The 56,934-nt window shown below is 70.4% G+C and carries 47 protein-coding genes and 2 pseudogenes (1 of these 49 only partly in view); 20 read left to right on the plus strand and 29 right to left on the minus strand.

Annotation, left to right across the window (positions count from 1 at the left end; all coding sequences use genetic code 11):
• From FE633_RS34260 to FE633_RS34270, 3 genes are all read right to left on the minus strand, one after another.
• A partial coding sequence (locus tag FE633_RS34260; RefSeq protein WP_484422051.1) for an ABC transporter permease family protein occupies positions 1–697 on the minus strand: 697 nt, incomplete at its 3' end.
• Positions 698–709: 12 nt separating this feature from the next.
• Positions 710–2,206, minus strand: a complete 1,497-nt coding sequence (locus tag FE633_RS34265) for an ABC transporter substrate-binding protein (RefSeq protein ID WP_138049073.1) — start codon at positions 2,204–2,206, stop codon at positions 710–712.
• An 86-nt stretch (positions 2,207–2,292) separates the two neighbouring features.
• Complete coding sequence (locus tag FE633_RS34270; RefSeq protein ID WP_138049074.1) at positions 2,293–2,826, minus strand: GNAT family N-acetyltransferase; 534 nt, start codon at positions 2,824–2,826, stop codon at positions 2,293–2,295.
• 229 nt (positions 2,827–3,055) lie between these two features.
• Between FE633_RS34270 and FE633_RS34275 the strand changes: the two genes are divergently transcribed.
• Complete coding sequence (locus tag FE633_RS34275) at positions 3,056–3,493, plus strand: STAS domain-containing protein (RefSeq protein ID WP_138049075.1); 438 nt, start codon at positions 3,056–3,058, stop codon at positions 3,491–3,493.
• 16 nt (positions 3,494–3,509) lie between these two features.
• Here FE633_RS34275 and FE633_RS34280 read toward each other — a convergent pair whose 3' ends face one another.
• Complete coding sequence (locus FE633_RS34280; RefSeq protein WP_138049076.1) at positions 3,510–4,211, minus strand: MerR family transcriptional regulator; 702 nt, start codon at positions 4,209–4,211, stop codon at positions 3,510–3,512.
• 181 nt (positions 4,212–4,392) lie between these two features.
• On the opposite strand from FE633_RS34280, the gene FE633_RS34285 reads away from it, so the two are divergent.
• Positions 4,393–4,584: a hypothetical protein gene (locus tag FE633_RS34285; RefSeq protein WP_119099675.1), complete on the plus strand. Its 192-nt coding sequence runs from the start codon at positions 4,393–4,395 to the stop codon at positions 4,582–4,584.
• Positions 4,585–4,781: 197 nt separating this feature from the next.
• Here FE633_RS34285 and FE633_RS34290 read toward each other — a convergent pair whose 3' ends face one another.
• Entirely contained in the window at positions 4,782–5,216 is a 435-nt protein-coding gene (locus tag FE633_RS34290; RefSeq protein WP_138049077.1) for a protease inhibitor, read from the minus strand.
• Between the two features lie 334 nt (positions 5,217–5,550).
• Here FE633_RS34290 and FE633_RS34295 point away from each other — a divergent pair, with 334 nt between their 5' ends.
• Together FE633_RS34295 and FE633_RS34300 are read left to right on the plus strand one after the other, a co-directional pair.
• Positions 5,551–6,132, plus strand: a complete 582-nt coding sequence (locus FE633_RS34295; protein ID WP_138049078.1) for a hypothetical protein — start codon at positions 5,551–5,553, stop codon at positions 6,130–6,132.
• Between the two features lie 171 nt (positions 6,133–6,303).
• The gene (locus tag FE633_RS34300) at positions 6,304–7,482 is read left to right on the plus strand and encodes a lactate 2-monooxygenase (RefSeq protein WP_138049079.1); all 1,179 of its coding nucleotides are present in this window, start codon (positions 6,304–6,306) and stop codon (positions 7,480–7,482) included.
• A gap of 79 nt (positions 7,483–7,561) precedes the next feature.
• On the opposite strand, the gene FE633_RS34305 is transcribed toward FE633_RS34300, so the two are convergent.
• The 3 genes from FE633_RS34305 to FE633_RS34315 all read right to left on the minus strand — a co-directional run bounded on the left by FE633_RS34305 (position 7,562) and on the right by FE633_RS34315 (position 10,433).
• Entirely contained in the window at positions 7,562–9,364 is a 1,803-nt protein-coding gene (locus tag FE633_RS34305) for an RICIN domain-containing protein (protein ID WP_138049080.1), read from the minus strand.
• A 442-nt stretch (positions 9,365–9,806) separates the two neighbouring features.
• Positions 9,807–10,184 (minus strand): toxin Doc, encoded by a 378-nt coding sequence (locus FE633_RS34310; protein WP_138049081.1) that lies wholly within the window; start codon positions 10,182–10,184, stop codon positions 9,807–9,809.
• Between the two features lie 3 nt (positions 10,185–10,187).
• Positions 10,188–10,433 carry a hypothetical protein gene (locus FE633_RS34315; protein WP_119099681.1) on the minus strand — a complete coding sequence of 82 codons (246 nt, stop codon included), beginning with the start codon at positions 10,431–10,433 and terminating at the stop codon, positions 10,188–10,190.
• Between the two features lie 253 nt (positions 10,434–10,686).
• Between FE633_RS34315 and FE633_RS34320 the strand changes: the two are divergent.
• Positions 10,687–10,836: pseudogene (locus FE633_RS34320) on the plus strand (RNA polymerase subunit sigma-24); the annotation flags it as partial.
• A 50-nt stretch (positions 10,837–10,886) separates the two neighbouring features.
• Complete coding sequence (gene qcrB / locus FE633_RS34325; RefSeq protein ID WP_138049082.1) at positions 10,887–12,590, plus strand: cytochrome bc1 complex cytochrome b subunit; 1,704 nt, start codon at positions 10,887–10,889, stop codon at positions 12,588–12,590.
• On the opposite strand, the gene FE633_RS34330 is transcribed toward qcrB, so the two are convergent.
• Positions 12,562–15,681, minus strand: a complete 3,120-nt coding sequence (locus FE633_RS34330) for a glycoside hydrolase family 2 TIM barrel-domain containing protein (protein ID WP_138049083.1) — start codon at positions 15,679–15,681, stop codon at positions 12,562–12,564. The two genes, qcrB and FE633_RS34330, sit on opposite strands and share 29 nt — an antisense overlap.
• A gap of 318 nt (positions 15,682–15,999) precedes the next feature.
• Between FE633_RS34330 and FE633_RS34335 the strand changes: the two genes are divergently transcribed.
• Positions 16,000–18,408 (plus strand): SpoIIE family protein phosphatase, encoded by a 2,409-nt coding sequence (locus tag FE633_RS34335; RefSeq protein WP_138049084.1) that lies wholly within the window; start codon positions 16,000–16,002, stop codon positions 18,406–18,408.
• A gap of 78 nt (positions 18,409–18,486) precedes the next feature.
• Here the strand turns inward: FE633_RS34335 and FE633_RS34340 are convergent, their stop codons facing one another.
• Complete coding sequence (locus FE633_RS34340) at positions 18,487–20,640, minus strand: ricin-type beta-trefoil lectin domain protein (protein WP_138049085.1); 2,154 nt, start codon at positions 20,638–20,640, stop codon at positions 18,487–18,489.
• 450 nt (positions 20,641–21,090) lie between these two features.
• Here FE633_RS34340 and FE633_RS34345 point away from each other — a divergent pair, with 450 nt between their 5' ends.
• Positions 21,091–22,908 carry a glycoside hydrolase family 9 protein gene (locus FE633_RS34345; RefSeq protein WP_138049086.1) on the plus strand — a complete coding sequence of 606 codons (1,818 nt, stop codon included), beginning with the start codon at positions 21,091–21,093 and terminating at the stop codon, positions 22,906–22,908.
• Positions 22,909–22,938: 30 nt separating this feature from the next.
• Here the strand turns inward: FE633_RS34345 and FE633_RS34350 are convergent, their stop codons facing one another.
• Positions 22,939–23,859, minus strand: coding sequence for a helix-turn-helix domain-containing protein (locus FE633_RS34350; RefSeq protein WP_138049121.1), 921 nt, complete (start codon positions 23,857–23,859; stop codon positions 22,939–22,941).
• Between the two features lie 62 nt (positions 23,860–23,921).
• Between FE633_RS34350 and FE633_RS34355 the strand changes: the two genes are divergently transcribed.
• Positions 23,922–24,764 carry a phytanoyl-CoA dioxygenase family protein gene (locus tag FE633_RS34355; protein ID WP_138049087.1) on the plus strand — a complete coding sequence of 281 codons (843 nt, stop codon included), beginning with the start codon at positions 23,922–23,924 and terminating at the stop codon, positions 24,762–24,764.
• 42 nt (positions 24,765–24,806) lie between these two features.
• Here FE633_RS34355 and FE633_RS34360 read toward each other — a convergent pair whose 3' ends face one another.
• The 4 genes from FE633_RS34360 to FE633_RS34375 form a co-directional block, all read right to left on the minus strand.
• Positions 24,807–25,454, minus strand: coding sequence for an HAD-IA family hydrolase (locus FE633_RS34360; RefSeq protein WP_138049088.1), 648 nt, complete (start codon positions 25,452–25,454; stop codon positions 24,807–24,809).
• 101 nt (positions 25,455–25,555) lie between these two features.
• The gene (locus FE633_RS34365; RefSeq protein WP_212747317.1) at positions 25,556–26,572 is read right to left on the minus strand and encodes an NAD(P)-dependent oxidoreductase; all 1,017 of its coding nucleotides are present in this window, start codon (positions 26,570–26,572) and stop codon (positions 25,556–25,558) included.
• A 137-nt stretch (positions 26,573–26,709) separates the two neighbouring features.
• Positions 26,710–27,696, minus strand: a complete 987-nt coding sequence (locus FE633_RS34370; protein ID WP_138049122.1) for an endonuclease/exonuclease/phosphatase family protein — start codon at positions 27,694–27,696, stop codon at positions 26,710–26,712.
• 155 nt (positions 27,697–27,851) lie between these two features.
• Entirely contained in the window at positions 27,852–28,487 is a 636-nt protein-coding gene (locus tag FE633_RS34375; protein WP_171060234.1) for a M15 family metallopeptidase, read from the minus strand.
• A gap of 86 nt (positions 28,488–28,573) precedes the next feature.
• Here FE633_RS34375 and FE633_RS34380 point away from each other — a divergent pair, with 86 nt between their 5' ends.
• Both FE633_RS34380 and FE633_RS34385 read left to right on the plus strand, forming a co-directional pair.
• Positions 28,574–29,269: a response regulator transcription factor gene (locus FE633_RS34380; protein WP_138049090.1), complete on the plus strand. Its 696-nt coding sequence runs from the start codon at positions 28,574–28,576 to the stop codon at positions 29,267–29,269.
• A complete protein-coding gene (locus tag FE633_RS34385; RefSeq protein WP_212747318.1) occupies positions 29,262–30,374 on the plus strand; it encodes a sensor histidine kinase in 1,113 nt (370 codons plus the stop codon). The genes FE633_RS34380 and FE633_RS34385 overlap by 8 nt, the downstream gene beginning before the upstream one ends.
• Positions 30,375–30,471: 97 nt before the next feature.
• On the opposite strand, the gene FE633_RS34390 is transcribed toward FE633_RS34385, so the two are convergent.
• On the minus strand, positions 30,472–31,338 hold the full coding sequence (locus tag FE633_RS34390) for a YwqG family protein (protein WP_138049091.1): 867 nt from the start codon (positions 31,336–31,338) through the stop codon (positions 30,472–30,474).
• Between the two features lie 285 nt (positions 31,339–31,623).
• Between FE633_RS34390 and FE633_RS34395 the strand changes: the two genes are divergently transcribed.
• Positions 31,624–32,484 carry an endo alpha-1,4 polygalactosaminidase gene (locus FE633_RS34395; RefSeq protein WP_138049092.1) on the plus strand — a complete coding sequence of 287 codons (861 nt, stop codon included), beginning with the start codon at positions 31,624–31,626 and terminating at the stop codon, positions 32,482–32,484.
• A 161-nt stretch (positions 32,485–32,645) separates the two neighbouring features.
• On the opposite strand, the gene FE633_RS34400 is transcribed toward FE633_RS34395, so the two are convergent.
• Together FE633_RS34400 and FE633_RS34405 are read right to left on the minus strand one after the other, a co-directional pair.
• Positions 32,646–33,161: a flavoprotein gene (locus FE633_RS34400; protein WP_138049093.1), complete on the minus strand. Its 516-nt coding sequence runs from the start codon at positions 33,159–33,161 to the stop codon at positions 32,646–32,648.
• A gap of 24 nt (positions 33,162–33,185) precedes the next feature.
• Positions 33,186–33,644 carry a nuclear transport factor 2 family protein gene (locus tag FE633_RS34405; protein WP_138049094.1) on the minus strand — a complete coding sequence of 153 codons (459 nt, stop codon included), beginning with the start codon at positions 33,642–33,644 and terminating at the stop codon, positions 33,186–33,188.
• 163 nt (positions 33,645–33,807) lie between these two features.
• Between FE633_RS34405 and FE633_RS34410 the strand changes: the two genes are divergently transcribed.
• A complete protein-coding gene (locus FE633_RS34410) occupies positions 33,808–34,257 on the plus strand; it encodes a nitroreductase family deazaflavin-dependent oxidoreductase (RefSeq protein WP_138049095.1) in 450 nt (149 codons plus the stop codon).
• A 164-nt stretch (positions 34,258–34,421) separates the two neighbouring features.
• On the opposite strand, the pseudogene FE633_RS34415 reads toward FE633_RS34410, so the two are convergent.
• Positions 34,422–35,376: pseudogene (locus FE633_RS34415) on the minus strand (cation diffusion facilitator family transporter).
• A 97-nt stretch (positions 35,377–35,473) separates the two neighbouring features.
• On the opposite strand from FE633_RS34415, the gene FE633_RS34420 reads away from it, so the two are divergent.
• The 3 genes from FE633_RS34420 to FE633_RS34430 all read left to right on the plus strand — a co-directional run bounded on the left by FE633_RS34420 (position 35,474) and on the right by FE633_RS34430 (position 37,427).
• The gene (locus tag FE633_RS34420) at positions 35,474–36,520 is read left to right on the plus strand and encodes a glutathione S-transferase family protein (RefSeq protein WP_138049096.1); all 1,047 of its coding nucleotides are present in this window, start codon (positions 35,474–35,476) and stop codon (positions 36,518–36,520) included.
• Positions 36,521–36,566: 46 nt separating this feature from the next.
• Positions 36,567–36,869 carry a DUF4235 domain-containing protein gene (locus FE633_RS34425; protein ID WP_138049097.1) on the plus strand — a complete coding sequence of 101 codons (303 nt, stop codon included), beginning with the start codon at positions 36,567–36,569 and terminating at the stop codon, positions 36,867–36,869.
• Between the two features lie 69 nt (positions 36,870–36,938).
• The gene (locus FE633_RS34430) at positions 36,939–37,427 is read left to right on the plus strand and encodes a peroxiredoxin (RefSeq protein WP_138049098.1); all 489 of its coding nucleotides are present in this window, start codon (positions 36,939–36,941) and stop codon (positions 37,425–37,427) included.
• Between the two features lie 15 nt (positions 37,428–37,442).
• Here the strand turns inward: FE633_RS34430 and FE633_RS34435 are convergent, their stop codons facing one another.
• Positions 37,443–37,835: a VOC family protein gene (locus FE633_RS34435; protein ID WP_138049099.1), complete on the minus strand. Its 393-nt coding sequence runs from the start codon at positions 37,833–37,835 to the stop codon at positions 37,443–37,445.
• Positions 37,836–38,208: 373 nt separating this feature from the next.
• On the opposite strand from FE633_RS34435, the gene FE633_RS34440 reads away from it, so the two are divergent.
• The gene (locus FE633_RS34440; RefSeq protein WP_138049100.1) at positions 38,209–39,240 is read left to right on the plus strand and encodes a 7-epi-alpha-eudesmol synthase; all 1,032 of its coding nucleotides are present in this window, start codon (positions 38,209–38,211) and stop codon (positions 39,238–39,240) included.
• A 114-nt stretch (positions 39,241–39,354) separates the two neighbouring features.
• Here the strand turns inward: FE633_RS34440 and FE633_RS34445 are convergent, their stop codons facing one another.
• Genes FE633_RS34445 through FE633_RS34465 form a run of 5 tightly spaced genes read right to left on the minus strand, consistent with a single transcriptional unit; the run spans position 39,355 to position 43,624 of the window.
• Positions 39,355–40,608, minus strand: a complete 1,254-nt coding sequence (locus FE633_RS34445) for a cytochrome P450 (RefSeq protein WP_138049101.1) — start codon at positions 40,606–40,608, stop codon at positions 39,355–39,357.
• Positions 40,605–41,225: a GTP-binding protein gene (locus FE633_RS34450; RefSeq protein WP_138049102.1), complete on the minus strand. Its 621-nt coding sequence runs from the start codon at positions 41,223–41,225 to the stop codon at positions 40,605–40,607. The genes FE633_RS34445 and FE633_RS34450 overlap by 4 nt, the downstream gene beginning before the upstream one ends.
• On the minus strand, positions 41,206–41,577 hold the full coding sequence (locus FE633_RS34455) for a DUF742 domain-containing protein (protein ID WP_119105053.1): 372 nt from the start codon (positions 41,575–41,577) through the stop codon (positions 41,206–41,208). The genes FE633_RS34450 and FE633_RS34455 overlap by 20 nt, the downstream gene beginning before the upstream one ends.
• Positions 41,574–41,984 (minus strand): roadblock/LC7 domain-containing protein, encoded by a 411-nt coding sequence (locus tag FE633_RS34460; RefSeq protein WP_119105052.1) that lies wholly within the window; start codon positions 41,982–41,984, stop codon positions 41,574–41,576. Before FE633_RS34460 ends, FE633_RS34455 begins: the two co-directional genes overlap by 4 nt.
• 5 nt (positions 41,985–41,989) lie before the next feature.
• Positions 41,990–43,624, minus strand: a complete 1,635-nt coding sequence (locus tag FE633_RS34465) for a sensor histidine kinase (protein WP_138049103.1) — start codon at positions 43,622–43,624, stop codon at positions 41,990–41,992.
• A gap of 373 nt (positions 43,625–43,997) precedes the next feature.
• On the opposite strand from FE633_RS34465, the gene FE633_RS34475 reads away from it, so the two are divergent.
• Positions 43,998–45,443 carry a cytochrome P450 gene (locus FE633_RS34475; RefSeq protein ID WP_138049105.1) on the plus strand — a complete coding sequence of 482 codons (1,446 nt, stop codon included), beginning with the start codon at positions 43,998–44,000 and terminating at the stop codon, positions 45,441–45,443.
• A gap of 59 nt (positions 45,444–45,502) precedes the next feature.
• On the opposite strand, the gene ccrA is transcribed toward FE633_RS34475, so the two are convergent.
• The 4 genes from ccrA to FE633_RS34495 are packed head-to-tail and all read right to left on the minus strand — an operon-like array spanning position 45,503 to position 53,962.
• A complete protein-coding gene (gene ccrA, locus FE633_RS34480) occupies positions 45,503–46,807 on the minus strand; it encodes a crotonyl-CoA carboxylase/reductase (protein ID WP_138049106.1) in 1,305 nt (434 codons plus the stop codon).
• A gap of 57 nt (positions 46,808–46,864) precedes the next feature.
• A complete protein-coding gene (locus FE633_RS34485; protein WP_138049107.1) occupies positions 46,865–47,866 on the minus strand; it encodes an alpha/beta hydrolase in 1,002 nt (333 codons plus the stop codon).
• Between the two features lie 13 nt (positions 47,867–47,879).
• Complete coding sequence (locus FE633_RS34490) at positions 47,880–52,178, minus strand: type I polyketide synthase (RefSeq protein WP_138049108.1); 4,299 nt, start codon at positions 52,176–52,178, stop codon at positions 47,880–47,882.
• On the minus strand, positions 52,175–53,962 hold the full coding sequence (locus FE633_RS34495) for a fatty acyl-AMP ligase (RefSeq protein WP_246113966.1): 1,788 nt from the start codon (positions 53,960–53,962) through the stop codon (positions 52,175–52,177). Before FE633_RS34495 ends, FE633_RS34490 begins: the two co-directional genes overlap by 4 nt.
• A gap of 213 nt (positions 53,963–54,175) precedes the next feature.
• Between FE633_RS34495 and FE633_RS34500 the strand changes: the two genes are divergently transcribed.
• Positions 54,176–55,999: an MFS transporter gene (locus tag FE633_RS34500; protein ID WP_212747319.1), complete on the plus strand. Its 1,824-nt coding sequence runs from the start codon at positions 54,176–54,178 to the stop codon at positions 55,997–55,999.
• Positions 56,000–56,101: 102 nt separating this feature from the next.
• Positions 56,102–56,934: the 5' portion of a PucR family transcriptional regulator gene (locus FE633_RS34505; protein WP_246113967.1), read on the plus strand. Its footprint extends 523 nt past the window's final position; the window shows 833 of its 1,356 coding nt (coding positions 1–833); it begins with the start codon at positions 56,102–56,104; the stop codon falls past the right edge of the window.

Here is a 56,934-nt window from a genome sequence, read left to right on the forward strand (position 1 = left end):
GCCGGGCGACCCCGCGGCCGGGGACTCCACGCGCCGCGGCCGCCAGCGCCCAGGGCTCCGCGAACGCGCCCGGCAGCATGTCGTCGAGCAGCCGGCCGAGCAGCGCGCCCGCGGGCAGGCCCAGCGACAGCGCGGGCAGCACCATCCACTGGGGGCCGTACCAGCCGAGCGCGGGCAGCCAGCCGAGTTGCACGCCGACCACGGCGGCCAGCACCGACGCGATCAGGAAGTCGGGCAGCGTGGACAGGAACGCCGATCCGGTGCCCCCGGACGGGCGCCCGGCGAGCCGCCACCGCGACCCGAGCCACAGCGTCCGCGCGCACACCGCACCCGCCGTGACGACCGCGACGGCCAGCGCGCCGGCCATCAGCAGCAGCGACACCCCGAGTGCCTGGAGGACCGAGGGCGTGGCCTCGGCACCGGAGATCCAGGACCGGCCGGCGTCACCGCGCAGCAGCCCACCGAGCCAGGTTCCGAGCAGTCGCAACGGCCCCGCTTCCAGTCCGAGTTGGGAGTGGACGGCCTCGAGCGCCTCGGGCGTGGGGTCGCGTTCCGCGGACCGCGCCTTGAGTACGGTGAGCGCCGGGTCGGTGCGCGTCAGCCAGGGCAACAGCCCGACTCCGCACAGCAGGGCACCGACGAGGACGGCGCGCCAGAGCAGCGCGGGCGCCCCACCTCGTACGACGGTCTTGAGCATGGACGCCGCCCGTCAGCGCCGTGTCCCGACCCCGATGAGGCCGCGCTCGTACGGGTCGAGTTGCACTCCGCTCACGTCGCCGCCGACGCCGGTGATGATCCGCTGATGGACGAGCGGCACCACCGCGTCGGTGCCGAGGACCGCCGCCTCGGCCTTCATCGCCGCGCCCTGCCGCTTCGCGGTGTCGGTGATCGACTCGGCCTGGGAGACGGCCCGGTCGACCGTCTTGTCGCACAGCAGCGCCAGGTTGTAGCTGCCGTCGCAGGTGTGGTCGCCGGCGAGGATCGAGACGGGGTCACCGGTGTCGAGCATGGTGTTGCGTGCGGAGACGAACGCGTCGAACTTCCCCGCCAGCGCGTCGCTTTCGAGCCGCGCGTACTCACGCACCTCCAACTTGACCTTGAAGCCCGCCTTTTCGAGCTGCTGCTCCAGCACCTGGGCGACCTCGGGCAGTTCGGGCCGGTTGTCGTACGTCGCCACGGTGACCGTCGTGCCCTGGGCGCCCGCGGCCCGGGCCCGGCCGGTGGGCTTGAGGCGTTTGTCGGCCGCCCAGGTCAGGGCGGGCCCGTAGATCCCGGCGCCGGGGTCGGCGTGCCCTTCGTACACCCCCTTGGCGAGGGAGGAGGTGTCGATCGCCTCGCGTGCGGCGGCCCGTACCTTCGGGTCCTTGAAGGCGCCGGACTTGGTGTTGAGCAGCAGGCTCGTGGTGCGTGTGGTGGCCGTCTCGCGGCGGTCCGCCTCGTCCAGCGAGGCCGCCTGCGAGACCGGGACGGCCTCGGCGATGTCGGTCTCGCCGGTGCGCAGCGCGTTGGTACGGGCCGTGCCGTCGGCTATGAACCTCGCGTCGACGCCGGAGGCCTGCGCGCGGCCGCCCCAGTAGTCGTCGAACCGGTCCAGGGTGGCCGCGGTGGTGCCGGTGACGTCGGTGAGCTCGAAGGGGCCGGTGGCGGTGCCGACCGGACGGACCGCGTCCTTCTTCGCGTAGGCCTTGGCCGACAGCACGGGAACTCCGGGGCTCGACAGGCGCAGCGGCAGTACGGGGTCGGGTGCGGAGGTGGTCACCCGTACCCGTGCACCGCCCGCCGGCTCGGCGGTGAGCTCGACGCCGGTCAACGCGGGGGTCACGGGCTCGGCGCGGGCCGCGTGCGTGAGGGACGCCGCGACGGCCTTCGGTGTGACCTCGGTGCCGTCCTGGAAGGTCGCCTCGCGCAGAGTGAACAGCCAACTGCGATCGTTCTCGCGGCTCCACGACTCGGCGAGCGCGGGGGCCGCCGCTCCGTTGGCGTCGAGGCGCGTGAGTCCCTCGGTGACGCCGAGCCGGCTGAGGAGGGTGGCGTCCGCGCCGTACGGGGAGAAGTTCTCGGCGGGCGGGAAGGCGAGTGCGACCCGCAGCCTGGAGCCGTCCGCGGCGTCGGACGAGTCCCCGCCGCCCGAGGCGAAGCAGCCGGTGAGCAGCGGGGCGAGCAGGAGGCCGGCGACGAACCGGCGGCGGCGCGGCAGAGAGGGCATGGGCTCTTTCTTCGTGGGAGGGGGGGGCGGTAGCGGGCATGCGTGGGCGGGCGTGCCCCTCAGGTAGGTGAGGGTGGTGAGGGCCGTCAGGGCATGGGGACCTCGAAATGCACGATTCCTGGCCCTCCGCCCGGCTCTTCGCGCTCGTCGTGCACCGCCTTGCCCAGCGAGCGCCAGAAGGCCTCGGCGCCCGGCACCGCGGGATCCGTGTGCAGATAGACGGCGCGGTAGCCGCCGTCCGCCGTCGCGAAGTCGAGCAGTTCGTCCACGAGCCGCCGGGCCAGGCCGCGCCGCCGGTGCTCGGGACGCACGTACACACGGCGCAGTTGGGCGGTACGCCCCGAGGGGTAACGCTCGGCCAGGTGGCGCGGGTTCGGCGGATGGGCCGGTCCCCGGGAGTCGAGCGCGGCGGTCGCGGCCACCGTGCCGTCCCGCTCGTCGACCGCGACGAGCAACGTGTGCCGTGCGGGCGCGACATAGGCCTCGTGGAGGTCGACGATGTCGCGGTGCCAGCGCGGTACGTACCCTGTGCCGAAGTCCCGGTAGACGGTGTCGAGCATCACGGATCGCGCGTCGTCGAGGTCGTCGGGGGTCGCCGTTCTGATGCAGTAGCTGCGCACCTGCACATCATATGCATTAAGGCTTACGGTCCTCCCGTCCCGGGTGGAGCCCACTTGCCCGCCCGACCCTGTGTGCGGTTTGCCGCCCGACAGAAGTCAACACTTCTTCCCGAAATTCACCGAGTCGAGTGAACCTGATCTTGCGGGCGGCGTGTCGGGGATGGCCCCTGGGCTGCTGGGGTAGCTACCGAGATCACATATGTCCTCCCCCGCACGAGGTGGAGCCGAGATGCCACCGGAAGCCGATGACCGCACCGCCGGACTGCCCGAGGGCAGCGCGGCGGAATCCGGTCTCCCCGCGGCGAACCCATCCGCCCACAGCCGTCTGAGCGGCGAGTTCACCGTGGTCGTGGTGCTGGGCGAGATCGACATGGCGACGGCCGGCGCCCTGGCCGAGCACCTGGACGCCGCGACCGCGCGCCCCGAGCCCCAGGTCCTGGTCGACCTGCGCTCCGCAGATTTCTTCGACTGCTCGGGGCTTCGCCTGCTCTGCCGGGCCGACAGCCGCGCGAAGGAGCGCGGCGGCGCACTCCGCGTCGTTTCCAACCAGCCCCGCATCCACCGGTTGTTGCGCGCCTCGGGCCTCCTCAAACGTTTCCCGCCACTCCCGGACCTTCCTCCTCCGTCCGCTCCTGACAGCGCAATAGAGCCCCGCCCGCAGGAGTGAGCGGCCCGAGAGCGATTCAGAGCAGGCGCCGGAGGTAGGCGTCGAGGGCCGCCGAGCCGCGCAGCCGGCGCAGACTTCGGTGATGCAACTCCCGCTCACGCGCGGCCAGTGCGAGGCGTACGCGCTCCGGGCTGCCCGTGGCCCGCAGCTCGGCGAGGACCGCCTCGATCGTGGCGAAGGGATGGCCGCCGCGCCGCAGAAGCGCCACGACCTGCGCCATCCGCGCCTCGACCGCGGAGTAGAGCCGGTATCCCGTGGACTTCTCACGCGTGGGCCGCAGTAGTCCGCGAGCCTCCCACAGCCGAAGGACAGGGGTCTGCACGCCTACGGCGTCGGCCACCTCGCCGATGCGCAGACTCGCGCGCTCCACGGGCGCGCCCTCGACAGCGAGCAGTGAGTCCAGGGCGGCGAGCACCGCGGCGAGTTCGGTCCGCTCCCGGTGCAGTTCGGCATGACTCTCGTCGAGGACGGCGAGCGCGGCTTCCACGTCCCCGTCGTGCACCGCGCGCATGATCGCGCCGGTCGTCGGCCAGCCGTGGCCGGTGGCGAGCTCGCGGGCGGCGGTGAGCGCCTCGGCGTGTGCGGTCGTGAAGACGCGATAGCCGCTGTGCGTGCGCTCGACGGGCGGCAGGATCCCCGTCTCCACGTAGTTGCGGACCTGTTGCGTCGAGATGCCCGCCGCACGCGCGAGATCGACGGCCCGCAGCCGGTCGCTCACCCGCGCCTCACCCGTGTCTCACCCGCCGTACCCACCCCTCGATTTGAGGGTTTCAGGCTAGATGGGGCGGTGCCCCCGCTGCGCATCGGGTTCAAGTCTCAAGAAGCACTTCAATGAAACGATTGAAGGGCTGCAGCCGCACTAGGAGTCGCACATCGACCTGGAAAGGGAGGGCGCCGACGTGAAGTTCGTGCTCGAAGTCGACATGGGAGACACGCCCTGGGACGGGAACACCGCTCAGGAGCTGGGCCGGATCCTTCGGTACTGGGGCGGGAATCTCCACCACTACGACCTCAAGCCGGGAGACGGATCGGCCATCTACGACTCGGAGTACCGCGAGGTCGGGCGCTGGAGCATCACCACACCCGAATGACGCCGTGAGCACTTCCGGCATCGATGGTCACTACTGATGCCGGGAGTCGGCGGGACGGCCCCACATCCGTCCCTGCCGACTCCCGGCGCGAGATCGCGCGGCACCCGCGGCGGGACCCGCACTCCCCAGCTACGGGCCCTCGGTCGACATCCACCTGCCGTCGGTCGACGTTCACGGGCGCCGCGCGATCCCGGCCCTCAGAACGTGAAGACGGCTGTCCCGTAGGAGTTCTTCACGCACTCGTTCGAGAAGGTCCGCTCGTAGGAGACGCGCCGGCCCTGCCAGACACCGTCGACCGTGATGACCACGGGGTCGTACTCACGGGTGCACAGGGCGTCGCGTCTTTCGGTGAGGGCGTCGAAGTCCCCACCGGAGGCGCGCAGTTCGGCGCAGGCTCGCACAGAGGCCGGGTGGGTGCCCGAGACGGTCGGCGCACAGGCCAGAGTGACCGCGCGTTCGGGAGTGGCGGCGATCGCGCTGTCGCCGTGGCCCACGGTGAGCACCAGGGACGAGGGGGCGTAGAGCGCGGCCGGGGCGGGCTCCGGGGCGGCGAGGGCGGTCCCGGTCAGGGGACCGCAGAGGGTGGCGGCCGTCAGGGTCAGGGTTGCTGCCCAGCGCGCGGTGGTCGGCATTGTGTGCATCCTTCCGCTCGGATGGCGTTCCGGAACGTTTGCGTTCCGGAACGTACGGATGCCGAATCCTGTGTGGTGGACCGGCGACCGCGAGTCTGCCGAGTCCGCGGCAGAAACACACGTGGACCCCATGCGTTTCAGTAACCTTGCGTGTTGAATCAGTGGCGCGAAGTCACGGAATTCGAACGCGCCTCCCCCTCAACAGAGCGGGCGCCACACCCCGGATGGGGCGAGCTGGCCGGATATGCACTGCTCAGCAATAGGCCTGAAACATTCCGCTTTCAGCTGAGGCCAGGCTCTTGCGCCGGACCTGCCGACGAGTAACTGTAATTACATGATTACCGCCGAACAGCACGAGAAGTTGCGCGGCTGGTTCGCCGGCCGCCTGCCCGACGATCTCTTCGAGAGCCTCAGTGAAGTGACGGTCGACCGCGAGGAGATCACCGTCGTCGGCCGCATAGCCGAGCCCCGGCTCACCGAGAGCGCCTCGGACGCCGAGAAGGACGCGGCCGTCCGGTCCAGGATCCAGGAGTTCCGGGAGCGCACCCGTGACGACCGGATCGCGGTGGCCCGCGAGGCCGAGCACCGCTTCGGCAAGAAGGTCTCGTGGGGCGTGGAGTGCGGGGGCGAGCGCGCCCTGTTCACACATGTCGCCGCACCCGTCATGACCCGGCTGAGGCAGCCCCAGCGGCAGGTGCTTGACACCCTCGTCGCCGCCGGGGTCGCCCGCAGCCGCAGCGACGCGCTCGCCTGGTGCGTGCGCCTCGTCGAGCGCCACGCGGACGACTGGCTCACGGAACTCCGCGACTCCCTGGAACACGTCCAACGGGTCCGCGCACAGGGACCCGACACCGCGGCTCATGAACCGGAGGACACACCACCCGGCGATCCCACGGAGACACCGGACGACAACTGACGAGGGGCGGGGCGGGACGCGCACTCCAGACCGGTCGTGCGCGTGCCGCGTGCGGCACGCGGCATGCGGCATGCGGCATGCGGCATGCGGCACGGTGGACGGACTCTGCCACTGTCGTCAGGATCATGTCGGGTACGGCGCGATCTCAGCGACGATAGGCGGGACATACGGATGCCGAAGCAGTGGGCGGACTTCCAGTACGAGATCTACCTGAACGGCATGACGGGGGCGGTGCCGCGGCTGCCCACCGATCTGACGCGGCTGGAGGAGCTGACCGAGCGGCGTCTCGGGCCCGGCCCGGTGGGATATGTGGCGGGCAGCGCGGGCAACGGCAGTACGGCGCGGGCGAACCGGGCCGCGCTCGACCGCCGTCGGATCGTGCCGCGGATGCTGCGCGATGTGCGCGAACGGGACCTGTCCGTCGAGGTGTTGGGGCGCACGCTGCCCGCGCCGCTCGCGCTCGCGCCGGTCGGTGTGCTGTCGATCATGCACCCGGACGCCGAGTCCGCCGCGGCCCGGGCCGCGGCGGCGCAGGGCGTGCCGTACATCCTGTCCTCGGCGTCCAGTACCCCCATGGAGGAGGTGGCGGCCGCGATGGGCGACGCGGAGCGCTGGTTCCAGCTGTACTGGGCGAAGGACCGCGAGGTCACGAGGAGTTTCCTGAGCCGGGCGAAGGCCGCCGGATACACCGCGCTGTTCGTCACGCTCGACACCCCGCTGCTCGCCTGGCGCCCGCGCGACCTGGACCAGGCGTATCTGCCGTTCCTGCACGGAGTGGGCACCGCGAACTACTTCTCCGACCCGGCGTTCCTGGCGGGCCTGGCCAAGCCCGTGCACGAGGACCCGAACGCGGCCGTGATGCACTTCGTGGGGATGTTCGCCGACCCCGGCAAGACCTGGCCGGACCTGGCGTTCCTGCGCGAGAACTGGGACGGACCGATCCTCCTCAAGGGCATCCTCCATCCGGACGACGCCCGCCGGGCCGCCAACGCAGGGATGGACGGGGTGGTCGTCTCCAACCACGGTGGCCGTCAGGTGGCCGGCTCCGTCGCCGCCGCCGACGCGCTGCCCCGCGTGGTCGAGGCGGCCGGGGACCGGCTGACCGTCCTCTTCGACAGCGGCATCCGCACGGGCGACGACATCTTCAAGGCCCTCGCGCTGGGCGCGGAGTCCGTGCTCGTCGGGCGTCCTTACGTGTACGGACTCGGCCTCGACGGCCAGTCAGGCGTCGACCACGTCATCCGTTGCCTCCTCGCCGAACTCGACCTCACCCTCGCCCTGTCCGGACACGCCTCCCCTGCCACGCTCAGCTCCGCCGACCTCGTGGAAGACAGCGTGTGGGCGCCCTGATCGAGCATCGAGCAGGACGCCCTCCACCTGTTGTCCCCGTCCCGCAGTCGACCGTAGGCCGCCTCGCCCCGGGCAAGTCCTAGACGGTGGTTTCCGTGGACTCATGGACGGACAGCGGCACGACGGACTGCGGGGCGGGGCCGGAGCCGGCGTCCGAGTCGGAGCCGGTGACCAAGTCTTCGCTCAGGATTTCGCCGGGGTGCCCGGCGCCCGCACCCTCGGCCGGCCGGTCATCGGCCGACTGCGTGGACGGCGCACCCGTACCGGCTATCGACAGGGATTCGGGGCTGGCCGTGGAGCCGTCGGTCAGCCAGCGCTGCTCGTCGGTCCTGTCGCGGATCTTGACGACGACGTCCGCGTTCGGATCCTTTGAGGAGGGAGCGACCGCGAGGCCCTCGTGCCAGCGCGGCAGTAACTCGCCCCGCACCGTGAGGTCGTAGCGCACGTCGTCGCCCCGTTTGGCGTCGGCGGCCGCGCATCCGCCCAGGACGACCACACCGGCGTCCACATGGGAGTCCAGGCACAGCTTGGGGTTCGCGACGCTGCGCAGCAGTCCGTCCTCCTCGTAGGACCACTGCTGGGTCTCGGCGGAGGAGCACGCCACCAGTTTGGTCGCCGCACCGGACTTGGCCTTGCCGCCCTTGATGTCGAGGCAGAGGTCCGCGGCGAGATTGCGCAGGCGGGTCTCCCCGGGAAGCGTGGGCAGTGCGGGCGGCGGAGATGACGACCCGGCGGGCGGGGCCTGAGGACCGGCGCCGGCGCTCGGGCCCGCGCTCGGGCCGTTGGTGCCGGACGCTCCGGGGGACGAGGGATCGGTGGCTCCGTCGTCCTGCGACCACATGGTCGTGACCAGGAGTGTCGCCAGCAGGGCCACCGCGACGAGGCCCGCTCCGGTGACCAGGCCGGCTCCGGTGAGCATGGCCTTCGCGTTCCACCCGCTGTGCGGGGCGCGTCGTCCCCCCGTCGGGAACTGGGACAGCAGGCGGTGGCGGCCGCCGCCTCGCGGCCTCCTGCCGCCGGAACGGCCTGGCCGCGCTCCCGCATGGCCTCGGCCCGGCCGTGAATCGACGTAGCGGCGGGCGCCCCAGCCGAGCACCGATTCGGCGAGCAGCACGCCCAGCTCGCCCTCGAAGTGGCTGAGTTGCTCGGCTGCGTAACGGCAGAAGCGGCACTCCAGCAGATGCTGTTGGACATCGGGGAGCAAGGCTCCGCCGCGCCGAATCGGGACATCGAGGAGACGGTTGTAGTAGCGGCAATCCTTGTTCGGCGCGAGTTCCCGGTGGGCCCGTACGCAGCCCTGGCGGAATTGCTCGCGTGCCTGGTCCAGGGCGGCCGACGCCGTGTCGGGATCCATGCCCAACAGACCAGCGGGTACGGATATGTGCTCGGCCTCGACCTCGGTGTGCCACAGCACGCACTGGGCAAGTCCCGGGAGAGCCTGAAAAGAGCGCTCTGCGAGCTTGCGATTTTCCGGCGTCAACGACTTCGTGGCACGCATACCGCGGCCTCCGGCGGGTTTCCGGAGTTCCGGCAGGACATCGGATATGCGGTCCTCGGCGGACCAGGCCCGGACCGTGTCCCGCACGGTCACGAGGAGTTGGGGACGCAGCGCGACGGCGGACTCGGATCGCTTGAGGCGGTCGAGGATCTGCTGGAAGGCGGCCGCCGTGACCATGGAGGCGACCTGTGCCTTGGAAGCGAGGCAGATGACCGAGTAGTCGTACGTCGGCTGCCAGTGTCGCGCGAACAGCAGGGGTATGGACTGGGCGAGCTCTCCCTCCGGCTGTGCCCGCAGGAGGGCGGCGAGGCTCTCGTCTGATTCCCCGGGAGCGGCGCCGGGGCGAGGGGGGTATGTGGGACGCGGCGGGTGGGGGGTGTGCACTGAGCGGTTTCCTTCCAAGGCACAAGATGGCACACAGAAGTTCTGACCGCCGAAAAGGTGCTCCTGGTTGGTGCGTACCTTTTTGGCTGGGCGCACGGAAAGCAGCCGGGGGTGACCCGGTCGGAGGTCGTCGACCGGCGGCCTTTTGGGCCATCGGCGGAACTAAATCCGGAGCGGCGAATCAGACCCTGACCATTAACCATGCGCTAGGAAGTTCACCCTTGCACAGAACTCTCACACCCAACAAGGCACTTGGACGACTTCAGCAACATCCACACCTGAAGGAAAGTCAGCACAACGCCCGCCCAACTCTCCCCGCTCGCACCGGCTTTCGAAATGGGGACATTCGTCGTGCCGCGCCCCGTTAGGGGCGCGGGGAACTGCGCGACCAACCGCGGACGACCCGCAGCAGACACACACGCCCCCTGCGGAGCGGACCGGGTCAGATTTGCCAGGAGCGGAGGCGGTCCGCCGCCGCGAAGACGTCCGCCTTGCCGGACATCAGGTCGCGCGCGAGGTCGACGAGAGCCCCGTAGGGCGGATCGATTCCGACTCCGCTGACGAACATGTAAGCGACCGCCGTCGCGCAGGCGAAGCGGGCGTTGGCGGAAGGCAGCGGTTTCAGCTGAGCCAGTGTGTGCAGCAGCGCGGCGGCACGCCAGGCCGGGTCCGAGTCCACGCCGAGCCGGGGCGGGTCCACACGATGCCGCGCCACGGCGGCGACCAGCGCGGAGAAATCGTTCACGGTGGGCTGGTCGGGCAGGACCTCTTCGTGCCGCTGGAGCAGCCAGGGCACGTCGATGTGAATGACGGCGGCCATGGGTCAGGCGGCCCGCCCCTCGCCCTTGTGGGGTGGCTCGTCGTCGGGGAAGGCCGCGGCGAACTCGTCCGCGTGGGCCGCGAAGAACCGGCGGAACACGTCCGCGCCTTCCTGCAGAGCACGGTGCCGCACGATGTCGGCGGCGGCCGCCTCCCGTACCAAGGCTTTCATCGACGTACCGCGCTCCTTGGCGATCTGCCGCAGATCCTCGAGCTCACGCTCGCTGAACTCCACGTTGAGAGCTGGCATGCCCTCACGGTACCGCGCGGGTACTTACTCGTAAATAGCCGCAGGTCAAGAGCGATGCAGGGCGGTACCAAACGGGACGGGCGCACCGCACACCGGCACAGGCACGGCTGAGACGTACGTCACGTTCCTCCGGGTGGATGTCACACTCCGGCCCCCCGAAGCCCTCGCACTAGTGAGGCGCTACGGGAAGGCGACACGCATGTCCAACAGTCCGGCACCGGAGACGGGGACGGAGACCGACGAGGCCCTGAAGATCGGCAACCCTCGCGCGAATCTCGTCCGCGTCGCGGTGAACCACGCGCTGGAGCGGCAGGCGGTGATCGGCCGGCGGCGCGAGACGTACGTCGGCCCCTGGCTGCCCGAACCGCTCGTCGCCCAGACCGTCGACGAGGCGGCACCGGACGGCGACGACGCGGCCGTGGACGACGACAAGGAGACGGAGGGTGAGTGCGCATGACTACGACCGGGCGACCGGCACCGCGCCGGACCGAGCAGGGGTCCTCGGACCGGCGCGTGGCCGACTGGTTCGACGGACGCCTGGGCACCCACACCCTCGGCAGGAAGTATCTGCGCAAGGTCTTCCCGGACCACTGGTCGTTCCTGCTCGGGGAGATCTGCCTCTACAGCTTCGCCGTCCTGATCCTCACGGGCGTCTACCTCACGCTGTTCTTCCATCCGTCGATGAACGAGGTGACGTACCACGGCAGTTACGTCCCGCTGAACGGCGTCAGGATGTCGGAGGCGTACGCGTCGACTCTGGACATCAGCTTCGACGTACGGGGCGGTCTGCTGATCCGGCAGATCCATCACTGGGCCGCGCTGATCTTCGTCGCCGGGATGCTCATGCATATGATGCGGCACTTCTTCACGGGCTCGTTCCGCAAACCCCGCGAGATCAACTGGCTGTTCGGCTGGACCCTGCTGCTGCTCGGCATGTTCGAGGGACTGTTCGGCTACTCGCTGCCGGACGATCTGCTGTCCGGCACCGGTGTCAGGTTCGTGGACGGCGCGATCCTGTCGGTGCCCGTCGTCGGGACGTATCTGTCGTTCTTCCTGTTCGGCGGCGAGTTCCCCGGGCACGACGTCGTCGCCCGCTTCTACTCCCTGCACATCCTGGTGATCCCCGGCATCATGGCGGCCCTGGTGGTCGCCCATCTGATCCTGGTCGTGTATCACAAGCACACACAGTTCCCAGGGCCCGGGAGGACCGAACGGAACGTCGTGGGCGCGCCGTTCATGCCGGTGTACCTGGCGAAGGCGGGCGGATTCTTCTTTCTGGTGTTCGGGGTGATCGCGGTCATCTCGGCGATCGCGACGATCAACCCGGTCTGGGCATACGGTCCTTATCGCGCCGATCAGGTCTCCACGGGAGCCCAGCCCGACTGGTATCTGGGCTTCGCGGAGGGCCTGGTGCGCATCATGCCCGGCTGGGAGATCGACGTGGCGGGCCACACACTGGTCCTCGGAGTGCTCATCCCGATCGTCGTCTTCCCGCTCCTCCTCGTCCTCATCGGCGTCTATCCGTTCCTGGAGTCCTGGATCACGGGCGACCGGCGCGAGCACCATCTGCTGGACCGCCCGCGCAACCGGCCGGTCCGTACCTCCATCGGCACGGCGTGGATCAGCGTCTATCTGGTTCTGCTCGCAGCGGGCGGCAACGACATCGTGGCCACCCGCTTCCATCTGTCGATCAACACGGTCACCTGGGCGGCCCGGGTCGCGCTGTTCGTCGTCCCCGTCGTGGTCTTCACCGTCACCCGGCGCGTCTGCCTCGGACTCCAGCTCCGCGACCGCGAGCTGGTGCTGCACGGCCGTGAGACCGGCGTCGTCAAGCGTCTCCCGCACGGGGAGTTCGTCGAGCTGCACCAGCCCCTCTCCCCCGCCGAACTGCACACCCTGACCCAGCACGAGCAGCCCCGGCCGCTCGCGCTGGGCCCGGCGCGGGACGCGAACGGCGTACCGAACCGCACGAGCCGCGTCCTGCGCCTGCGCGCCGGGCTGTCGCGCGGTCTCTACGGCGACGGCGCGCAGGTGGCCAAGCCGACGGCCGAGGAGTACCGGGAGGCCCACGCGCCCGAGGAGTACCGGGACGCCCACTCGGCCGAGGAACCCCGGAAAGCCCGCCCGGTCAGCGAGCCGGTACCTCCAGACGGCTGATCCGCTGGGCGCCCCGGGCCTCGCCCGGATGGCGGCTCGTCAGGGTGAGCCGCAGCCGGCTGCCCCGTACGGCGTCGAAGGTGATCACGGTCGGCGCGTCGGACGCGGTGGCCCAGTCGACGGCGGCTCCCCTCACGGGCCGGTAGCGGTGGCCGTCCCAGTACGCGACCTCGACGGTGGCGGGCAGGGTGTGCGTCGCGTCGACGGTGAACGAGACCTCGACGCGGTCGACGGTGCGCGTCCGTCCCCACGCCACCGAGACCCAGTCCTCGGGGCGGGCGCCGTTGAAGGCGGGCAGCAGGGCGGTGGCCTCCTTGTGGAAGGCGTTGGACCAGCCGGTGGCCGGATCGCCGTCGAGCATCGCGGCGGGCAGGGTGTCCGGGCGACCGGAGTAACTGGCGTCCGCCACGGGGTGGTCCGGGGAGCCCGGACCGGGGTCGGGCGCGAAGTCCGCCGCCGGGGTCAGGACCTTCGAGGTCGCGGCCGTCGTGCGCACGGTGACGGTGCCGGTCCGCAGTCCCTCCGAGCGTGCCCGGAGGGTGAGGCGTCCGGCCCTGGTGCCGGAGCGGACGATGGCCAGGGCCTTTCCGTGGAAGGCCGTGCGGGTGCTCGCCTGGTAGCGCTCGGCGCTCTCCTCGCGTCCGTTGTCGAGCCCGGCCAGCGAGCCGCCGTCGGCCTCGAAGGCGATGACCGGCTCCGCGCCGGGCACCACCACACCTCGGGCGTCCACCACCTCCGCGGTCACGAAACACAGGGAACGGCCGTCTGCGGGAAGGGACTTGCGGTCGGACGTCAGGCGCACGGCGTGTGGCTTCCCCGCGGTGCGCAGGACGTCCGTGGCGACCACCTTGCCGTCGCGCTTGGCCACGGCCTTGAGCTCACCCGGCGCGAACGGCACCTTCCAGGTGAGATGGAGCTTGCCCGCGCTGCCGTTCGGGCTGGTGTAACTGCCGGGCCAGGGGCCACCGGTGACGGTCTTGTCGTCTCCGGTCGCCTCGGTGGTCTCCAGGTAGGTGCGGCCGTCGGTGGTCTTCTTCTCGTCGAACTTCCTGGTGCCCAGTGACTTTCCGTTGAGGAAGAGCTCGACCGTGTCCACGTTGGAGTACGCCCAGACCTCCACGGTGTCGCCCGGGCGGTGGTCCGTCCAGTTCATGGGGAGCAGATGGACCATGGGCTCGTCGGTCCACTGGCTCTTGAAGAGGTAGTACATGTCCTTCGGGAAGCCCGCCGTGTCCGCGGCGCCGAAGAACGACGCCTTCACCGGGAACACGTCGTACGGCGTCGGCTCACCGATGTAGTCGATCCCCGACCACAGGAACTCCCCCGTGAACCACTTCCGGTCCCGGTCCTTCTTCAGCCCGTACTCGCCGCTCATCGTCCACGAGGCGAGATTGTTGTCGTACGAGGACGTCGCGCGCCGGCCCGGCGTGTGGTTCTCGCCCGTGTTGAGCCGCTCCGGCTCCTGGTACGTGCCGCGGGTGGAGGTCTCGGACGAGGACTCCGACTCGAAGAGGAAGAGGCGGGGGTAGCGGGCGTGCAGGGCATCGACCGAGGCGGCGGTGTTGTAGTTGAGGCCGAGTCCGTCGATCTTGGCGAGGAGCAGGTCCGCAGGTGATCCGGCGGGGGGTACGCTGCGGTGCCGGTGGGAGCCGATCACGATCGGGCGGGTCTCGTCGAGCTTCCTGACGCCGTCGACGAGCCGCTGCGCCATGGCCAGTCCGGCGGTCGAGGTGAAGTCGGGGACCTCGTTTCCGATGGACCACATCAGGACGGCGGGCGAGTTGCGGGCCGCGAGGACCATCTCGGCGATGTCCGCGTCACTGTGGGCGTCGAAGAAACGGCCGTAGTCGTACTTGTTCTTGCCGCGCTGCCAGCAGTCGAAGGCTTCCACCATCATCACGATGCCGAGCCGCTCGCAGGCCTCGATCACCTCGGGGGCGGGCGGATTGTGCGAGGTGCGCAGGGCGTTGACGCCCATGCTCTTCATGATCTTCAGCTGGCGTTCCACGGCGTCCGCGCTGACGGCCGCGCCGAGGGCGCCGAGGTCGTGGTGGAGATTGACGCCGCGCAGCTTGGCGTGGACGCCGTTCAGGGTCAGTCCGTCGTCAGGGTCGAAGACGGCGTGGCGGATGCCGAAGGCGGTGCGGTACGTGTCGGTGGTCTCGCCGTCGACGCGCAGTTCGGTGAGGAGGGTGTAGCGGTCGGGGGTGTCGAAGGACCACAACCGGGGCTTTCTCACGGTCAGTCGGTGGGTCTCGGCGGCCGTTTCCCCGACGTGGAGGGTGGAGGTCTCGCGGGCCACCGTGCGGCCGTCGGGGTCGACGACGCTCGACCTGACCTCGGCCTGTCTCGCCGCGCCCGACGCGTTCACGACGCTGGTCTCCACCTGTACGAGCGCGCGCCCCTTCTCGATCTCGGGCGTGGTCACACAGGTCCCCCACCGCTGGACGTGCACCGGTTCGGTGACGACGAGGCGGGCCTCGCGGTAGATCCCGCTGCCTGAGTACCAGCGGCTGCTCGGGAGTTGGTTCTGGACCTTGACGGCGATGACATTGGCCGTGGTGCCGTCGGCGTGCAGCAGATCGGTGACGTCGAGAGCGAACCCGGTGTACCCGTAGGGGTGTTGGCCGACGAGCTCACCGTTGCAGTAGACGTATGAATCCATGTAGACGCCGTCGAACTCGACGGAGACCCGCTTCCCCGCGTACGAGCGGGGCAGGGTGAAGGCGATCCGGTACCAGCCGAGGCCGCCAGGGAGGAAGCCGGTGTCGCTGCGGGTGCCGTGCTCGGTGGTCGGGGTCTGCTCGATGCTCCAGTCGTGCGGCACGGTGACGTGCCGCCAGTCCGAGTCGTCGTAGCCGGGCTCGGCGGCGCGGGCGTACGCGCCGGTGGGATCGGTGATACCGGCCGGGTTGACGAGCGCGAAGCGCCAGCCGTCGCGGAGCGGGACGGTCCGCCCTCCGGTGGCGGCGCGGGCCCGGGGCACGGCCTGCGTGGCCGCATGGGCGGCGCCCCCTGGGGCGGAGGTACCCGCGAGGATCACCGGAGCCGCCGTGCCTAAGATCAGTGCCGATCTGCGAGTCACCGTCATGACGGTTTCCCTTTCGTCAAGGGCCCCTGATTACTCACAACTGCTCGTGATCAACCACAACTAGTCGTGAACAAACAGATTCTGACGGCATGACGCGAGAGACCGTCAAGACCTCGGTAAGCGCTTTCCGTCACTTGTGGCACATCGGCCTGAATCCCACCGTGGTGCGTTCCTGAATCCACCCGTGGCGCGACGGAGCGGCGGCCGGTATGGGGGGTGCGCTGCCGTTCTCTCCTGTGCCGGGCGCCGCGAGACATTACGCTGGGAACGCGAGTGACGCACCCGTTCACTGTGAGTGTGCGCAATGGAGTGGCGACGATGGGGAGCCACAACGACCGACCGGGCGATGGCCCGGACTACCTGTTCGACGAGACCGGCACGGCACGGGCCGTCATCGACCGCGACGGCATCCTCGTCGAGTGGAACGAAGGCGCCCGGCGCCTCCTGGGTCACACATCGGCCGATGTCGTCGGCAGGCCCGCGGCCGACCTGCTGGCACCGGATGCCGAAGCCGCACGCCTCCCGGCCGCCGACAACCGCTGGAACGGCACGCTCACACTGCGTCACCAGGACGGCCGTGCCCGGACGGTGTGGCTCCTCGCGCACCGGCTGCGGCCCGAGCAGGGCGACCGCAGCGGCTGGCTCGTCGTCACCCCGGTGGACAACGGCGACCCGCCCCCGACGGACGATCCCCTGTTGGCCGCGTTCGTGGAACAGTCGCCCTGCCCCACGGCGATCTTCGACGAGCGGCTGCGGCTGCACCGGATCAACACGGCGATGGCCGACGCGCTCGGACTCCCGGAAGAACGGATCCGCGGGCTGCGCGCCCCCGAGATAGGCGGCGCTCCGGGGACCAAGGAACTCGAGGAGCACATGCTCCGGGTGCTCCTCACCGGACAGCCGGAGGACCTGCAGATGCCCATGGGAACCGGCGGCGGCGCCGACGGCGCGGCCTGGTTCTCACGGATCGCACCGCTCGCCTACGAGGGCAGGGTCCACGGCGTATGCGTCTCCGCCCATGACTTCACCGAGCACTACCTCGCCCGGGAGCGCCTCCAGCTCGTCAACGAGGCGAGCATCCGCATCGGCTCCACCCTCGACATCACCCGTACGGCCCAGGAACTGGCCGACGTGTTCGTGCCCGCGCTCGCCGATTTCGTCAGCGTCGACCTCATGGACCCACTGGACCACGGCGGCGAGCCGTTCTCCGGACCGCTGTCCGCCCCCGTGAGCCTGCGCCGCGCCGCCCACCGGTCGGTGCACGCCGGCAATCCGGAGGCGGTGGTCAAGGTGGGTCAGGTCGACGTCTATCCCGCCTCCTCGCCGCAGGCCGACTCCCTGCTGGCCGGCCGTCCCATCGTGTCCGCGGACCCCGCCACCACGCTCTCGCGATGGCTCGCCTGGGATCCGGTGCGCCACGAGCGCGTCAGAGCGTACGGAATCCACTCGACGATGTCCGTGCCCATCCAGGCCCGTGGCCTGACGCTGGGCGTCGCCGTCCTCACGAGGTTCCGGCGGACCGACCCCTTCACGGCCGACGACGTCCTGATCGCCGGGGAGATAACGGCCAGGGCGGCCGTCTGCATCGACAACGCCCGCCGTTTCTCCCGCGAGCGCGAGACCGCGTTCGCCCTGCAGCGCAGCCTGCTGCCACGGACCCTGCCGCGCACCGCCGCCGTGGAGGTCGCGTCGCGCTACCTGCCCGCGTCACGGGCCGGGGTCGGCGGCGACTGGTTCGACGTGATCCAGCTGTCGGGGATGCGCGTCGCCATGGTCGTCGGCGACGTCGTCGGCCACGGGGTCCAGGCCTCGGCCACCATGGGGCGACTGCGGACGGCCGTACGCACCCTCGCCGACATCGATCTGGCGCCGGACGAGCTGCTGACTCACCTGGACGACCTGGTCGTCCGGCTCTCCGTGGAGGCGGGCAGCGAGGGGACGACGGGCGAGGTCGGCGCCACCTGTCTGTACGCCGTGTACGACCCGGTCGCCCGCCGCTGCACCCTCGCCCGGGCCGGACATCCGCCACCGGTGATGCTCCCGCCGGACGGTCCGCCCGCGGAGATCCCCATGCCGCCCGGGCCTCCCCTCGGCCTCGGCGGACTGCCCTTCGAGTCCACGGAGGTCACGCTCTCCGAAGGCACCGTGCTCGCTCTCTACACCGACGGCCTGATCGAGAGCCGTGACCGGGATGCCGACGTCAGCCACCGGATGCTGTGCCAGGCGCTGGCCCGCTCGTCGAGCTCCCTGGACGACACCTGCCACCACATCCTCCAGGCGCTGCTCCCGCCGACCGGCATACCCGACGATGTTGCCCTGCTCCTCGCCCGTACGCGCGGACTTCCGACGTCCCAGGTGGCCACCTGGGACATCCCCGCCGACCCCGCCCTCGTCGCCCCGATCCGCAAACAGGTCGTATCGCAGCTGGGCACCTGGCGGCTGGACGAGGCGTCGTTCACGACCGAACTCGTCGTCAGCGAACTCGTCACCAACGCCATCCGGTACGGCGACCGCCCCATCCGGCTGCGCCTCATCCACGACGCCATGACGCTCATCTGCGAGGTGTCGGACACCAGCCACACCGCCCCGCATCTGCGCCGCGCCAAGATCTTCGACGAGGGCGGCCGCGGCCTCCTCCTGGTGGCCCAGCTCACCGAGCGCTGGGGCAACCGGCACACCCCCGAGGGCAAGACGATCTGGGCGGAGCTGGCACTGGGCGAGGACTGATCCGCGATCGACGGGGAGTCGGCCCGGCCCCCTTCATCGCGGGCCGCCCCGCCGTTGGCCGCCGCCGTATCCGCCGCCCTAGGGTCCTCCGCGCGCCGGCGTGGAGGACGGGGTGGGCGTGGGCGTCGGAGGGGCGCTGCCCGCCGGCTCGGGCGAGTCCCCGTCCTTGTACGCGGTGATCCACTCCATCTGGAGCGAGTCCTCCGATGGGTCGATCAGCCAGCGCTGGGATTCCCCGTCGTCGCGTGACTTCAGGACGAGGTCCGACTCGCTTTCCGTCGAGGCGGGAGTCAGGGCCAGTTCCTGGCGTCCCAGGGGCACCAGACTGCCTTGGAGGGTGAAGTCGTAGCGCACGTTCTCCGCGTACCTGTTCGGCTCGTCCTCGTCCTCGCCCTCGCACCGGCCCAGTCGGACCGAGGAGGCCAGGCGGGAGTCGAGGCACAGTTCGGAGGCGGCCAGGCTGCGCAGTGACCCGTCGCTCTCGTACGACCACTGCTGCCGGTCCGACGAGGTGCAGGTGGCGAGCTCGGCCTCCGCGCCCTCGGTCACCTTGCCGTCGTCGATGCTGGCGCACAGTCCGCTCTCGGCATGGCGCAGCCTGCCGCTCAGGATGCCGGGTGACGAGTCGGCCGTGCCCGCGCGGGACGGCTGCGCACCGGGCTTTTCGGAAGCCGTCCCGGTACTCGCGTCGGAGGGGGGCTCCGCGTCGTCCCCGCCGCCGGACCACAGGACCAGCGGCACCAGTACGCCCGTGCTCACGGCGAGCGCGGTGAGGGAGAGCGCGGCCAGGGCGGGGTTCCTCCGGTCGCGATGCGGGCTGCCGCGCCGCGAGCCCTTCCTGGGCTCCGTGGGGCTGTTGGCGGGGGGCACGGGGCTGGTGTCCGGGTGCAGGGGACGGTTGTCGGGGTGCAGGGGACGGTTGCCCGGGTGCGGGGGACGGTTGTCAGGGTGCGGGGGACGGTTGTCCGGGTGCGGGGGAACGCGTGCCGCGGACCAGGGCCCGTTGCCCGGAGCGGTCCCGAGCCGGTCGTCCGGAACGGTCCAGAGTCCGTCGTCCGGAGCGGACCCAGGCCGGTCGCCCGGAGCAGACCAGAGCCCGTCATCCGGAACAGACCCAGGCCGGTCACCCGGAGCAGACCAGAGCCCGTCACCCGCAGCAGACCCGGCCCCGTCGCCCGGAGCAGACCAGAGCCCGTCACCCGCAGCAGACCCGGCCCCGTCGCCCGGAGCAGACCAGAGCCCGTCACCCGCAGCAGACCCGGCCCCGTCGCCCGGAGCAGACCCACGCCGGTCGTCCGGAGCAGTCCAGAGTCCGTCGTCCGGGGCAGCCGCCCAGGGTTCGGGGCCTGGGGAAACGGCCACGACCGGGCCGGCATGCGGGTTCTCTATCGGGTCACGACGACCCGGCCGGGAGTCGAGATACTCCCGTGCTCCCCAGACGAGTAACGCCTCGGCCAACAGCAGGGCCAGCCGGTCTCCGGAATGGTCCAACTGGTCGGCCGTGTACCGGCAGTGCCGGCACCGGTCCAGGTGCTCCCGCAGATCGGGGCAGCTCGGGGTGCCACGGCCCCGCAGCGACGCGTCGAGAAGCCGGCTGTAGCGGTGGCACTCCCCTTCGGGGGCGAGTTCGCGATGGCCTTCCAGACAGTGCCGGCGCAGCAGGGCACGCGCCCGCTCCAGCCGTGTGGGGGCGTCCTGGGGCGCCAGGCCGAGCAGACCGGCCGGTATCGCGAGGTCCTCCGCCTCGACTTCCGCGTGCCACAGAATGCAGCGGGCGGCCTCCGGCAGTTGCTGGAACGCGCCGGCCACCAAGCGCCTGTTCTCCGGCGGAAGAAGCCGTGCCGCGGCCCGGTCTCGGTCGTCCTGTCGGGGCTGCAGGCCGGGGTGGAGCAGCGTCCGCCGATTGTCAGCGCTCCATTCCGCCGCGATACGGCGCACGGTGACCAGTAATCGCGGCCGCCAAGCCGCTGTCGGCCCTGACTGCCGCGCGGATTGCCCGAACAGCCGGGTGAATGCCGCAGTGGTGAGCATTCCGGCGTACTGCGCTCCGTTGGTGCACAGGCGGGCGTACGAGTGGACCGCCACCCAGTGCCGTGCCAGCAGCTCCCCCGAGGGGTAGCGGGCCGGGGCCCCGCCGGAGGAGTTCCTCCTCAGGTCGTTCGTGAGCTCCTCGTCCGTCGCATCGAACTGTCGAGCCTGGGTGCGGGAATTCGACGGGGTCGCATCACTCACGTTGCACTTTCCTCCGAGGGCCGTGCGGAGTTAGTCCACACCAACGGGTATGGAATTACCGCACGCTGACAGGCGCACCATCGCACAGCCCAGCGCTTCGATTCAAGAGAACACTCTCAACGCCCCTTTCAAGCCAACGAGTTCGCCATGACAAAGCGTCAATAAGAGTTTGCCTCAAAGTGACTCGAATTTAATTTCCTCAAGTTGCTGGAAGTAAGTACCGATTTGCCGCCCAGAAAACAGGAGGTCTCGAACCTTGGGTATGCCAACGGAATATGTATGGACATCTTGACGTACGAGCCATCTCAGCCACATCGCGACCACACCCGCCGGAGCGTTGACGACATGGCATGCCCATGCAATGCTCCAAAATGGGAGCGCTCCCACACCCCTTTCCTTCATTCGGAACGGGTTGCACGAACCCATTGACCGGACACCGGGAGGCGGTTCATGCACAGGGGAAGAAACCTGACGACCATTCTGCTGGTGACGAACCTGCTGTCCGGCGGTCTGGCCGTCGCCCCCACAGCGACAGGGCTGGAGGCCGCCACGGACACGGCCGCCGCCGCGACGAGCCCCGTGCGAGTCAACCAGGCGGGCTATCTGCCGGACGGTCCCAAGCGTGCCACGGTGGTCAGTTCAGCCACTCAGCCGCTCACCTGGCGGCTGCGTGATGCGTCCGGCGCCACGGTCGCCACCGGCCCGACCGTCGTGCGCGGCACGGACGCGGCCTCGAAGGACGCGACCCATGTGGCGGACTTCTCCTCGTACCGGCAGGCGGGTTCGGGTTACGCCCTGATCGTCGATGGGCAGAGCAGCACCCCCTTCGACATCCGCGCGGACCTCTACGACGGCCTGCGGTCCGACGCGATGGCCTTCTTCCACCACCAGCGCAGCGGCACACCGATCGAGGCCTCGCTCGTGGGCTCCGCGTACGCGCGCCCGGCCGGCCATCTCGGCGTGGCGCCGAACAAGGGCGACACCGCTGTCCCCTGCCAGGCCGGTGTGTGCGACTACAGCCTCGATGTCAGGGGCGGCTGGTACGACGCGGGCGATCAGGGCAAGTACGTGGTCAACGGCGGGATTTCCACCTGGCTGCTCGTCGACTCCTTCGCGCGGGCGAAGCGTGCGGGCACCGACGCGGCACTCGGGGACTCGACCCTGCGCATCCCCGAGCGCGGCAACGGCGTACCGGACGTCCTGGACGAGGCGCGCTGGGAACTCGACTTCCTGATGCGGATGCAGGTGCCGCAGGGCAGGCCGTATGACGGCATGGCGTTCCACAAGGTGCACGACGCCGCCTGGACCGCCCTGCCGACCCGGCCCGAGCAGGACGCCCAGCGGCGTGAACTTCACCGTCCGTCCACCGCGGCCACGCTCAACCTCGCGGCCACCGCGGCGCAGTGCGCGCGCGTCTTCCGGCCGTACGACGCCTCGTACGCGAACCGCTGCCTCGCAGCCGCCCGCCGGGCCTGGACGGCGGCGAAGGCCAACCCGGCCCTGTACGCGCCGGATTCGGACAGCACGGGCGGCGGCGCGTACAGCGACGCGCAGGTCACCGACGAGTTCTACTGGGCGGCCGCCGAGTTGTACGCGGCGACCGGGGAGAGCGTCTACCGGCACGCGGTCACCTCCTCGTCCTGGCACACCTCGGCGGGCGCGTTCACCCCGTCCGGCTTCGCCTGGCCCGAGACCGCCGCGCTCGGCAGGCTCACCCTGGCGACCGTGCCGAACGGGCTGCCCGCCGCCGACATCGCGCGCGTGCGCGCGTCGGTGACGGCCGCCGCGGACGGGTATCTGTCCACGATGGCCGGCCAGGGCTACGCCGTGCCGATCCCCGCCTCCGCGTACGTGTGGGGCTCCAACAGCCAGGTCACCAACAACGCCGTCGTCATGGCCGTCGCCCACGAGCTGACCGGCGAACAGCGCTATCGCGCCGGGGTGTTGGAGACGATGGACTACCTCCTGGGCCGCAACGCGCTCGACGTCTCCTACATCACCGGTTATGGCGACACGTACGCCCGCAACCAGCACCACCGCTTCTGGGCACACCAGCTCGACCCCTCGCTGCCGAACCCTCCGGCGGGCTCTCTCGCGGGCGGTCCCAACAGTGCCCTGCAGGACCCCGTGGCACAGGAGCATCTGACCGGCTGCGCGCCGGCGGCCTGCTTCATCGACGACATCGGCTCGTACTCCACCAACGAGGTGGCCATCAACTGGAACGCCCCCCTGGCCTGGCTCGCCGCCTACGCCGCCGAACGCGACTGAGCACGGAGACACGGAGACGGGGATGCGCCCCTACGGGGGTCGGAGCCCCGCCCGGTACGCGCCGGGAGGCGTGCCGTAGCGCTGCCGGAAGACGCGGTTGAAGTGGAACGGGCTGGTGAAGCCGGAGGCCGCCGCCACCCGTTCCACCGGCAGATCGGTGGCCTCAAGGAGCCGGGCGGCGTGCAGCAGCCGGGCGGCGAGCAGCGCCCGCATCGGGGACTGGCCGAGCTGCCGGCTGAAGAGGTGCGCGAACCGGGAGGGCGAGAGCGAGACGTCCGCGGCCAGGGACGCCACGGTGTGCGGGGCGCCCGGGTCCGCGGCGATCAGCGCCTCGGCCCGGCGGACGCGTGCGTCGATGCCGGATCGCCGGGGCTCCGTGCGCGCGGTTGCGGCCGCGAGCAGTACGACCGATTCCAGGGAGCAGAGGGCCAGTTCGCGGGCGGCGGTTCCGTGGGCCACGGCGACCTGGCCGTCCGCGGAGGCCTGCGGAGCGGTGAGGGCGCCGGGTGGGCCGCCCTCCCCTGTCCACCGCGCGTCGGCCAGCATGCGCCGGAACGCCGACGTCACACGGTCGTGGACGGTGTTCGGGACCGGCGTGACGGCGTACAGCCGGTCGCCGAGTGCGTACGGCCGCAGCCAGCCCGCCCAGGACGGCCTGGCCTGGCAGTGGGCCCACCAGAACGCCCAGTGCCGCGCGCCCGGCTCGACCGTGTACCGGTGGGGCACACCGGGGCCGAGGACCACCAGGTCCCCCGCGCCCGCTCGGGTCTCGGTGGTGCCCTGGCGCAGCCGTCCGTGCCCGCCGGTGGTCCAGGTGAACAGCCAACTGCCCGAGCCGCCGGGCCGGTTGACGCTGTAGCCGGGCCGCTCGTCGAAGCGCCCGACGGTCACCAGGCCGGGCGGCGGCGAGGGGACAGCAGGCTCGGGCAATTCCTCAGCGCTCACGGTCATCCCTTCGAGACGCACGGCGGCCTAGCGTGGCAGGCACGGAACACCGTCTGAAGGGTGAACGCATGACAGCCATGGACATCGGCACCTCCGGTGACCCCATCCTGCCCGAGGCCGGTCACCGGCAGTTCGAGGAGGAGGGCTTCACCGTGCTGCGCGGTCTGTTCGGCCGGGACGAAATCGCCGATCTGAACGCGGAGTTCACGGCTCTGCATGCCGCGGGTCCGGTGCCCGGCCACTTCGAACCGCGCGCCTCGGAGACCGGCGGCCCCGCTGGTCACGCCGATCCGCTGCACCGCTACCCCCGTGTGATGCACCCCCACAGGATCAACGACCTGGCCCTGCGCTTCCTCCTCGAACCGCGTCTGCGCAGCGTGCTGGAGACCCTGCTCGGCGAGGAGGTCCTGGCGGCCCAGAGCATGTTCTACTTCAAACCGCCGGGCGCCCGGGGCCAGGCCCTGCACCAGGACAACTTCTATCTCCGTGTCGAGCCCGGCACGTGTGTGGCCGCGTGGATCGCCTGCGACGTGATCGACCGGGACAACGGCGGCCTGGAGGTGGTGCCGGGCACGCACCGGATGGACCTCTTCTGCCCCGAGGAGGCGGACGCCGGGCTGTCCTTCGCGCGGGAGTACGTACCGCCGCCGCCCGGCCTGGCCACCGTGCCGGTCGACATGGAGCCGGGCGACGTCCTGTTCTTCAACGGCACCCTGGTGCACGGATCGCAGCCGAACCACAGCCCCGACCGCTTCCGCCGCTCGTACATCGGCCACTACGTGGGCCGCTCGGCCGAGCGCATCGGGACCTTCTACCGCACCTTGTCGATGAGCGGCGATCCCGTCCCTCTGCGGGAGAGCGAGGGCGCCGGCCCGTGCGGCACGGAGTTCGCGCCGGCGGGCCCGCACTGAAGCACCGGGTCAGGACCGGGGTAGGACGGGGGTAGGACCGGGTCAGGACCGCAAGAGGCGGGCGGCTGTGAGGTCGAGCAGGCCGTCGCGCCAGGTCAGCCCGCGCAGATCGGTGACGACCACCGGGGCGTCGGTGGCGAGTCCCCGCCGGCCGACTCCGATGACGTACGCCCCGGCCACCGCTCCCGCCGTGGCCCCGGCGACACTGTCCTCGAAGACGACAGCCGTGGCCGGGTCGATCCCGAGTTTCTCCGCCGCCGCGCGATAGCCGTCCGGGGCCGGTTTGCCGTGGCTGACGTCGTCAGCGGCGATGAGCACGGGCGGCAGCGGCAGGCCGGCGGCGGCGAGGCGGGCCCGGGCGAGCGCGGTGACGCCGGAGGTCACCACGGCCCAACTCTCCTCCGGGAGGCTCGTGAGGAGGTCGAGGGCGCCGGGCAGCGCGGTCGTGAGAGCGGCGGCCTCGATCTCCAGACGGTCGATCTCGGCGAGGGCCGCTGCCCGCTCCGGCGGGTCGGCGACGAGCAGCGCGACGGTGTCGGCGGAGCGCCGTCCGTGCACCATCGCGGTGACCTCCTCGGCGGGCAGGCCGCGGTCACGGGCCCACTGGCTCCATGCCTGTTCGACGCCCGGGTCGGAGTCGACCAGGACGCCGTCGTTGTCGAAGAGGAGGCCCCGGCAGGGGATGTTCATGCGAAGTCCTTCATCAGCGTCCTTTGTCCGGGTCTTTCATCTGGGTCTTTCATCTGGGTCTTTCATCTGCGTCCTTCATGGATTGTCGGTGATGGATTCCCTCACGTGACAGGACGGTTGCGGTAGCGGTGGACGAGTTCGGGTGCGGCGGTCTGCATGCGGACGGGCGGCAGGCCTCGGGCGATCAGTGTCAGGTCGTCGACCACCATGTCGCCGATGGTCCGGAACGCCTCCGGGATGCCGCCCGCGCGGTGGGCGGAGAGCACCAGTCCCTCCAGGTCGCGAGCGGGGTCGTCGGGGGCGACGGGCTCATCGGGCCAGACGTCGATGGCCGCCAGCAGACGGCCCTGGGCGACCCGCGCGAGCAGCGCCGGGTAGTCGACGACGGGTGCTCGGCTGACATGCACCAGCCGGGCGCCGTCGGACAGCAGGCCGAGTTCACGCTCGCCGAGCAGATGACGGCTCTCTTCCGTGGCGGTGGCGAGTACGAAGACGAACCGGCTGCGGGCCAGGGTCTCGTCCAGCGTGGCCGGGACGAGACCCTGCTCGCGCAATACGGCGGGCGGCAGCCAGGGGTCGTAGACGCGGATGGTGGGGCGGAAGGGCGACAGCAGCGGGTACAGGCTGCGGCCGAGGTTTCCGAAGCCGATCAGGCCGACGTCCGAGCCGCGCAGAAGTACGGCGTCGGCGTTGCCGTCGGACACGTACCGCTCGCGTCCGGCGCGGAAGGCGCGGTCCTCGCGGCTGATGTTTCGCGCCAGGTCGAGAGCGAGGCCGAGTGCGTACTCGGCGACGGCCTGGGCGTACGCGGGGCCGCAGTTCAGGACGTGGATGCCGCGCTCGAAGCAGAGTTCGTAGTCGACGTACGGATAGAAGTTGCCCTCGACGTTGAGCACGGCCCTCAACTCGCCTGCCCGCGTGAGCCGTTCGGCTGGGAGGTCAGGTTGCCCCACGACGGCGAAGGCGTCGGGCAGGGCCCGGTCGAGCGCCGCTTCGGAGTCCGGTTCCACGACGGTGAAACGCTCGTGGAGCAGAGCCAGCGCGGCCGGCGTGAAGATCCGGTCCACGGGGTGCGGGGCGGCGCGCAGGATCACGAGCGGCTTGTCCTGAGTGCTCACGACTCTCCTTGCATCCGTACGGAACGGGGTGACGACCTCAGGAAACGGTAGCCGCGCCCACCCAGGTTTCCTCACCAGCGTGTTGACGAAGACAAGTGCCATCTGCAGCAGGTGGAGCGCCGGCCATTATGCGGTGTTCACCAGCTGATTCCGGCCGCCACCGGCAGGTGGTCACTGCCCGTGGCCGGCAGCGACCACGAGCTCTCCGGCTTCACGCCGCGGACCAGGATCTGGTCGATCCGCGCCACCGGGAACCGCGCCGGCCAGGTGAAGCCGAAGGCGTCCCCGGCCGCGTCCTGGGCCGAGTGCAGCTGCGAGGTGATGTCGGCGAGCGCGCGGTCGTCCGTGGTGCCGTTCAGGTCGCCGAGCAGCACCACCCGCTCGTTCCGCTCGGCGGCGATGGCCGCACCGAGCGCCCGCGCGTTTCTGTCCCGCGAATCCGTCCAGAAGCCCGCCCTGGGATTCACGCGTACGGACCCCAGGTGGGCCACATAGACCGCCAGCGCCCCGTGGTCCGTGGCCACCGTGGTGCGGAGCGCCCGGTTGTAGGCCATCTTGACGTCGGCCGGCTTGGTGTCCGCCAGCGGCCCGACGTCCTGCTTGATGTCGACCGGCTGGGTGTGGGACAGCGGCAGCTTGCTCCACAGCCCGACCGTGCCCTGGACCGTGTGGTACGGATACGCCTTCGCCAGCTCCGTCTCGTACGTGCCCCTGGCTTGCTGGGCCAGCTCCTCCAGTGCCAGCACGTCCGCACCGGAGGCGGCCAGGTCGCGGGCGGTGCCGGCGGGGTCGGGGTTGTCGGCGCCGACGTTGTGGCTGGCCACGGTGAGGTCGCTGCCCGAGTGGGACTTGTCGCTGAGCAGCCCGCCGAAGAGGTTCAGCCACACCGTGACCGGCAGCAGCAGCGCGGCCACCGCGGAGGCAGAGCGGCGCCAGAGCGCTCCGGCCAGCAGCACCGGGATGAACAGGCCGAACCAAGGCAGGAAGGTCTCCACCAGGCTGCCGAGGCCCCCGATCCGGTTCGGGATCTTCGTGTGCAGCAGCATGAGCATTCCGAGCAGCAGCGCCAGCGCCGCTAGCACCAGGCCGCGCTTCCAGGGCCCCGGCAGGGAGCCGGCGCGGATCGCCCGGCGGATGCGCGCGCGCCAGGGCCCGGCGCCGGTGTCCCGGCGGATGCCCGAGCGCCGGGTACCGGAGTCGGCATCCCGGTGGCCGGCGCCGCCCTGTCCGGTCTCCGCCGTGTCCACCTGTGCCGTTGTCTGTCCGCGCTCACTGCCGGTCACTGCTGCATCCTCGGGTCCTGGGTGGGGTCGGCATACATGCGCGGGCAACCACGATCGATGGCACGGGTGCGCAGTTCGTAGTGCCAGGGTTCGTTCCTGTAGATCTGGCACAGCCCGTACTCGGCACCATGGTCGGACAGCCACGCCGTCGCATCGGAGTGCCCGATGTCGACCGCGTCCCCCGACACGTGAGGAGACGTCGCCGCGGTGGCCACCCTTCGGGCGGCCTCGTCTTCAGACCCGTACTTGGAGACCGCCTCGCGAAGAAGCTGATTCTGGTACCCCGGGGAACGCCAGCCGCTGTTGACGTAGAACTCGACTCCGTCGTCCGCGGCAGCCGTTGCAGCCTGGCGGAGGGCCTTGAGCAGGCCTGGATCGAGGTTGGCCAGAGCCGGAATCGCGTCATCGAAGACCGTCACACCGTCGGGGACGACACCGTCAGCCTCGCCGAGCGCACCAAGGTGGTCACTGCGAAGAGCATTCGAGGGTGATGCGGCCGAAGAGGACGAGGACTTCGCCACCTGGTAGCCGAGGGCTGCGGTGATCACTGCCAGGACGACCAGCAGGCCGACGACAAGGAGCCGGCGGATCCGGCGGGGCGTTGTTCGTGCTAATGGTGGGGTTCGAGTCATACCGCCAGTCAAGGCAGCGCGGTGTTGCCGGCACGTATCTGGTTTTCGATACGCCGACGATATGCGTCGGCTCGTAGCCTCGGAGCATGCGTGTGCTGATCGTCGAGGACGAGCCCTATCTGGCAGAAGCCATCCGCGATGGCCTACGCCTGGAAGCGATCGCGGCCGACATCGCGGGTGACGGTGACACCGCTCTGGAAGTGCTGAGCGTCAACGCCTACGACATCGCCGTCCTCGACCGCGACGTCCCCGGACCGTCCGGTGACGAGATCGCCAAACACATCGTCGCCTCCGGCGGCGGCATGCCGATCCTCATGCTCACCGCTGCCGACCGGCTCGACGACAAGGCCTCCGGGTTCGAGCTCGGCGCCGACGACTACCTCACGAAGCCGTTCGAACTCCGAGAACTCGTGCTCAGGCTCAGAGCACTCGACCGCAGACGCGCCCACAACAGGCCTCCCGTGCGAGAGATCGCAGGTCTGCGGCTGGACCCGTTCCGCAGAGAGGTGTACCGGGACAGCCGCTATGTCGCGCTGACCAGGAAGCAGTTCGCCGTGCTCGAAGCCCTCGTCGCTGCCGAGGGCGGTGTCGTCAGCGCCGAAGAACTCCTGGAACGCGCATGGGATGAGAACGCCGACCCTTTCACCAACGCCGTACGCATCACCGTCTCGGCACTGCGCAAACGGCTCGGCGAACCCTGGATCATCGCCACCGTGCCAGGCGTCGGCTACCGCATCGACACGCAACCGGAGGCCGGACACGAGGGAGGCGAGCGTGGATAGGGCACCTGGGTTGAGCGTTCGCCTCAAACTCACCCTCAGCTACGCCGGGTTCCTCATGCTGGCCGGCGCCCTGCTGCTCGCGGCGGTGTGGGTGTTCCTCCTCCGCTATGTCCCCGACCGCGCGATGCTCATCAACCCCGATGACAAGCCCACGAGTGGTGTTTTTCCTGTCCGGTCCGCCCTCCTGAACGTTTTCGCTCCGAGGGCAGCCGCAGTGCTGGCGTTCCTGCTGGTGTTCGGCCTCGTGGGAGGGTGGATCCTCGCCGGCCGGATGCTCGCCCCGCTGACCCGGATCACCAACGCCACACGCATGGCCACGAACGGATCACTCTCCCACCGGATCCGGCTACCGGGCCGCAAAGACGAGTTCCGCGAACTCGCCGACGCCTTCGACACGATGCTCGCACGGCTCGAAGCGCACGTCGCCGAACAGCAGAGATTCGCAGCCAACGCCTCTCACGAGTTGCGCACCCCGCTGGCGATCTCGAAGGCGCTTCTCGACGTGGCCCGCACCGATCCGAACCACGACGCCGGCGAAGTCATCGACCGCCTCCACGCCGTCAACACCCGAGCGATCAACCTCACTGAAGCACTGCTCCTGCTCAGCCACGCCAACCAGAGGTCCTTCACCCGAGAACCTGTCGACCTGTCCCTGCTCGTAGAAGAGGCCACCGAAACACTCCTCCCCCTCGCGGAAAAGCACGGCGTCACCATCGAGACCTCCGGCGACATCACCCCCAAGATCGGATCGCAAGCGCTCCTGCTGCAGCTGACCACGAACCTCGTGCACAACGCGATCGTCCACAACCTGCCTGAACAGGGCACCGTGTGGGTCAATACCAGCGTCCGCCCCAAGACTGTGGTGCTCACTGTCGAGAACACCGGCGAGAAGCTCACTCCAGAACTGGCCTCGACACTCACCGAACCGTTCCAGCGCGGCACCGAGCGCATACACGCCGACCACGCAGGCGTCGGCCTCGGCCTGGCAATCGTCAAGACCATCACCCACGCACACGACGGAACACTCACCCTCACCCCGCGCTCTGCCGGCGGGATCCGCATCACTGTGGAACTACCCGCGACAGCCCCGCACGCCGACAGGTAATGAATCAGGGAATTGATGCGCCGCCACTGTTGTGAACAGGCGGTCACTGACCGATCAGGGTCTGCGGGTTCGAGTACGCGACATGACCTGGTGGCCATCAGCTGCACTGCCAGGTGAACATGGCCCGGTCGAATCGCCGCTCGGCCAGGTCCTGCGGGCGCATCAGCCAGTACAGGGCCCCGGCGTCACCCCACATCATGTCCGCGGCGTCCTCGCTGTCGAACTGCGCCAGCAGCACCCAACTGCCCGCTTCCTTCGACAGCCGGGGATCGTCCCAGGACGTCTCCCCCTCCAGGACCGCTTCCGCGATCTCCATCTCCACCGGGTTCTGAACCGCATGCGCATGGCCACCGATCTGGTGGCCCGCCGCGTCGTCGAACTCCCAGAGCGCGTCGAGGAACTCCTGAGTGCACACGGGGTGGTCGTAGCGCTGCCCCAGCGGGGCACCCGGTGCGAAGGTCTCGCGGATCCGCGGATGCCAGGGCTCGGCCGCCGTCATCTCCACCCGGCCGGCCAGCAACACCACGGGATACGGCTCGAGTTCCGCGGGCGTCTCGTGCTCCAGCGCCTCTTCGCCGGCCGGTACGTAGAGCACTCGGGCGCCCGCCCAGCTCTCTCGATCCTCCGGCAGCACGAGAGCATCACCGTCATCCAGCTGACCGTCGAAGTAGAAGAACAGCAGCCTCCCCGCGTCCGGCAGGTCGATATCCAGAGCATCGGCGGGCAGCGCCGCGCAGTCGATCGAAGCGATGAACGAGAGCGGCCCGTGCCCCTCCCACACAGGCCAGTCCGTATCCGCCGGCAGCTTCGGCCGACCACCGAGATGACCGACCAGGTTGTCCGAGCCTGCGGCTACCTCAAGTCGGAATCCGGGGCGCAGCAGACCGAGCCACTGCGCGGCAACGTCGGGAGACAGGTGCCGCAGGGCGAGAGAGCGCAGAGCATCCGAGGATCCGTGAACCATGCGCCCGATCATGCACGGCACCACTGACAGGCCGCCCCGCACACCATCCACTTGCCGCGCTAACTCGCGCCTGACAGCGAGTCGGTTGGGAGAAGCCGCCAAGGAGGCGGGCACCTACTTGACGCGCGCGATTTCCCACGCTTTGATCCTGGCGTGCCGAGGCGTGCAGCCCGGTACGCAGAGGTGCGCCCAGCCGGTAGCGGACATGGTTCAAGTCCGGCCAAAGTCGCCAGGATCGCTGTAGGCGTCCGAGGCGGGGTCGTACTCGCGATTGATGGAGCGGACATGCCCGTCAAGCGTGTTGCCCGCGCCGGAGGCCTCAGGGCAGCCGCTGCTCTGGTCGCCCTCGCGGCGCTGGCCGCCTGTACGTCCTGGTCCGACGACGACCCGGCCGACACCGCGAAACGGAAGCCGACGCCGGCCCCGACGCCCAGGAGCGTCCGGCTGCCGCCCCGGCACGTCGGCTTCGACTACCAGATCGGCGGCTCCTATTCTCCGCCGGCCGGAGTCCGCATCGTCAGCCGCGACCGCACGGACGCGCCCGCCCCCGGTCTCTACAACATCTGTTACGTCAACGCCTTCCAGGCCCAGCCGGACGAGCGGGACGACTGGCCCGCAGAGCTGCTGCTGCGCGACAGGACGGGCAAGGTCGTCGTGGACGGCGACTGGGGCGAGGCACTGCTCGACATCGGTACGTCTGCCAAACGCAAGCGGATCGCGGACCGGATCAACCAGTGGGTCGACGGCTGCGCGGCCAAGGGCTACGACGCCGTCGAGCCGGACAACTACGACAGTTACACCCGCTCGCGCCGCCTGCTGACCGCGAACGACGCCGCGTCCTTCATCAAGCTTCTCTCCGCGCACGCGCACGCCCGGGGCCTGGCCATCGCACAGAAGAACACGGTGGAGCTGGCCGGCTTCCGGTCCCGTACGGGGCTCGATTTCGCGGTGGCGGAGGAGTGCGGCGAATACGACGAGTGCGGTGAGTACGCCAAGGCGTTCGATGACCGGGTCGTCGTGATCGAGTACACGGACAACGGCCTGAAGAAGGCCCGTTCGGGCTTCGGTGACCGGCTGTGCATCGTGCGCCGGGATGTGCTGGTGTCGAAGCCGGGCAGCGCCGACTACGTCCGCGAGACCCGCTGACGGGAGACCCCGATGAGTCGAACTCGAGGTGTTCTGTGCCCGGTTGGCCGCGACGACCTCGTACGGGCTCATCGGGCGCTGTTGCAACGGGAGTTGCTGGCCGAGCTGGGCCACTGAGCCGGTCCGGGCGGACCGGGCTACTCGGCTACTCGGCTACGGAGCTACGGATCCAGCAGCTCCAGGGCCCGCTCCCAGCGAAACCCGCCCTCCACCGGACCGCCGAAGGAGTGCTCGCCGAACCGGACGCCCATCCCGCGCAGCCGCTTCAGGCTCTCCTGGTAGGCGGGGTGGGCGGCCAACGCCTCACTGACGCAAGGGAGTACGGCGATCGGGACGCCGAGGCCGTACGCCTCGCAGAGCGTGCCGAGGGCAAGGGTGTCGGAGATCCCGGCCGCCCATTTGTTGACGGTGTTGAACGTCGCGGGCGCCACGACGACGGCGTCCGGGTCCGGGAAGGGCCGCGGGTCGCCCGGCGACCGCCAGGCGGAGCGGATCATCCGTCCGGTCTGCTCCTCGGCCGCGGCGGTGTCGAAGAAGCCCGTCGCGAGCGGGGTCGCGATGACGCCGACGTCCCAGTCGCGCTCCTGGGCGAGTGTGATCAACGCGCCGACGCCCTCGGCGACTCCGGCGGCGCAGACGACGACGTAGAGGAAGGGTTTCCCGGCCTGTTCGGTCACCGTCCGAAGCCTACTGAACAGGCCCTACTGGAGGGGAAAGGAGTCCCCGCGCTCCGAGTCCGGGTGCGGGCCGAAGATCCGGCGCTCCTTCTCCTCGATCGGTACGTCGTTGATACCGGCCTCGCGCCGGGTCATCAGACCGTGTTCGTCGAACTCCCAGAGTTCGTTGCCGTACGAGCGCCACCACTGACCGTCGGCATCATGGGATTCGTACTGGAAGCGGACGGCGATGCGGTTGCCGTCGAAGGCCCAGAGGTCCTTGCGCAGGGCGTACTCCTGCTCGCGGCGCCACTTCTCGGTGAGCAGCTCCACGATGCGGGCGCGGCCCGTCACAAAGGTGTCGCGGTTGCGCCAGACCGAGTCCTCCGAGTACGCGAGCGCGACCTTGTGGGGGTCGCGGGTGTTCCAGGCGTCCTCGGCCGCCTGGACCTTCTGCGCCGCGGTCTCACGGGTGAAGGGTGGCAGGGGCGGTCGGTCGGTCATGGACTTCCTCTCGACGGTGATGTCCTGGCCAGCGGCGGTGTCCCCGACAGGGAGAACCATCGTTGCATGACCGGGGCCGGACACCCCTGGGCATGGTTGAGTTCTGTGGGGTAGATGTGAGCCTGGAATGGTTCAGCACGCACACGACGATGGGAACGAAGGCATGCCTCTGGAGGGCGAGTACGAGCCCAGCCCCACGCAGTGGGTTCGTGAGCAGGTGGAGTTGATCGAGAGTTCCGGTGGGACCAAGGGGACCACGCTGATGGACACGGGGATGCCCGTGATCCTGCTGACCACCCGGGGCGCCAAGAGCGGCAAGGTACGCAAGACCCCGCTCATGCGCGTGGAGCACGAGGGCGCTTACGCCGCCGTCGCCTCCCTGGGCGGCGCGCCCAAGCATCCGGTCTGGTACCACAACGTCCTGGCCGATCCGCGGGTCGAGCTCCGGGACGGCACGGTGCGCCAGGACATGATCGCCCGTGAAGTGACGGGCGAGGAGAAGGCTTTGTGGTGGGAGCGCGCCGTCGCGGCGTATCCGCCGTACGCCGACTACCAGAAGAAGACCGACCGCGAGATCCCGGTTTTCGTCCTGGAACCGGCCGGCGGGCACTGACGGCGATCACGGTCCGGCAGGTTCTCCGGAAGATTTGGCGGGCCCGGCAGGAATGAACCGTCGTGCGCCGGGCACACGACCTTCAGGCCCCGCCGCGCTCCCCCGTCGCGGCGGGGCCCATCGCTGTCCGCCCCGGGGCCCGGCCGGCCGCCCTTCCGGGCAGGTCAGCCCCCACGCGGCCCCCGACGAGCGTCCCGTTTCGCGGTCGGCGCGTCCGTCACGTCGAGGAAGATCTGCTCGGCCTCAGGGGCCGTATGGGACACCGACCGCTTGATCCGCTCGGCGACCAGTTCGACGTCCTCGCTGTCCAGGCCGGGCGTGAGGTCGACCCGGGCGGCCACCAGGGTCGAGTCCAGACCGAGTTGCATGGTCAGCAGGGACTCCACGGAGTCGATCTCCGGCTGCGCCGCCAGCAGGGCCCGGACACGGTGGCTGAGCTCGGGATCGGCGGCACGGCCGATCAGCTGGTCACGCGCCTCACGCCCCAGCCGGTACGCCACGTACACGAGCAGTGCCCCGATGGCGAACGACGCCGCCGCCTCCCAGACGACCTGCCCGGTGCTCATATGGAGCGCCATGCCCCGTGATCGCGAGGGTCACGCCGAGCACGGCGGTGCCGTCCTCCGCGACCACCGTCCGCAGGGCCGGGTCGCGAGCTGCGGAGGCGCCGCCCTGTGTGCGCACCTGGTGCAGGGCCCGCAGCAGGGACGCCCCCTCGGAGACGAGGGCGACACCGAGGACCACCAGCCCCGCCACATAGCCGTCGTAGGACTCCGCGGCGCCCCGGCTCAGGGCTTCCACACCCTGGAAGAAGGAGAAGCAGCCGCCCATCACGAAGATGCCGACGGCTGCCAGCAGGGACCAGAAGAAGCGTTCCTTTCCGTACCCGAAGGGGTGGCGGCTGTCGGCGCGACGCCGGCTGCGGCGCAGGGCGGCGAGGAGGAACACCTCGTTCGTGCTGTCGGCCACCGAGTGCGCCGCCTCCGAGAGCAGCGCCGGCGACCCCGCGACGAAGCCGCCCACGGCCTTGGCCACGGCGATGACGAGGTTCGCGGCCAGCGCCACGAGCACGGTGAGGCGTGTCCTGCGGTCCGATCGGGTCAACGGCTTATGGCTCACTTCGGCCGATTGCCCCGGTCGCGCGCCCTCACACGGGGGTGACGGCCAAATCCGGGGAACTCGTCCTCCCAGGGACCCGTCAGGAAGGAGAGGCGTGATGAGCGGCACCGAGGGCAACCGGGCGTATGGGAGGAAGCCCTTCAGGCGCTCCAAGAGCCACTTCACCGATCGCATCACGGCGGACGGCCGGGACGGCTGGCCGGTCGAGGCCGGGCGCTACCGTCTGGTCGTCAGCCGCGCCTGCCCGTGGGCGAGCCGTGCGGTGATCTCGCGCCGGCTGCTGGGGCTCGAGGACGCCCTGTCGATGGCCATCACCGACCCCGTCCAGGACGACCGCAGCTGGCGTTTCACGCTGGATCCGGGCGGCCGTGATCCTGTACTCGGCATCGGGTTCCTGAGCGAGGCGTACGACGCGCGGGAGCCGGAGTATCCGGGTGGCGTCAGCGTGCCCGCGATCGTGGACGTCCCCAGCGGCCGTCTGGTCACCAACGACTACCAGCGGATCACCCTGGACCTGGCCACCGAGTGGACGGCCCTGCACCGGGACGGGGCACCCGATCTCTACCCGGCGCGGCTGCGCGACGAGATCGACGAGGTCATGGCGGACGTCTACGAGGACGTCAACAACGGGGTGTACCGGGCCGGCTTCGCCACCGATCAGGAGGAGTACGCCGAGGCCTGTGAGCGTCTCTTCCGACGGCTGGAGCTGCTGACGGAGCGGCTCGGCAACCGGCGCTACCTGGTCGGCGACACGATCACGGAGGCGGACATCCGGCTGTTCACCACGCTGGTCCGCTTCGACGCCGTCTACCACGGCCACTTCAAGTGCAACCGCTGGAAGTTGACCGAGAACCAGGTCCTGTGGGCCTACGTACGCGACCTCTACCAGACGCCCGGCTTCGGCGACACCGCCGACTTCGATCACATCAAGCGTCACTACTACCAGGTCCACACGGGCATCAACCCGACCGGCATCGTGCCGCTCGGGCCCGATCTGTCGGGCTGGCTGACGCCTCATCGCCGCGAGGAGCTCGGCGGCCGTCCGTTCGGCGACGGGACCCCGCCGGGGCCCATACCCGAGGGCGAGGAGGTCCCGGTGGCCGGCCGGCCACCGGAGGATGACACAGGCCGAGGAACGACCTGAGCCGCAGAGAAAAGACTCAAAGATACAAAGACATAAGGAGACAGCGATGCCGAAGAAGAAAAAGATGAAGCTGCCCCTCGCCTACAAACCCCTCGGGTTCCTGCTCGGCTGGGCGAGCGGAGCCCTCGCCGGCCTGGCCTTCCAGAAGACGTGGCAGGCGATCCGGCACGAGGAGGACGCGCCCGACGCACTGGACAAGGACCGGAGTTGGGGCGAGGTGCTGCTGGCCGCGGCCATCCAGGGCGCCATCTTCGCCGTCGTCCGCAGCGCCGTGGACCGTTCGGGTGCGACGGCCGTCGAACGCGCGACCGGAGTGTGGCCGGCGGGCGACAAGGGCGGCCGGGACTGACTTCTTACCGTCAAGTAGGGTTGGCGTCCACATGCGGGGCCGCGGGGCCAGGAGCCAAGGGATCGAGCCATGAAGAACCGGACAGAGGTGGGCGACACCGTCGAGGACTTCGCGCTGCCCGACGAAACCGGAACCTCCCGGCAGCTCTCCGAGCTCCTGGCCGACGGCCCCGTCGTCCTCTTCTTCTATCCGGCCGCCCTGACTCCCGGCTGCACCGCCGAGGCGTGCCATTTCCGCGACCTGGCCGCCGAGTTCGCCGCCGTCGGGGCGCGGCCGGTGGGCATCAGCGGCGATCCGGTCGACCGGCAGCAGGAGTTCGCCGGAAAGCACACCCTGGGGTTTCCGCTGCTGTCCGACCCCGAGGGGGAGATCCGCGAGCGGTTCGGGGTGAAGCGGGGCTTCACGATGGCGCCCACGAAGCGGGTCACCTTCGTCATCTCCGAGGACCGGAAGATACTCGAAGTCGTGCGCAGCGAGATCAGGATGAGCGCGCACGCCGACCGCGCCCTGGCGGCACTGCGCGCCCACCGGGCCGACGGGCCGACTCGCCAGGGCTGACCGACTCCCGGGCGCTCAGCCCGACTTGGGCGCCGTGTCGCGCATGCGGCGCAGTGTGAAGGAGTGGCCGGCCGGATCGGCGTACCCCCGCTCCTCGAACGGACCGGCCGCCTCCTTGGTGTCCAGCGGCCGCCCGCCGAGTGATACGACCTTGCGCTCCGCCTCGTCGAGGTCCTCCACATGGAAGTCGAGGTGGACCTGCAGGGAGTTCTCGGGCCGCGGCCAGCTCGGCGGGGTGGCCGTCATGTCCCGGCGGAACGCCATGCGGAGCCCTTCACCGCCCTTGATCTCCACGCGGTTCGCGGTCGCGTCCGTCTGCTTGGCGTCGAGCAACTCCTCGTAGAACGCGGCGAGCTTCTCGGGCTCGGCACAGTCCAGTACCACCACGCCTGCCACTACCAGTGCCATGTCTCCTCCGTACGGGGCCGGACGCGGCGGCGTTCCCGCCCGTCGCTCCCCGCCATCGGGTACCCCGCCGCACGGAATCAGTCGTCCGCGAGCCGCTGACCTCCCGCATGAGGTACCGGCCGGTGAGCTCGATCACTCCGCTGTGCCGGACACAAGCGTATGCATTCGGCCACAGGAGCTCAAAAGAGTAACGAAGGTCACGAAGAAGTCACGGAGGTCACGGCATAGATCATTTACGATCAGGGCAGCCTCGTAGCGTAATCGAGTCAACTTTCGCCTCGGGAAGCGCAGTTCGAGTTTGGCGGGCGTCAAGTTCCGATCGCCCGCCCGCAGGGTGGGGGGCTCTGTGAACCGTCTCCAGGAGAGGACGCGAATGCCGCAGGACGTCAAGTTCGACCTCCCGTTCGACACCCCCATCAGTGAGCACCTCGATCACGCCCGGGCGCGACATCTGCGCTGGGTGTGGGACCGGCGCCTGGTGCGCAGCCAGGCCGGCTTCGAGGAGTACGTGTCCTGGGACCTGCCCCAGGCCGCCGCCCGCACTTATCCCCACGCCTCGGCCGAGGACATGGTCGTCCTCATGAACTGGTTCTCACTGGCCTTCCTGTTCGATGACCAGTTCGACGCCAGTAGACCTGACCGTGCCGACCGGATAGCCGACGTGGCGCGGGAGCTCATCGTCACACCGCTGCGTCCCGCGGGCAGCACCCCCCGGGTGGACTGCCCGATCACCATGGCCTGGGCGGAGGTCTGGGCGCATCTTTCGGAGGGTATGTCGCTGGCGTGGCGTACGCGGTTCGCGGCCTCCTGGGGCCGGTTCCTCGTGGCGCACACCGAGGAGGTGGACCTGGCGGCCCGAGGCCTGGCGGGCACGCTCGACCTCGACGAGTACACCGAGTTCCGCCGCCGCACGGTCGGCATCCACCACAGCATCGACGCCGGTGAACGCAGTCGTGGTTTCGAGGTTCCGGCTCAGGTGCAGGCGCATCCGCTGATGATCAGGATGCGTGATCTCGCCGCGGACACCATCGGGTTCATGAACGACATCCATTCCTTCGAGCGCGAGAAACGCCGAGGGGACGGACACAACCTGATAGCCGTCCTGCACCGGGAGAACCGGTGCACCTGGGAGGAAGCGGCCGACGAGGCGTTCCGGATGACCACGGAGTGTCTCAACCAGTATCTCGAACTGGAGGCCCAAGTACCGCAGATGTACGACGAGCTCGGCCTGGACGAGGACGAGCGGGAGCGGGTACGGATGGGCATCGAGGCCATCCAGCACTGGATCAACGGCAACTACGAGTGGGCGCTGACCTCGGGGCGGTACGCCGCGGACAAGAAAAGCCCGGCGGCCGCCGCCGAGTTGGCGGGCCGGGGATCGGTGGACGACCTGCTCACGGTCTGACGTCGGAGGGTCTCCTCGCGGCCTGTCGCACAGAAGCCCGTTCGGCCGGCCATCCGTGAGGTGGCCGGCCGAACGGGCTTCTGTGCGGCACAGATTGCTGTGCCGCGCTGACTTCTACACGGCGAACTCGACCGGGAGACGGTCCAGTCGTGCCTCCCAGGTCGAGGCCGTCGAGCTGAGCTCCTCGGGCGCCACCGCGAGGCGCAGGCCCGGCACGCGGTGCAGCAGGACGTCGACGGCCGTCTCGATGATGGCCTGGCCGATGTTCTGCCCCGGGCACTCGTGTGGACCGCCGCTGAACGCGAGATGCGACTGGTTGCCGTGCACGGAGATGCCGACGTCGGGCCGGATCTCCGGATCGACGTTGCCCGCGGTCAGGCAGAGCACCAGCAGGTCGCCCTCCTGGAGCCGGTGTCCGCCGAGTTCGAGATCGGTGGCGGCGAAGCGACCCGGGAGGACGGCCAGCGGCGGGGTGTTCCACATCACCTCTTCGACGACCGCGGAGATGTTCAGCTGCCCGCTGACCAGCCCGGCGAGCCTGGTGGCGTCGGTGAGGACCAGCTGCAGCACCCGGGCCAGCAGATTGCTGGTGGTGGTGTGCGCGGCGATCAGCACCAGCCGCAGGTGGCTGAGGATCTCGTCGTCGTCGAGGCCGGCGTGATGCTCGAGCAGTCCGGTGGTGAAGTCGGCCCCGGGCTCCGCACGCTTGCGTTCGGCGAGTTCGCCGAGGATCTGCATGATGCGGTCGTTGTGCAGGAGGGCGTCCTCGCCTCCCTTGAGCACCTGGGCGGAGGATTCGGCCAACCGCCGCCCCTCCCCCTCCGCGAGTCCGAACACCCTGGTGAGTACGAGCATCGGCAGATACTCGGCGTACTCCATCACCAGGTCGGCGCTGCCCTTGTCGGCGAACGCGTCGATCTGCTTGTTCGCGAAGTGCGTCACATGACGGCGTATGCCTCGGCTCGCCACGGCCTGCAGGTTGTCCGTGACCGCGCCACGCAGCCTCCGGTGCGGCTCGCCGTCCTGGGACACGCAGTCGGGACGCCAGCCGAGCATCGGGATCAGTGGTGAGGTGCTCTCGACACGACCCTCCTTCCAGTCTCGCCAGATCCGCGCGTCCCGGCTGAACTGACGGGGATTGTCGAGCACCCGTCTGTTCTCCCGGTACCCGAGCACCAGCCACGCTGGGACGTCACCTTCGAGCAGTACCGGCGCGACGGGCCCGTGCTCCTTGCGCAGCCTGGCGTAGATGCCGTGCGGGTCGCTCGCCGCCTCGGGCCCGTACAGGCGCGTGAGTTCGTCTCCCCCGCCATGTGCGACGGGGCAGCCCCGCGGGGCTTCGGAACCGTTCTGGGGCTGATCGGTCATCGGGACTCCAGAGCGACGGCAGAGCGTTCCTTCAGATGACGTATCAGGGCGATGAGTACGTCACGACTGGATTCCCGGTCACGGGCGTCGCAAGCCACGACCGGGGTGTGCGGGGAGATGTCCAGGGCGTCCCGGATCTCTTCGATCGGGTGCTCCTTGGAGTCGGGGAAGACATTGAGCGCGATGACGAAGGGGACGTTCTGCCGCTCCATCTCCTCGATCGCCCGGAAGCTGGAGGCCAGCCGCCGGGTGTCGACCAGGACGACGGCGCCGAGCGCACCTTTGAACAGGCCGTTCCACAGGAACCAGAACCGCTCCTGCCCCGGCGTCCCGAACAGGTACAGCACCAGCTGTTCGTTGATGCCGATCTTGCCGAAGTCGAGGCTGACGGTGGTCTCCTGCTTGTCGGCCACCCCGATCAGGTTGTCGACGTCGGCACTGGCCTGGGTCAGCGTCTCCTCGGTGGTGAGCGGCTTGATGTCGCTGACCGAGCGGACCATGGTGGTCTTTCCGGTGCCGAACCCGCCGGCGATCATCACCTTCACCGAGCGGGCGCCGGCCGGCACCGTGCCCTCGGCCGTGTGCCGGCCGGGATGGTCAAAGCCTTTCAAGTCCACTGAGTACCTCCTCAAGGAGCGCGAGGTCGGGCCCGCGGCCGGCGTCGGACGCCGGGATGGGGTCACGGGCTTCGATGCGGCCTGCGTCCAGCAGATCGGCCAGGAGCACCGCGAGAATGTTGAACGGCAATCCGAGGTGGGCGCCGAGTTCGGCGACCGACAGCGGATCGCGGCAGCGCCGGAGTATCTCCTCGTGCTCGTGCTGCAGGCCGGGGACGGCGGCGGCGCGGGAGATGATGAGGGTCGCCACGTCAAGGCTCGACGCCGAACCGCCCGGTCCGCTGCGGCCACCTGTGAGGACGTAGTAGCGCTCGAGACCGGACGGGTCCGTGGGTCGGCGGGGACCACTCATCCAGTGCGCTCCTCCAGGCGCGGAGTGGTGCCGAGGAGCTCACCCATCCTGCGGGCCAGATCCCTCATCTGATGGCCGAGCAGGCCCTGGTCGAGCCCTTCCCTGGCGAGCACTCCGAGGTACGTCTCCACGCCGGCCCGCACGACGAAGAGGTGTCCGCCGTCCACCTCGATCATCGCAAGGCGCAGCTGCCCCCCGTACTTGGGGAAGTGCCCGGCCACAGGCTGGGCCAGCGCCTGCAGGCCCGCCACCACGGCGGCGAAACGGTCCACATCGTCGGGATCGTCGGCACCATAGGAGGTGATCGCCTTGCCGTCGCTGGAGGCCACGAGGGCGAAACTGATCTCCTTGATGCTCTCGACCAGATCGCGGAGCGCCCAGCTCACGTCGGTTCCCTGTTGCGTCATGTGGACTAGTCGCTCTCTTCAGTGCTGTGCTCGGTGGACTCACGTCCGGCTGCCGGCTCGCGCTCGGCGGTCGGCCCGTCTCCGTCGGCCGACTCCCGGCCGGCGGTGGCGAAGGCGGCCAGACCGGTGAAGGACGCGTCCGGCGGCACGGCGTGCGAGGCCGTGGTACCGGACCCGTCGTCACGCTCGGCCGGCTTCGGCCGCGCGGACTCCACTCGCCTGCGACGCCTGGGCAGTCCGCCCGGAGTGGTGTCCCCGGCCTCTTCCACGGGAACCTGAGCGGGTTCGGGCGCGGCCGCCTCAGCGTCCGGCTCGGCCGCGGCGGAGACCTGGGCGGCCGGAGCCGGAGCCGTGACGGCGGCGGGCAGCGGGCTGAAATACTTGTGCGGTACCACCACTACCACCGAGGTGCCGAGCCAGGGCGAGTCCGCGAAGGTGACTCTGATGCCGTAGCGGCGGGCCAGGGAGCCCACCACTCGCAGTCCGAGATGAGCGTCCTCGGACACACCACCGAGACCGGGGCCGGATGCCTCGCCCTCGAGCGACTGAAGCGCCTCACGCTTCTTCTCCTCGTTCAGCCCCTTGCCCGAGTCCTGGATCTCGATACCGACGCCGTTGGGCACCTCCTTGCCGGAGACGACCACAGGCTCGGTGGGCGGCGAGTAGCGCGCCGCGTTGTCCAGGAGGTGGGCGAAGACCAGCGTGAGGTGGTCCACCAGGCCGCCGTCGACGCCGAGTTCGGGCAGATGCCGGACCTGGACTCGCTCGAAGTCCTTGATCCGGCCGATGCCGCCACGGACCACGCTGAGCAGTCGCTGCGGCTCCTGCCACTGCCGGCCGGGCCGGTCCGAGCCGCCGAGTACGCCGATGCTCGCGGCCAGACAGTCGGCGGGACCGATCTCCTGGTCGAGCTCCATCAGCCCGTGGGCCACGGCGGGCAGCCTGCCGTGCTCCCCCTGCATCTCGTGCAGCCGACCGCGCAGCTTGCTGGTGAGCACGTGGATGCGGTTGCCGATACTGATGACGGCCTGCTCGGCCGACGTGGAGCGGTTGAACTCCTCCTCCACGCCGATCAGGGCCGTCCTGAGGACCTTGCGCAGTTCGGCCCGCAGGTCGGGGCTGACCTCCGCGCACTGGTTGACGGTGGGCAGCACGTCGTCGATGGCCTCACCGGCGCGCAGCCGCTTCAGCGCGTCCGGCAGCTGGGTTTCGGCGAGCAGAGCGACGGCGGCCTGCTGCCGGTCCAGCTGTTCCTGCCAGGCCTGGGCCTGCTCGGCGATCCGCGCCTCGTACGCCTGGGCCTGTTCGGCCAGCTGCGCGTCATGGGTCCCACGCTCGGCCGCGTACTTCCGCTCCAGGCCGGCCACATGCTGCTGCCACTGCTGTGAGTGCTCGGCCTGCGCGTTCCTGAACTCACCAGCACTCCGGCGCAGTTGATGCTGGGACCGGACAAGCAGCCGTACGCAGGCGGCACTTGCCGCTGTCGCCACGGCACCGGCGACGATCGCGGTTATTCGGGTCTGGCCGGAGCCCGTGATCGCGGCGGCGACGGTCCCAGCACCTAAGGTCAGCGGCAGCGCCCACCAGCTGTACCAAGTGACCGGCGCCCGCGCCGCCGGCGGCGGGGTGGCAAGTTCCATGTGCATCCTTCGAAGCAACACGATCGAACAGGGGGATAGAGGGGGTAGGGGGTCGTGGCCGCACTCGTCGCGGGCGGGTCTCCCCCGCGACAGGCACGCGTGGGCAACGAGCGACAACCGATCACCATCGCGCCAACTCGCCGCGCCACACGGAACCTTATCGGGTTTGATCTGGCGATCATCAACCTCACCGGCCACATAGTTGAAGGTTTTGCCACACTCCGGGCCCGGGACGTTGAAGTCGACAAATCCCTTCACTCATTGCCCGAACCGTTCACGACGGTTTGACACAAACAGCGGATACGCCATGGAGGGCATGGGCATGCATTTCATGATCGCCCCAACCCCGAGTTGACCCTGAGGAGATGTGCCGATGAGTGGCATATCGGGTACCCCCGCTGCGGCTCCCACCGCGCCCGGTCGCCTTCCCTTGATCGGACATGGGCACCAACTGGCCAGACGCCCCCTGGAGTTCATGGACTCGCTGCGCAAGCAGGGCAGCGTCGTCAAGATCCTGATCGGCCCCACCGCCGCCTATGTGGTCACCGATCCGTCCGTCACGCGACGTGTGCTGGTGACGGAGGTCGACGCGTTCGCCAAGGGCGGCAAGATCATTGATGCGCTGCGGGTGTTCTTCGGCGACGGGCTCGCCACGATCGCCGACGGCGACCTGCACCTGAAGCACCGTCGGCTGATGCAGCCGATGTTCGGCAAAGCGCACATCGCCACCCGGGGCGATGTCATGATCAGCCACGTTCGTGCGGCGACCGAGGCGTGGGCGGAGGGGGTCGCGCGAGACACGTACGAGGACATGAACGACCTGACGCTGTCGACCTTCCTCGTCGCACTCTTCGGTTCGGGCCTGCCGGACCATGTCGAGGAGGAGTTCCGGACTCTGATGCCGGCGATCATGCGGGGCACGATCCGGCAGACCATCCTGCCGGGCTGGGTGACGAAGCTCCCGCTACCCGCGAACCGCGCGCACGAGCAGCGGGTCGCGCGCCTGCGGACACTCATCGACCAGGCGATCGACCATCACCGTGCCCAACTGGCCGCGCAGCCGGACTCGTCGGCCGAGCCGCCCGCCGGCTGCCCCGCGCACCGGGACAGCTCGTCCGAAGGCTCGTCCGAAGGCGGCCTCTTCTCCACCCTCCTCACCGCCGACGACCCCGAGACGGGCCCCCTCTCACGCCAACAGCTTCAGGACGAGGCGATCACGCTCCTCACCGGCGCCATCGAGACCACGGGTACGACACTCGCCTGGGCCCTGTACGAGATCAGCCGGAACGCGGAGATCGAGCGGCGGCTGCACGACGAGCTCGACGCCGTGTGCGGCGACCGGCCGCTGCGCCAGCAGGACCTGAGCTCCCTGCCGTACATGCGCAGCATCCTCAAGGAAGCCATGCGCATGTACGGCCCGGCCTGGCTCGTCACACGGTCCACCACACGCGCGGTCGTACTGGACGGACACCCGATACCCAAGGGCGCGGACGTCGTCTACAGCCCCTACATCCACCAGCACGATCCCGAGGAGTACGCCGACCCCGCGGCCTTCGATCCGGACCGCTGGGGGCCGGAGCGCGGCAAGAACATCAACCGCTTCTCGTTCCTCGCCTTCGGTGACGGGCGCCGCAAGTGCATCGGGGAGGAGTTCGCCTGGAACGAACTCCTCATCGTCCTGGCCACCATCGTCCAGCGCTGGCGCCTGACTCTCGCCTCCGCTCCCCCGCGTCCGCAGGCCATCGTCACGGTCAAGCCGGACAAGCTCACGATGACACCGCGGCTGCGGACGCCGAGGAAGGCGGAGCAGTCCGTCTGATGCCGGGCATGCGCCGGGCCCGGGTCGGGGGACTGCCGCACGCCGGTACCGGGAGGTGCTCAGGCCCGGGCCGCGAGCACCTCCCTCCGTTCCGGGTCGCTGACACCGAGGCCGGGGCCCGGGGCCAGGGAGAGGACACCGATCTTGCCCAGATGGTCATTGTTCTGGACCAGGCGGGCGGCCTCGGCCGTGGCGGGCAGCGGGTAGGTCGCGGTGAGCGCGGGCTTGAGGTGGCCGAGGTCGAGGAGACGGCCGACGGCGGACTGCTCATGGAGGTTGGAGCCGTGGCTGCCGATCACCCGTTTGAGGCGCATCCAGAGGTAGCGGTTGTCGAACTCGTGCTGATAGCCGGTACTGGAGCCGCAGGTCACCACCGCGCCACCGCGGCGTACGACGAAGACGGAGACGCCGAACGTGGCCCGGCCGACGTGCTCGAACACGATGTGCGGGTCCTCCCCCGTCGCGGCCCTGATCCGTTTGCCGAGCCGCTTGCCGACCACGGTGGGATCGGCGGGCGCCTCGCTGCCGGTGAGGCCGATCTCCGCCCGGTCGATGACCACGTGACAGCCCAGACGGCGGGCGTACTCCGCCTTCCGCTCGCTGCTCACGACCCCGACGGCGATCCCACCGCCGTTGCGTACGAGCTGCACCGCGTACGCCCCGAGGCCACCCGCCGCCCCCCAGATCAGCACCACGTCGCCCTGCGTCATGCGGGCGCCCCGGTCACTCACCAGCATGCGGTACGCCGTGCCCGCGCACAGCGGGTTCGAGGCCGCCTCCTCCCAGCTCAAGTGGGCCGGTTTGGGCATGAGTTGGCTGGTTCGCGCCACGCAGTAGTGGGCCAGCCCGCCGTAGTTGGTCTCGAAGCCCCACGCCAGCATGCCCGTGCCCAGCATGCCGTCGGCGTAGGTCGCCGGGTCCTCCTCGTCGACGTACACGGGGCTCACCACGACCTGGTCGCCGACCCTCCATTTGCGGACACCCGAACCGGTGCGGACGACGACGCCGGACGCGTCCGATCCGATGACATGGAAGGGCTGGTCGTGCCGGGCCGCCCAGCGGTCCTGGCGGCCGAAGTGCTTCAGGAAGCTGAAGGTCGGAATGGGCTCGAACATCGCCGACCAGACGGTGTTGTAGTTGATGCCGCTCGCCATGACGGCCACCAGCACCTCGTTCGGGGCGAGTTCGGGCATCGGCACGGAGCCGATGTGGATGGACTTGCGGACATCCTTGTCCTCGACTCCGGTGAAGTTGTCCACGTCCTCCGCCCGCAGATGGGCGGCGGTGAAGTCACCGGGCAAGGGCAGCCGCTCCAGGTCGGCGGGGGCGGCTCCCGCCACGACGGCCTCGGCCAGAGCATCCATGGGGTTCCTCCTAGTGGGGTCGGCTGAGACTTGTGCGGTCGGATCGGACTTGTGAGGTCACTTCAGCCCGAGGCCCGCTGCGAGCGTCGGCCATGAAGCCTTGAACTCCTGCCGCCAGTAAGGCCAGTCGTGCACTCCTCCGCTGTAGAAGTGCACTTGGGCCGGGATGCCCAGAGCCTCCAACTGCCGCGTGAACCGTTGTGCCTGGGACCAGAGCGTGCCTTCGAGAAGCGCGCCCTCGAGGTTGCCGGGGTCACCGTTGGGCAGACCGCTGCCCTGGGAGACGTACAGCTTGGTGCCCCTGAGATGGCGTGCCTGCGCGTAGGGGTTGTGGCGGGTCCAGTTGTCCCGGTTGAGCAGCAGGTTGCCCCACAGGGTCAGCGGCAGCAGATTCTCGCGCGCGACGATCGCGTTGAGCACGGTGGGCATGCCCGGGGCGGTGGTGTCGAGGATCCCGCTGTACGAGGCCGCCGCGCCGAAAGTACCGGGGTGCCGTGCCGCGAAGGCGAGGGCTCCGTAGCCACCGGTGGAGACGCCCGCGACGGCGCGCTGCGTTCCCGCCCTGAACTTCTGCCGCAACACCGCCATCAGCTCGTCCACTTGGAACGTCTCGTAGTCCGGTGCGGCGGGGCTGCCGTAGTTCCACCAGTCGGTGGGAATTCCGGTGGGTCCCGAGGCCGGCATCACGGTGAGGACGTCCTTGTCCGCCAGGAAGTCGACGACGTCCGTCTCCCGGGTCCAGGACGTGTAGTCGTCGTGGGCACCCTGGAGCAGATAGAGGACGGGCCAGGTGCGGTCCGGGTGCGCGGCGTAGCCGGTCGGCAGGATCACGCGGACCGGCAGTGAGGCACCGACCGCCGGGGAGTCGACCGTGAGGTCGACGGTGCGGGCGTCCAGCCACTTCTCCGCCACGACCGTGGCACCTTCGTCGGCTCTGACGGTCGCCGCCACGGGTGCGGCCGACGAGGGTACGGCGAGCACGACTCCCGTGCCCAGCAAGGAGGTGGTGACGGCGAGGACGGTGGCACACCTGCGCCTTGGACGCCGTTTGTGTGACATGAGTGAGGTCCCTTCAGGAGTCCCGCAGATCGTGTTTCAGCAGTGCGGCCAGTTCGTCGACGACCGGGGGGTCGAGCAGCGACAGATGGTGGCCGGGCAGCGGGACGACGGTGAGGTCGGTGCAGTGGGCGTCCCAGCCGAGCGTCGCGTCGTCGCGCTCGTAGCGGGGGTCGCGGACCGTGTGCGGGGCGGGCTCGCTCGCCCGGTACAGCAGCGTGCGGCCGACGTAGGGCCCGGGTGTGTGGCGCTCACCGTCACGCAGATCCAGATACGAGGTCCGCTGATGCTCCAGCACGGAGTCGGGCAGATCGACGGTCTCCCGCAGCACCTTGATGACGAGGTCGATGCGGTCCGCGTCGTCGAGTCCGGCGAGTTCCTCGTACGGCAGGTCGAGCCGGGTGCCGTACGTGCGTCCCACGTACGCGGCGAAGCCATGGAAGTGGCGGAGTGCCAGATCGGTGGCGCTCAGCCTCGTCGGCAGCGGCAGGACCGAGTCGAGCAGGACCAGGGCTGCGACGGTGCCGTGCCGGCCCAGGAGCCGGGCGGCCTCCTGGGCCACGACACCGCCGTAGGACCAACCGCCCACCACCCAGGGACCGTCGGGGCTCGTCCGCCGTATGCGCCGGGCGAACTCGGCCGCCCGTCCCCGCACGGCGTCGGGGTCCCGCTGCCGGTCGAAGCCGTACACCGGGCGCTCGCCGTCGAGGCGTGCGGCGAGCCGGCCGTAGACGTCGGCGGACCCGCCCGCGGCGTGGGCCAGGTAGAGGGGGGTGCGGGGGCCGGTGCCACGGAACGTGCGCAGGCCGTCGGGGGCGTTGGGCACCTCACTTGCGGCAACGCCCGGGTCCACGGCCAGGGCCTCTCTCGCCGTGGGGATCTCTGCCGCCGTGAGACTCTCGCCCGCCGTGGCGATTTCTGCCGCCGTGGGGATCTCTGCCGCCGTGGGGTTCTCTGCCGCCGTGGGGTTCTCTGTCGCGTCCAGCAGCTTGGCGACCCCCCGCAGGGTGCCCTGTTTCAGCAGCACTCCCGGCTCGACCACCACGTCGAACTCCCGCTCCACGACGGCCCGTATCCGCACGGCCGTGAGAGAGTCCAGGCCCAGGTCGGTCAACGGCGTGTCGGGGTCGATGCGTTCGGGGCTGTGCCCCATCACTCCGGCCACGCACAGCCGGAGCCGCTCCACGGGAGTCCCGCCATGCCCCCGGGGCCCGGCGGGAGCCGGGGCGGGATCCGGCGCCGTCCGCTCCCCCACCCAGAACCGGCGGTGTCGCCAGCGGGGCGGCGGGACGTCCATGATGCGGCCCTCCGGGTGCAGACGCTCCCGTGGCCGGTCCGCCCCCACGCCGTGCACGAGCAGAGTGGCCAGCGAGGTGCGGAAGGTGAGCGCGTCGTCGGTGCCGCGGCGCAGGGTGGGGACGATCAGTGAGTCCTCGGCGCCGGCCTCGCGAAGCGTTTCCGTCAGTGGATGCAACTGCGTCGCGTGCGGGGCCACTTCGACGAAGACTCGGTGGCCGTCCTCGGCCGCCGCGCGCACGGCCTGTGTGAAGCGCACGGGGTTGCGCAGATTGGCCGTCCAGTACGCCGTGTCGACGGGCGCGGCGTCGCGAGGATCGCCGAGCACGGTGGAGTAGCGGCGACAGCGGGGCGCGCAGTGCCGGATCTCGCCCAGTTCGCCGGCGAACTCCCCCAGCAACGGCTCGACTCGGGGCGAGTGCCCGGCCGCGGACACGCCGAGCGCACGGGCGAAGCCTCCGTCGCCGTTCACCCGGGCGACGAGCTGGGCGACGTCCTCGGCCGAGCCCGTGACCACACACTGCACCGGCGAGGCGTGCACGGCCACGTCGAGTGTGCGGAACTCCTTTGCCAACGGAGGGATTTCAGCGGCCGGAAGGTCCACGACGGCCATGGCTCCGCCGGTCAGACGGTCCAGCAGCCGGGAACGTACGGCGACGATCCGCGCACCCGTGGCCTCGTCGAGCGCCCCGGAGACGACCGCTGCGGCGATCTCTCCCAGGGAGTGACCGAGGACGGCGGCGGGTTCGAGTCCGTACGCGCGCCACAGCTCGGCGAGGGCGACCTGGATCCCGTACAGCACGGGCATGACGGTGGCGGGGGTCGACAGGTCGGCGTCGGGGTCGAGCCCGGCGCGCAGGGAGACACCCGCGTGTTCGCGCAGCACCGGTTCCAGCCGGTCGACGGCTATGGCGAACTCCCCCTCCGTGGCCAGGAGCCGGCGGCCCATTCCGGGCCACTGCGAGCCGTAGCCGGAGAAGACCCAGACCGTGCCCGGACCGCCCGGAACGCCTTCCCCCGTGACGAGTTGCGGGGACGGGTCGCCCGCGGCGAGGCGGGTGAGCGCGGTGACGGTCTCCGCGCGGTCGCCGGTGACGAGGGCCGCGCGGTGACGGCCGCGTCCGACGCGGCCCGCGAGGGTACGGGCGAGATCGGCGTCGCGTACGCGCCGGCCGTCGGAGGTGTTCAGCCAGGCGGCGAGCTCACCCGCGTACGACCGCACCCGTTCCTTGACCGGCCCGTCGAGCAGGAGCAACCGGGGACGCTCCGGCGCATCGCTCGCCCGACGGGCCGGCGCATGTTCGGCGAGGACGACATGGGCGTTCGTCCCGCCGAAGCCGAAGGACGAGACGCCCGCGGTCGCCGTGCCCGAGTAGCGGGGCCAGGGTTCCGGTGCGGTGACCACGCGCAGGCCGAGCGCGTCGAGGTCGGCGTGCGGCCCCTGGCGGGTGAAGTGCAGCTGGCCCGGGATCTCGCCGTGGTGCAGCGCCAGCACCGTCTTGATCAGGCCCGCGATGCCCGCCGCGGCCTCCAGGTGTCCGAGGTTCGTCTTGGCCGATCCGATCAGCAGGGGCTGATCCGTGGGGCGCCCACGGCCGAACACGGCGCCGAGGGCGCCCGCCTCGATGGGGTCGCCGAGGGCGGTGCCGGTGCCGTGGGCCTCGACGTAGTCCATGGTCGTCGGTTCGGCGTGCGCCTCGGCGAGGAGGGCGCGTTGGGCCTCGGCGTTGGGGGCCGTCAGCCCGTTGGAGCGGCCGTCGGAGTTGACGGCCGTCGCGCGGATGACCGCGAGGACACGGTCGCCGTCGCGTTCGGCGTCGGCGAGGCGTTTCAGTACGACGACACCGCAGCCCTCGCCGCGTACGATCCCGTCGGCCTCCGCGTCGAAGGCCTTGCACCGGCCGTCCGGGGAGAGGGCGCCCGTGCGCTGGAGGCCGAGGGTCACCACGGGACTGAGCAGCAGGTTCACCCCGGCGGCGAGGGCGATCTCGCTCTCGCCCGTCACCAGACTGCGGACCGCGTGATGCACCGCGACCAGCGACGACGAGCACGCCGTGTCGACGGACATGCTGGGGCCGCGCAGATCGAGGGCGTACGAGAGGCGGCCCGCCGCGATGCTCAGGGCCGCGCCGGTGGCCGTCCAGGCGTCCACGTCACCGGGGTCGGCGGTGGCGAGGTGGGCGTATTCGTTGCCGCTGATGCCGATGAAGACGCCGGTCCGGGTGCCGGCGAGCGAGGGTGCCCCGAGGGCGGCGTGGTCGAGGGCCTCACGGGTGACTTCGAGGAGCATACGGTGCTGGGGGTCCATGGCGGCGGCCTCGTGTGCGGCGATGCCGAAGAACTCGGCGTCGAAGCCCGCGATGTCGTCGAGGTCGCCGAGGAAGCCGCCGTGCCGGCTCACGTCGTCCGGCAGCCGCGGGGCGCGGGTTCGGCCGCCCGGCATGTAGGGGTCCCATCGCCCCGGCGGAAGCGTGCCGACGGCGTCCCGGCCCTCGGTGAGGAGCCGCCAGTACGCCGCGGGCGAGCCGACACCGCCGGGGAGGCGACAGCCCACGCCTATGACGGCGACGGGGGTCGTGGGTGCGGCTGGGAGTGCGGGCGGGGGTGCCGCCCGGAGTTCGATCGGGAATGCGACGCCGTCCGGGGTGTCACCGCCGTGGGGGGCGTCTTTGCCGTCCGGGGTGTCTTTGCCGTCCGGGGTGTCTTTGCCGTCCGGGGACCGGCGGGCCTCGGCCGCCCCACCCGGCGAGCGGACTTCGGCGGCCGCCGCCCCCGGCATCGCGCTCTCCCCCAGCCGTGCCACCACCGCATCGACCGTCGGCGCGTCCCACAGGAACGTGTCCGGCAGCCGCCGGCCCGTCAGCTCACTCAGCGCGGCCGTCAGCACCACCGCGTCGCGCGAGGTGAGCCCGGTTTCCGCGAAGGGCAGGTCGTCGGGGACCTCGTCCGGGTCAAGGCCGTACCAGGCGTGAAGCCGTTCCACCACCAGCGCCCGGATCTCCGTACGCGACACGCTCATCGGGCGCCGAACCCTCCCTCCAGGAATCGTGCACGGGTGGCCGAGCGGGACACCTTGCCGCTGCTCGTACGGGGCACGGAGCCGGGCGGCACGAGCAGCAGCGTGCCGAGGCGCAGGCCGTGGCGTGCGGAGACGGTGGCGCGTGCGGTGCGTTCGGCCTGCCAGGCGTCCTCCGGTGTGGGTTCGGTGTCCCGCCGATGCTCCGCGACCACGACGAGTTCCTCACCCGTGCGGTCCGGGCGGGTGACGCCGAACGCGGCGAGCCGGTCGCGGCGGGTCAGGGCGACGGCCATCTGAACGGTCGCCTCGATGTCCTGGGGATAGTGGTTGCGCCCGTCCACGATGATCACGTCCTTGAGCCGGCCGGTGACCAGGAGCCGCCCGCCGTGCAGGGCACCGAGATCGCCGGTGCGCAGCCAGTCCGCGGACGGGCCGAAGCCGAAGGTGTCCGCGGTGAGTTCGGCGCGCTTCCAGTAGCCGAGCCCGATGTTCGGCCCGCGCAGCTGGATCTCGCCGACCCGGTCTTCCGGCAGCACGGCGCCGTCCGCGCCGACGATCCGCACCTCCTGCCCGACCGGCGCCCCGCAGGAGACGAGGACGGTCGCCGCCGCATCCGACGTCTCCTCGATGCGTCCCTGCGCGAGGGCGTCGGCGTCGCAGGCGACATTCGAGGGCGGCAGGTCCGGGGAGTCCGCCCGTACCCCCGGGGTGTCCGCGGTCACGAACACGGTGGCCTCCGCCAGGCCGTACGCGGGACAGTGCGCGGCCGGGTCGAGCCCGGCGGGTGCGAACGCCGTGCGGAAGCGGTCCACCGTCCCGGCTCGCACCGGCTCGCTGCCGTTGATGAGCACCCGTACGCGGTCCAGGTTCAGTTCGTCGACGAGCGCCGGATCGGTGCGGGCCACGCAGTAGTCGTACGCGAAGTTCGGGGCGGCGCTTACGGTCCCCTCGTACGAGGCGAGGAGGCGCAGCCAGCGGGAGGGGTCCTGGAGGAACGCGACGGGGTCCATGAGGACGGACGGGAAACCGCCGACGACGGGGGCGGCGATGCTGAGGACGAGGCCCATGTCGTGGAAGAGCGGCAGCCAGCCGACCGTCGTGGTCGTCCGCGGATCGGCGACGAACGCGTCGAGGGCCTGGCGGGCGTTGGCGACGACGTTGGCGTGACTGACCATCACGCCGGCCGGGCTGCGGGTGGAGCCGGAGGTGTACTGGAGATACGCGATGTCGTCCGGCTCGGGCCGCGGGCCCGGTTCGTCGGCGCCGTCGGCGCCGTCAGGTCCCGTGTGCGGGCCGGGGAGTCGGTCGGGAAGTCGATCGACGGGGACGACCGGGAGGTCCGGCAGGTCACGGCCCTGTACGAAGGAGCGTACGTACGGGGTCGTGGTGGTGTCGCTGAGCAGACAGGCGGGTTCGCAGTCCGCGAGGACGGCCGCCAGTCTTCCTTCATGGCCCGGGAGTTGAGGGCCGAAGAGGGGGACGGCGATCACGCGGGCGTACAGGCAGCCCAGGAACCCGGCCACGTAGTCGAGCCCCTGGGGCATCACCAGGGCGGCGCGTTCGCCGGGCGACGCGACGGTGGCGAGGTGGTCGGCGACGGCCCTGGCGCGGGCGTCGAGGGCGCTCCAGCCGAGGGTGCGGTGCCGTCCCGAGGGAACGCCGTCGGCGAAGTCGACGTGGCTGAAGGCGCGTTGCTGGGGCCGTTGCCGGGCCCAGTGCCGCAGATGGTCCGTCATCAGTTCCGGCGTCGATGTGGCGTCGCCGGCTGGCTGGGCGGGTGTCATGGCGGCTCCAACTAGGGGGATGGGGACGCGTGTTGAGGCGGTGCACCAGGTTCCGCCGCCGGGTGACCGATGGGTTAGACGACGTGCTGACAGTTCGCCTTCCGCTTTCTGTCAGTTCTTTGACAAAAGCGGGCTGCCGATTCCATGCCGTGGGCCAGAGCCAGTGCGCGCTCTGGCCGCCCACAATCCGAGCGACGGTGGAAGGAGCGACTCGTGGGACGTGCACGGCTGTTCGCACTGCTTTTCCTGCTCACGCTGACCGGGTTCATCACGACCCTCGACAACACGGTCATCAATGTGGCCCTGCCGACCGTGCAGCGTGAACTGGGTCTGAGCGTCACGGACTTGGAGTGGGTGGCCAGCAGCTATGTGCTGAGTTTCGGCGCGCTGCTGTTGCCCGGCGGGCGGCTGACCGATCTGTTCGGGCGCAGGTCCGTGCTGACCGTGGGGATCGTGGTCTTCACGGCGGCGTCGGCCGCGGCCTCCCTCGCGGACAGCGGCGGCACGCTGATCGCGGCCCGCACCGTGCAGGGGGTCGGGGCCGCGCTGGTCATCCCCGCCTCGCTGGCGGTGGTCGCCGCCGATCTCCCCGCCCGCCGGCGGTCGATGGCCATCGGCCTGTGGACCGCGGCGCTCGCCGTGGCACTGGCCCTGGGCCCCGTGGTCGGCGGCTTCGTCACCCAACAGTGGAGCTGGGGCTGGGTATTCGCACTGAACGTGCCCTTCGGCCTGATAGCCCTGCTCCTCATCCCGTCCGTGCCCGCCAGGGCGACGGGGACTGGGACTGGGGCTGGGGCCGAGACCGCGGCAGGATCTGGGGCCGGGGCAGCGGCCGGGTCTGAGGCCAGGGCACGGGCCAGCGCTGAGCCCGGGGCTGTGGCTCGGGTCGGGTCCGGCTCTGAACCGGGGCCTGCGTCTGATGCCAGGGCCGGGGCAAGCGCTGAGCCCGCAGCAGGGACGCCGGCGTGGGCAGAAGCTGGCCAGCCTGGGCCCAAGCCCCGGCACCGTGGGCTCAGCCCCACTGGGGCCAGTGAGACCGCCCGCCAGGCTGAAGCCGGGTCGGGGGCTGAGCCTGGCCCTGGACCTGGCTCTGGCCCCGGGCCTGGGCCTGGGCCTGGGCCCGGCTTTGGACCTGGGCCAGCGCCCCGGCGCCGTGGGCTTGATCTGCCCGGTGTGTTGTTCTGTGTGGTCGCGCTGTATCTGCTGACGTACGGTCTGGTGCGTGGTGGGGAGCATGGGTTCGGTGCCGCGCCCGTTCCGCTGTGCCTGGGGGTCTCGGCGGTCGCTGCCTGTGTGTTCCTCGTCGTGGAGGCCCGGTCAGCCCGACCGCTCGTCGAACTCGGGCTGCTGCGCGACCGGTTCCTCATGGGCGGGGTGATCGCGCAGGTGTTGTGGGGCATCGGCGTCAACGGCGTCTTCTTCTTCACGGCCCTCTACCTCCAGCGGGTGCTCGGCTTCTCACCGACGAAGGCGGGGCTGGCCTTTCTGCCTCTGGCCGGCGCCCTGCTGCTCTGCACGCCGCTGGCGGAGCGGGCGGCTCGGGTGCTGGGCGCCCATGTGTCGATCGCGGCGGGGCTCGGTGTGGTGGCTGCCGGTCTGCTGTACGTCTCGGGGACGGGCGCGCACGCCGGCTACTGGGAGCTGCAGCCGGGGTTGTTGCTGATCGGTGCGGGTTCGGCGCTCACCACTCCGCTGACGGTGCGCTGCCTCGCTCAAGTCCCCAACGCCCGGACGGGAATGGCGACCGGGCTGGTCAGTGCGGCCCGCGAGGTCTCGGGCGTGTTCGGGGTGGTGCTGGTCGGTGTGGTCCTCACCCGGCGTGAGCGCTCCGCGCTGCGGTCCGGTGCGGATCCGCGCAGTGCGTTCGTCGAGGGGTACGACATCGGGCTGCGGCTCGCGGCGTGCTGCGTACTGGCGGGCGCTCTCGTCACGCTGGTGACGCTGCACCGCCGGGGACGCCATCGCCGGGTCCGGAACCGCTGGGTCCGGCAGCGCCGAGCACCGGCGCGGAGCAGGACTCCCCTTGTCATGAAGTGACAAACTCCTCCCCCGTCCCTGTCAGTCGCTCATGACCCTCGGCAGAATCCGTGCGGGTATCGTCACCGTGCCCCACTTCCCGCGCGCAGAAGGAGCCGCTGCGTGAACGGATTCCGCACCCTGGAGAGCGAGGCCGCGAACGCCGCAGCGACCGAGGACGGACGCACCGCGGACCGACCCACCGCGACGGACGAGGAGCCGGGCGGCCCGTTCAAGGCGTTCCCTTCGGGTCTCCACGACCAACTGAGGCCGTTCTTCGACAACATCACCGAAGAGGTCGTACAGGCGATCAGAACCCAGATCCCGGAGTACGCGCGTCCGACGGACGACACATACCTGCAGGTGGTGCACCGGGGCGTGCAGGACGCGCTGCAGGGGTTCCTGGAGCGGATGGCGAAGCCGGACACCGACTGCGAGCCGGTGAAGGCGACGTACCAGCGCATCGGGCGCGGCGAGGCGGACGAGGGGCGCAGCCTGGACTCCTTCCAGTGCGCCCTGCGCCTCGGCGCCCGGGTGACCTGGCGCCGGATCAACGCGCTGGTCGACGCCGAGCTGCTGCCGCGCAACGTGCTGGCCGCGTTCGGTGAGGCGCTGTTCCTGCACCTCGACGAGATGGCGGCCGCGACGACCGCGGGCTACACGGAGGCGCGGCTGCACGCGGCCGGTGAGCTGCAGCAGCGGCGTACCCGGCTGATCGATCTGCTGACCGCGGACCCGCCCGCGTCGGCCGAGGCCATCAGCGATCTCGCGCGCACCGCGCAGTGGTCGGTGCCCCGCAGGCTGGCCGTGGTCGCCATCGGCCACGGGGCGCGGGGCGCTGCGGCGCGGCCGATCCTGCCGCCCGGGTTTCTCGCGCGGTTCGACGTGCAGCCGGCCGTGCTGGTCGTGCCCGATCCGGAGGGTCCGGGGCGGGCACGTGCCGTCTCCGGGGCGCT

The sequence above is a fragment of the Streptomyces montanus genome, from assembly GCF_005786655.1.
Classification (GTDB): Bacteria; Actinomycetota; Actinomycetes; order Streptomycetales; family Streptomycetaceae; genus Streptomyces; species Streptomyces sporangiiformans.

What these genes read in the sequence shown, in the direction of transcription:
- FE633_RS34355 (WP_138049087.1), top strand. Translation starts at nt 23,922, where the DNA reads ATGACAGCCATGGACATCGGCACCTCCGGTGACCCCATCCTGCCCGAG.
- FE633_RS34335 (WP_138049084.1), top strand. Translation starts at nt 16,000, where the DNA reads ATGGGGAGCCACAACGACCGACCGGGCGATGGCCCGGACTACCTGTTC.
- FE633_RS34390 (WP_138049091.1), bottom strand. Translation starts at nt 31,338, where the DNA reads ATGGTTCACGGATCCTCGGATGCTCTGCGCTCTCTCGCCCTGCGGCAC.
- FE633_RS34300 (WP_138049079.1), top strand. Translation starts at nt 6,304, where the DNA reads ATGCCGAAGCAGTGGGCGGACTTCCAGTACGAGATCTACCTGAACGGC.
- FE633_RS34440 (WP_138049100.1), top strand. Translation starts at nt 38,209, where the DNA reads ATGCCGCAGGACGTCAAGTTCGACCTCCCGTTCGACACCCCCATCAGT.
- FE633_RS34295 (WP_138049078.1), top strand. Translation starts at nt 5,551, where the DNA reads ATGATTACCGCCGAACAGCACGAGAAGTTGCGCGGCTGGTTCGCCGGC.
- FE633_RS34350 (WP_138049121.1), bottom strand. Translation starts at nt 23,859, where the DNA reads ATGACCGTGAGCGCTGAGGAATTGCCCGAGCCTGCTGTCCCCTCGCCG.
- FE633_RS34375 (WP_171060234.1), bottom strand. Translation starts at nt 28,487, where the DNA reads ATGACTCGAACCCCACCATTAGCACGAACAACGCCCCGCCGGATCCGC.
- FE633_RS34465 (WP_138049103.1), bottom strand. Translation starts at nt 43,624, where the DNA reads ATGGAACTTGCCACCCCGCCGCCGGCGGCGCGGGCGCCGGTCACTTGG.
- FE633_RS34455 (WP_119105053.1), bottom strand. Translation starts at nt 41,577, where the DNA reads ATGAGTGGTCCCCGCCGACCCACGGACCCGTCCGGTCTCGAGCGCTAC.
- FE633_RS34360 (WP_138049088.1), bottom strand. Translation starts at nt 25,454, where the DNA reads ATGAACATCCCCTGCCGGGGCCTCCTCTTCGACAACGACGGCGTCCTG.
- FE633_RS34445 (WP_138049101.1), bottom strand. Translation starts at nt 40,608, where the DNA reads ATGACCGATCAGCCCCAGAACGGTTCCGAAGCCCCGCGGGGCTGCCCC.
- FE633_RS34265 (WP_138049073.1), bottom strand. Translation starts at nt 2,206, where the DNA reads ATGCCCTCTCTGCCGCGCCGCCGCCGGTTCGTCGCCGGCCTCCTGCTC.
- FE633_RS34290 (WP_138049077.1), bottom strand. Translation starts at nt 5,216, where the DNA reads ATGCCGACCACCGCGCGCTGGGCAGCAACCCTGACCCTGACGGCCGCC.
- FE633_RS34475 (WP_138049105.1), top strand. Translation starts at nt 43,998, where the DNA reads ATGAGTGGCATATCGGGTACCCCCGCTGCGGCTCCCACCGCGCCCGGT.
- FE633_RS34395 (WP_138049092.1), top strand. Translation starts at nt 31,624, where the DNA reads ATGCCCGTCAAGCGTGTTGCCCGCGCCGGAGGCCTCAGGGCAGCCGCT.
- FE633_RS34345 (WP_138049086.1), top strand. Translation starts at nt 21,091, where the DNA reads ATGCACAGGGGAAGAAACCTGACGACCATTCTGCTGGTGACGAACCTG.
- FE633_RS34410 (WP_138049095.1), top strand. Translation starts at nt 33,808, where the DNA reads ATGCCTCTGGAGGGCGAGTACGAGCCCAGCCCCACGCAGTGGGTTCGT.
- FE633_RS34485 (WP_138049107.1), bottom strand. Translation starts at nt 47,866, where the DNA reads ATGTCACACAAACGGCGTCCAAGGCGCAGGTGTGCCACCGTCCTCGCC.
- FE633_RS34420 (WP_138049096.1), top strand. Translation starts at nt 35,474, where the DNA reads ATGAGCGGCACCGAGGGCAACCGGGCGTATGGGAGGAAGCCCTTCAGG.
- FE633_RS34310 (WP_138049081.1), bottom strand. Translation starts at nt 10,184, where the DNA reads ATGGCCGCCGTCATTCACATCGACGTGCCCTGGCTGCTCCAGCGGCAC.
- FE633_RS34430 (WP_138049098.1), top strand. Translation starts at nt 36,939, where the DNA reads ATGAAGAACCGGACAGAGGTGGGCGACACCGTCGAGGACTTCGCGCTG.
- ccrA (WP_138049106.1), bottom strand. Translation starts at nt 46,807, where the DNA reads ATGGATGCTCTGGCCGAGGCCGTCGTGGCGGGAGCCGCCCCCGCCGAC.
- FE633_RS34275 (WP_138049075.1), top strand. Translation starts at nt 3,056, where the DNA reads ATGCCACCGGAAGCCGATGACCGCACCGCCGGACTGCCCGAGGGCAGC.
- FE633_RS34460 (WP_119105052.1), bottom strand. Translation starts at nt 41,984, where the DNA reads ATGACGCAACAGGGAACCGACGTGAGCTGGGCGCTCCGCGATCTGGTC.
- FE633_RS34495 (WP_246113966.1), bottom strand. Translation starts at nt 53,962, where the DNA reads ATGACACCCGCCCAGCCAGCCGGCGACGCCACATCGACGCCGGAACTG.
- FE633_RS34435 (WP_138049099.1), bottom strand. Translation starts at nt 37,835, where the DNA reads ATGGCACTGGTAGTGGCAGGCGTGGTGGTACTGGACTGTGCCGAGCCC.
- FE633_RS34330 (WP_138049083.1), bottom strand. Translation starts at nt 15,681, where the DNA reads ATGACGGTGACTCGCAGATCGGCACTGATCTTAGGCACGGCGGCTCCG.
- FE633_RS34490 (WP_138049108.1), bottom strand. Translation starts at nt 52,178, where the DNA reads ATGAGCGTGTCGCGTACGGAGATCCGGGCGCTGGTGGTGGAACGGCTT.
- FE633_RS34405 (WP_138049094.1), bottom strand. Translation starts at nt 33,644, where the DNA reads ATGACCGACCGACCGCCCCTGCCACCCTTCACCCGTGAGACCGCGGCG.
- qcrB (WP_138049082.1), top strand. Translation starts at nt 10,887, where the DNA reads ATGACTACGACCGGGCGACCGGCACCGCGCCGGACCGAGCAGGGGTCC.
- FE633_RS34380 (WP_138049090.1), top strand. Translation starts at nt 28,574, where the DNA reads ATGCGTGTGCTGATCGTCGAGGACGAGCCCTATCTGGCAGAAGCCATC.
- FE633_RS34315 (WP_119099681.1), bottom strand. Translation starts at nt 10,433, where the DNA reads ATGCCAGCTCTCAACGTGGAGTTCAGCGAGCGTGAGCTCGAGGATCTG.
- FE633_RS34425 (WP_138049097.1), top strand. Translation starts at nt 36,567, where the DNA reads ATGCCGAAGAAGAAAAAGATGAAGCTGCCCCTCGCCTACAAACCCCTC.